The sequence below is a fragment of the Frigidibacter sp. MR17.24 genome, assembly GCF_037095655.1.
In the GTDB taxonomy this organism is placed as follows: domain Bacteria; phylum Pseudomonadota; class Alphaproteobacteria; order Rhodobacterales; family Rhodobacteraceae; genus Frigidibacter.
The window spans coordinates 241,287-282,608 of the sequence record NZ_JBAWKE010000001.1; the positions used below are offsets into that span (position 1 = coordinate 241,287).

Here is a 41,322-nt window from a genome sequence, read left to right on the forward strand (position 1 = left end):
CGGTCACGAAGGCATGGTTGTGAAAGCCGGTGATGCCCAGCAGGATCACCGCGACCACGATCAGCACGATCGCCAGCACCCAGCCGCGGCTGGGGCGGAAGTCGCGCCACTCGCCCTTGCGGTAGAAGGCGCCGCGCGCCAGCGTCAGCCCCAGCGCGATCGCGGCCAGCACCAGCGCCGCCTCCCAGCGCAGGCCTTTCATCAGCGCGAAGCCCGCCCCCGCCAGCAGCACCGCCGTCGCCACGATCCGCGCCTTGGCCATCCGCAGCGCCAGCCCGCGCGCCAGCACGATCAGCGCCAGCCCGGTGAGCGAGGCGAAGAGATGCGACGCCTCGGCGAAGGGCAGCGGCAGCGTGTCGCGCAGGATCGCCTTGCGCCAGAAGCTTTCGGCGCCGGTGCCCTGCAGCAGCAGGTCGAGCCCGCCCAGGAACACCATCGCCGCCAGCAGGACCGGCGCGAAGGGCCGAAGCGCCACCGCCGCCTCGATCGCCGGGGCCGCCAGGTCGGCCAGGCGTTCGGGAAGTTCTGCAAGCCGTGCCCGGATCGGCCTGCCGGGGGCGCGGTGCGCGGCCTCGGCCTCGGCCGCGGCATCCATCTGCGCCTCCTCGGCGCTGGCGGGCGGGGCCGGCTTGCGGCCGCCCTGGCGCGGGAGGATGGGCGTCGGGTCGGTCATCGCGCGGGCCTTCCGCTCGGGGAACTGGTCTGTGGGCCGATCTCCTGACCGGTCCGGGGGCCCATCCGGGGCCGGTCCGGGGCGCGGTCGGGACGGATCGGGATCCGGCGCGCCCGGCATGGCGGGCGCGCCCGGTGCCGTCAAGTCACGAGCCGGTCAGCCTCAATAGCCGGGATCGTGGTCGGGCCCGTCCTGCCAGGGCCGCACGAGGTTGCCAAAGCGGGTGAAGCGGCCCTCGAACGACAGCTCGACCGTGCCGATCGGCCCGTGGCGCTGCTTGCCCAGGATCACCTCGGCCTTGCCGTGCACCCGCTCCATCGTCTCCTGCCACTTGGCCATGGCCTCGAGGTTGTCCTCGCCGGGCTTCTCGCGTTCCTTGTAGTACTCGTCGCGGTAGACGAACATCACCACGTCGGCGTCCTGCTCGATCGACCCCGATTCCCGCAGGTCCGACAGCTGCGGGCGCTTGTCCTCGCGGCTTTCGACCGTCCGGCTCAGCTGCGACAGCGCGACGACCGGGATGTTCAGCTCCTTCGCGATCGCCTTCAGGCCCATCGAGATCTCGCCGATCTCCTGCACCCGGTTGTCGCCCTTGCCGGTGCCGCGCAGCAGCTGCAGGTAGTCGACGAAGATCACGTCCAGCCCGTGCGTGCGCTTGAGCCTGCGGCAGCGCGCGGCCACCTGGCTGATCGGCAGCGCCGGGGTGTCGTCGATGTAGAGCGGGCAGTTCTGCAGCGTCTTCGCCGCCTCGACGAAGCGGCGGAACTCGGCCTCGGTCATGTCGCCGCGGCGGATCTGTTCCGAGGGCACCTCGGAGGCTTCCGACAGCACCCGCGCCGCCAGCTGCTCGGCCGACATCTCGAGGCTGAAGAACCCCACGACCCCGCCCTCGACCGCGCCCTCGACCCCGTCGTGGCGCATGCCGCGCTTGTAGGCCTTGGCGATGTTGAAGGCGATGTTGGTCGCGAGCGAGGTCTTGCCCATCGACGGGCGCCCGGCGAGGATCAGAAGGTCGGACGGGTGCAGCCCGCCCAGCTTCTTGTCGAGGTCGATCAGCCCGGTCGACACGCCCGAAAGCCCGCCGTCGCGCTGGTAGGCCGCGTTGGCCGAGTTCACGGCTTCCGTCACCGCCTTGAGGAAGCTCACGAAGCCCTTCTCGGCCGTGCCCTGTTCCGACAGCTGGTACAGCCGCTGCTCGGCCTGGACGATCTGCTCCTTGGGCTCGTTGTCGACCTCGACCTTGCTGGCCTTGGCCGAGATGTCGCGGCCCAGCTGGATCAGCTCGCGCCGCACGGCGAGGTCGTAGATCATCTGCGCGTAGTCGCGCGCGGCATAGGCCGAGATCGCGGCCCCGGCGAGCCGCGCGAGATAGGCGGGACCGCCCAGGGTCTTCAGCCCCTCGTCCTCTTCCAGGAAGCCCTTGATCGTCACCGGCGAGGCCAGCGCGTTCTTGCGGATCCGCGCCTCGCAGATCTCGTAGATCCGCCGGTGGACCGGTTCGAAGAAATGGTCGGCCTTCACCACGTTCGCGACGCGGTCGTAGACGTCGTTGTTGGTCAGCAGCGTGCCCAGAAGCTGCTGCTCGGCCTCGATGTTGTGCGGCAGCTCCGCGGTCTCGGCCGCATCGGCCGCCGCCTCCGGGTGCTGGTCCCGGATCGCTCTCAACTCGCTCATGTTCCCGTCCTGCCGTCGTTTCGGCCGGCCCGCGTCTTGGCGCGCGTCCCGGCCTGCCCCGATCGCCTGCTCACCCGGCCCCCGCCAGAGCCACGGGATATGCCGTGGTCGCGGGCTTCGTTCAATCTTCATATCTCTGTGGACAGCTGCCGCAGACTCGGTCGCCCGCAGCATTGCGCCCCGCCAGATATCGTAGCATGGCGCCGCCGCCCCGCAAAACCTTCGATTCCCGGTGGGGACAGTTTCCGCGCCGCGGCGTCACGCCGCGAGTCGTCCACAATCCATCCCCAGATCCATCCCCCGTGACGCAGCGGCTCGGCCATCCGCCGCCGACCCGGCGGCGGGGGGCCGCCGCCCGCCGTGCCGCGGCCGCGACCCGCCCCGCCGACCCTGCGCGACGCCTGCGGCGAGGCCCGCCTGCACGGGGCCGACCCGGGGCCGGCCCGCGGGCAGGCGCTGCCGGCGCGGAGCTTTCCGAAGACCGGGGCCGCCGGCACCGGCCGGTGTCAGCCCTTGCGGGCCTCCTGCCACGCGCGCGGCGCATGCAGGAAGGCCTCGACATCGTCGAGGGTCCTCGTGTCGAAGGCGGCGGTGGCCTTGGCCTCGGCCAGCACGTCCCACCAGGTGCACAGGTGGTGCAGCGTCACGCCATGCGCGGCAAGGTTCGGCACCGTCTCGGGGTAGATGCCGTAGTAGAAGATGACGGCGGTGTCGGCGCAGCGCGCCCCGGTCTCGCGGATCGCGTCGACGAAATTCAGCTTCGAGCCGCCGTCGGTGGTCAGGTCCTCGACCAGCAGCACGCGCTGGCCCTCGGTCATCGTGCCCTCGATGCGCGCGCCGCGGCCATGGCCCTTGGGCTTCTTGCGCACATAGGTCATCGGCAGCGCCATGCGCTCGGCCACCAGCGCCGCCCAGGGAATGCCCGCCGTCTCGCCGCCGGCGATGTTGTCGAAGGCCTCGAAGCCCGCGTCGCGCATCACGGTGACGGTCAGGAAATCCATCATCGTCGAGCGGATGCGCGGGTACGAGATCGGCTTGCGGCAGTCGATGTAGGTCGGCGAGGGCAGGCCCGAGGTCAGGGTGAACGGCGTCTCGGCGTTGAAGTGCACCGCCTTGATCTCGAGCAGCATCCGCGCGGTCAGGCGCGCGATCTCGTCCTTGGCGGGGTAGCTGGAGGGGATCATCGGGTCACTCCTTGAGTGGGATTTCGACTTTGCTCAAATATCCCCGCCGGAGGCATCAGGTGGCAGGGCCGGGAGCCTCCGGCGGGGATATTTTTGCAAAGTCGAAAACGCAATCCGTTTCGTCAGTCGACCGCCCAGTGGACAGGGTAGCCGGGGTCGAAGACGGTGACGGTCTCGTCGCCCGCGGGGATCGACGCGGGGAAGGTGACCGGCGCGGCGTGCTTCGTCATCGTGATCCGCGCCTCGTTCGGGGGCAGGCGGTAGAAGGCCGGCCCGTTGAGCGAGGCGAAGGCCTCGAGCCGGCCCAGCGCGCCGTCCTCTTCGAAGACATGGGCCAGGAGGCTCATGGTGTTGGTGGCGGTGAAGCAGCCGGCGCAGCCGCAGGCATGTTCCTTCAGCCGGTCGGGATGCGGCGCCGAGTCGGTGCCGAGGAAGAAGCGCGCATCGCCGGAGGTGGCGGCGGCGCGCAGCGCCAGGCGGTGCTCCTCGCGCTTGGCGACGGGCAGGCAGTAGTAGTGCGGCTTGATGCCGCCGACGAGGATGTGGTTGCGGTTGATGATCAGGTGGTGCGTCGTGATCGTCGCGGCGAGATCCGCGCCGCCGGCGCGCGCGTACTCGACGCCCTGCTTCGTGGTGATGTGCTCCATCACCACCCGCAGGCCCGGGGTGGTGCGGCGCAGCGGGTCGAGCACGGTGTCGATGAACACCGCCTCGCGGTCGAAGATGTCGACCTCGGGCGTGGTGACCTCGCCGTGGATGCACAGCGGGATCCCGCGCTCGGCCATCAGCTCGAGCACGCCGCGGACCTTGTCGAAGTCGCGCACGCCGCCGTGGGAATTGGTCGTGGCCCCGGCCGGGTAGAGCTTGAGCGCCGTGATCAGCCCCGCCTCGTGCGCCGCGGCCACGTCGGCCGGGTCGGTGCCCTCGGTCAGGTAGAGCGTCATCAGCGGCGTGAAGTCCATGCCGGCGGGCAGGGCGGCCAGGATGCGGTCGCGGTAGGCGGTGGCGTCGGCGGCGGTGACCACCGGCGGCACGAGGTTGGGCATGATGATCGCGCGGGCGAAGTGGCGCGCGGTCTCGGGCAGGACGGCTTGCAGCATCGCGCCGTCGCGCAGGTGCAGGTGCCAGTCGTCGGGGCGGCGGAGCGTGAGGGTCTGGGTCATGGCCCCGGGCTATAGCCGATCGGGCGCGCGAATCCAGACGTTTCCGCAGCCGTGCCGATGCGCCCGGATGCCTGCGAAACGGGCATCGCGCCATCGCGGCGGGGAAAGATCGCGGGGCGGGGCTTGGACTTGCGCCCCGGGCGGCGCATAGACTGGGGGCATGTACGACGAACCCACCGATACCGTGGCGAACCCGGGGGCGACCCCGGCGGCGACCCCGATGCCGAACCCGGCGCCGATCTCGACCGCTGCCGCGCCTGCCGCCGCACCTGCCGCCGCTGGCCGGATGCAGCGCGCCGAGGGTCGGGCCCGGGTGACGCTGGCGGCGGGCACCGCGGGCCGGATGCGGCTGGGCACCCTGTCGCAGGCGGGATCGGCCAAGGCCTTCCTGCCGAAGGTGCACGGGCCGGTGCCCGAGGTGGTCTTCCTCAACACCGCGGGCGGGCTCACCGGCGGCGACCGGCTGGCCTATGCGCTCGACCTCGGGGCCGGGGCGCGGGCCGTGGCCACCACCCAGACCGCCGAGCGGGCCTATGCCGCCGGCAGCGACGCCGCCCGGTCCGAGTCCGGCCGCGCCGATGGCGCCGCGCGCGCGGTGATGGAGGTGCGCCTGACGCTGGGCACCGGCGCCGCGCTCGACTGGCTGCCGCAGGAGACCATTCTTTACGAGGGCGCGGGCCTGACCCGCGTCACCCGCGCCGACATGGCGCCGGGCGCGCGGCTTCTGATGGCCGAGGCGCTGGTGCTTGGCCGGCAGGCGATGGGCGAGACGGTGGCGCGGCTGCGGCTGTCGGACCGGCGCGAGGTCTGGCGCGGCGGCGTGCCGCAGTTCATCGACCCCTTCGCGCTGACCGATGCCGCGCTCGACCGGCCCGGTGCCGGGCCGCGCTTCGCGCTTCTGGGCGGCGCGCGGGCGCTTGCGACCGTGGCGTTTCTCGCCGATGGTGCCGAGGCCGCCGCCGGGCCGCTGCGCGCGGCGCTGTCGGGGCTCGAGGGGGCGGAAGCCGCGGTCTCGGGCTGGGACGGGCGCTGCCTCGTGCGGCTGCGCGCGCCCGACGGGCTGGGGCTGCGCCGGGCGCTGGCGCTGGTGCTGGGGCGGCTGCGCGACGGCGCGGCGCTGCCGCGCGTCTGGCAGATGTAGGGCCCCGCCGGGGGCCGCTAGGGACAAGACCCCGGCCCGGGCGCCGGGGGCAGGGTGAAGGACGAAGACCGCATGAACCTGACGCCACGGGAAAAGGACAAGCTGCTGGTGAGCCTTGCCGCGATGGTCGCGCGCGGGCGGCTCGAGCGCGGGGTGAAGCTCAACCACCCCGAGGCGATCGCGCTGATCACCGATTTCGTGGTCGAGGGCGCGCGCGCCGGCCGCACCGTCGCCGACCTGATGGAGGCGGGCGCCCATGTCGTCACCGCCGAACAGTGCATGGCGGGCATCCCCGAGATGATCCACGACGTGCAGGTCGAGGCGACCTTCCCCGACGGCACCAAGCTGGTGACCGTGCACCACCCGATCCGCTGACCGCCCTCCGGACCCTTCACACCGACCGCTGAAAGGCTGCCCCATGAAGCTTCGCTCCCTTCTTCTTCCCGCGCTGGCCGCTGCTGTGACGCCGACGCTCGCGCTCGCGCATCCGGGTCATGATGCGGGCACAATCGCAGGCTCGGTCGCGGGCGGCATCGCCCACCCGCTCGGCGGTGCCGATCACCTGCTGGCGATGGTCGCGGTCGGGCTTTATGCCGCGCAGGCCCATGTCCGGGCCGGGGCAACGGCCGATGGCCGCATGCTCTGGGCCGCGCCCGCCACCTTCGTCGGCGCGATGCTGGCCGGGGGCGCCATCGGCTTCGCCGGCCTCGCCCTGCCGGGCGTCGAGCCCGCGATCCTTGCCTCGGTGATCGTGCTGGGCGCCGTGGTGGCGCTGGCGGCGCGGGTGCCGGCGGCGCTGGCGCTGCCGGTGATCGCGCTCTTCGGGATCGCGCATGGCGTCGCCCATGGCGCCGAGGGCCCGGCGACCGGCCTTGCCGCCTATGCCGCGGGCTTCGCGCTGGCGACGCTCGCGCTGCACGGTGCGGGCATCGCGCTGGGCCTCGGGCTGTCGCGCGCGGCCTCGGGCCGGCTGCCGCGGATCCTGGGGGCGCTGACGCTCGCGGGTGGCGCCGCGCTTGGCCTTGCCGGCTGAGGAGGGCGCCCGATGATCCCCGGAGAGGTCTTCCCCGCCGCAGGCGAGATCGAGCTGAATGCCGGCCGCGAGGTCGTCACCCTGATCGTGGCCAACACCGGCGACCGCCCGATCCAGGTCGGCAGCCACTACCATTTCGCCGAGACGAATGCCGGGCTGTCCTTCGACCGGGACGCCGCGCGGGGCATGCGGCTCGACATCGCCGCGGGCACCGCGGTGCGGTTCGAACCCGGCCAGTCGCGCGAGGTGCGGCTGGTGCCCTATGCCGGCGCCCGCAAGGTGTTCGGATTCAACCAGAAGGTCATGGGCGCGCTCTGATCCGTCCTGACCCCGGTGCCCCGGTGGCGGCTTCCCCGGGGGGCCGCCGGACCCTTTCGCAGCGGCCTCGCCCCCCGGGCGGGGCCGTTCGCGTCTTGACGCCGCGCCGCGGCGATAGTCTCCTCGCGACTGCAGAAAGCCTGCCGGGCTGCGGGACCCTACGGGGCCGGGCGGGCGTTCATCCCTGCAACCGAAAGGAGACCGGCATGGCCCGCAACGCTTTCCCGATCCAGACTTTCTCGCAGATGAGTCCCTTCGCCCCGTATTTCATCGGCCTCGACCTGTGGCGAATCGGCGTAGAGTCGCAGGCGGTGATCGCCATGCGCACGCTGGGGATGATGGGCCTGTGGGCGACCCGCCCGGCCGAGGTGACGCGCATGGTGCAGGAAAAGCCGGTGGCGGCCTTCGCCGCCTGGCAGGCCGCAAGCCTCGCGATGATGCGCGGCGCGGGGCTCGAGGCGACGACCCGGGCGGCGCTGCGCCCGGTCGGGAAGCGGACGGGATCGAACATGCGCCGGCTGGCGCGGCTCGGTCCCGGGATCTGTGGCTGAGACGGATGTGACCGCCGCCGTGCCGGACCGGCCCCGCCGGGGTCGCGGCCGTGCGGCACCACCACCACGGGCAAGAGGAGGCGTGCGATGACGACCTACACCGGCGGCTGCCACTGCGGCGCGGTCCGCTACAGCGTCGAGATCGGCGATCTGGGCAAGCCGGTCGCGTGCAACTGCTCGCGCTGCCAGAAGCTTGGCGCGCTGCTGGCCTTCGTGCCCCGGACCGCCTTCACCCTCGAGCAGGGCGCCGAGCGGCTGACGGACTACCGCTTCGCCTCGGGGCGGATCGCCCATCTCTTCTGCCGCGACTGCGGCATCGAGAGCTTTGCCTACGGCGCCATGCCCGACGGCACCGAGATCGCCGCCATCAACGTCAACTGCCTCGACGGGGTCGAGGCCCGGACGATCGAGACCACGTTCCACGACGGCCGCGCCGCCTGACCGGCGCCGCCCGCCGCCATGCCGACCCCGCATGCCCCGCGCATGCAGACCCGACCCCGCATGCGGATCGCATGCAGACCTGAAGCCGCATGCGATCCGCTTGCAGACCTGAAGCCGCATGCGCACCGCATGCCGATCCAAGACCAGCTACCAACCGGCACTTCCTAAGGAGACTTCCGATGGACATGACCAAGGCCTGGACGACGACGCCGCTCGACATCTGGCACAGCCAGGTCGCGCTCTGGCAGGAGATGATGGAAACGCAGATGCGCTTCTGTTCGGACATGATCGCGCTGACGCTCGGGCTGGCCTCGCAGACGGTGGACCAGCACCTCGCGATGGCCGGCGACATCGCAGAGGCCACGACCGAGCGCATGACCGGCCGCATCGGCGCCGCCACCGGCGAGCTTGCCGCCGCCACCTCGGCGATGACCGGCATCGCCGAGCGCTTCAGCGCCCGGGTGACGCCGCTGATGACGCCCCCCGGCGGCGCCGCGCGCGCGCCCGGCGGCATGGGCATGGCGATGGGCAGCGCGATGACCTCGGCACTGACCGGCGGGGCGGGGGTGGCCGAGGCCACGACCCGGGCCGCCGGCCGCGTCGCGACCGAGGCGCTGGGCCTTGCCGGCGCCTCGAGCCTTGCCGCGCGCAAGATGGCGGGCGGCACCGCGGTGCTGGCCGAGCCGCCGCTGGCCGCGATGACCGCCGCCGCCGCCGCGGGCGGCGAGGCGGCGGCCGGAAAGGTCGCCGAGACGGTGGCGGCGATGCCCGCCATGACGGCCCCGATGCCCAGTCCAGTGCCCACCCCCGTGCCAGCGATGACCGCCAAGGCCGCCGGCGCGGCGCAGGCCGCGACCGAGGAGATCGCCAAAGCGGCGACATCGGCGGCGAAGACGGCCACCGAGGCCGGCGCGAGCGCGACGAAGGTTGCCGCCGAGGGCGCGACCGCGGTCGCCAAGACCGCCGCCAACGCCGCCGCCGAAACCACCGGCGCCGCCGCCAAGGCCGCCGCCGAAACGGCGAAAGCCGCGCCAGCCGTGGCGCCAGTGGCCAAGCCTGGGCCCGAGATTGCGCCCGAGCCTGTGGCCAAGGCCACCGCGCCGGTGACCCCGGCCGCCACTCCAGCGCCCCCCGCGGCAGAGGCGAAACCCGCCCCGGCGCCCGCCAAGCCCGCGGCCCGCGCGCCGGCCAAGCCCGCGGCGCGCCCGGCGCCGAAACCCGCGGCCAAGCGCGGCGATACCCCGGTCTGACCGGGCCACCCGGGGGACCCGATGCTGTGACGCAGCGCCCCGAACCGGGGCCCTGAAACGGCAGGCAGAATGGCGGCCGACACGGCGATCCGGCCCGGTCCGCCGCCACGATCCCGGGGGCCGCTCCCGCGGCCCCGACACGACCCGCGCGGCCGCTGCCCAAAATCCGGGCAGCGGCCGCGCCGGCCCCGGCCCGGGCGCCGCCGCGCGGCGCGCACGTGTTTGACTTCGCCCCGCCCCGCAGGCGACAACGGACCGGCAAAGACCCCGGAGGCCCTGCCGATGCCCGCGAAGATTTCCCGCGCCACCTATGCCGACATGTACGGCCCCACCACCGGCGACCGGCTGCGCCTGGGCGACACCGAGATCATTATCGAGGTCGAGCGCGACCTGACCACCTATGGCGAAGAGGTGAAGTTCGGCGGCGGCAAGGTGATCCGCGACGGCATGGGCCAAAGCCAGGCGACCCGGGCCGAGGGCGCGGTCGACACCGTGATCACCAACGCGCTGATCCTCGACCATTCCGGCATCTACAAGGCCGATGTCGGCCTCAGGGGCGGGCGGATCCACAAGATCGGCAAGGCCGGCAACCCCGACACCCAGCCCGGCGTCGACATCATCATCGGCCCCGGCACCGAGGCGATCGCGGGCGAGGGGCGGATCCTGACCGCGGGCGGCATGGACGCCCACATCCACTTCATCGCGCCCCAGCAGATCGACGACGCGCTGCATTCGGGGATCACCACGATGCTCGGCGGCGGCACCGGCCCCGCGCATGGCACGCTCGCCACCACCTGCACGCCCGGCCCCTGGCACATCGCGCGGATGCTGCAGGCGCTCGACGGCTTCCCGATGAACTTCGGCCTGTCGGGCAAGGGCAACGCCTCGCGCCCCGAGGCGCTGGTCGAGATGGTCGCGGCCGGCGCCTGCGCGCTGAAGCTGCACGAGGACTGGGGCACCACCCCCGGCGCCATCGACTGCTGCCTGTCGGTCGCCGACGACATGGACGTGCAGGTGATGATCCACACCGACACGCTCAACGAATCGGGCTTCGTCGAAAACACGCTCGCCGCGATGAAGGGCCGCACGATCCACGCCTTCCACACCGAGGGCGCGGGCGGCGGGCACGCGCCCGACATCATGAAGGTGGTCAGCTCGCAGAACGTGCTGCCCTCGTCGACCAACCCGACGATGCCCTACACACGCAACACGCTGGAAGAGCATCTGGACATGCTGATGGTCTGCCATCACCTCGACAAGTCGATCCCCGAGGACGTGGCCTTCGCCGAAAGCCGGATCCGCAAGGAGACGATCGCGGCCGAGGACATCCTGCACGACATGGGCGCCTTCTCGATCCTGTCCTCGGACAGCCAGGCGATGGGCCGCGTGGGCGAGGTCGTGACCCGCACCTGGCAGACCGCGCACAAGATGAAGGTCCAGCGGGGCAGGCTTTCGGACGAGACCGGCGACAACGACAACGTCCGCGCCAAGCGCTACGTCGCGAAATACACGATCAACCCCGCGATCGCGCACGGGATCAGCCACGAGGTCGGCTCGATCGCCGAGGGCAAGCGCGCCGACCTCGTGCTGTGGAACCCCGCCTTCTTCGGCGCCAAGCCCGAGATGGTGCTGGTGTCGGGCACGATCGTCGTGGCGCAGATGGGCGATCCGAACGCCTCGATCCCGACGCCGCAGCCGGTCTACACCCGGCCGATGTTCGGCGCCTTCGGCCGCTCGGTCGCGCATTCCGGCGCGCTCTTCGTCTCGGCCGCGGCCGAGGCGGCGGGGATCCGCGGCAGCTACGGGCTGAGCAAGGAGGTGCTGGCGGTGAAGAACACCCGCACCGTCACCAAGTCCGACATGGTCCACAACGCGGCCACGCCCGCGATCGAGGTGAACCCCGAGACCTACGAGGTGCGGGCCGACGGCGAGCTGCTGACCTGCGAGCCGGCGACCGAGCTGCCGCTGGCGCAGCGGTATTTCCTGTACTGACAGGGCCGGACCAGGCCGGGCCCTCCCGGATGCCTCCGGCGGGGATATTTGGGCAAAGTCGAACCGGGGGCGTGCGGCGCGGTGGGCGGCGCCTCCGGCAGGAGTGTCCGGGCCAAGCCGACAGGGCGGGTGCTGGACCTTGCGGGACGTTTCGAGTAATTTCGAAATGTTCTGACCCGGAGGCCCCGATGACCGATCTGCCCGCGCTCGATCCCGCGCATTTCCGCCCGCTCGACCCGGCGGCGCTGCTGCCCGCCGCGCGGCGCACGGACCCGGTGCGGATCCTGCTGCTGTACGGCTCGTTGCGGGCGCGCAGCTTCTCGCGGCTGGCGGCGGAGGAGGCGGCGCGGATCCTGCAGGCCTTCGGCGCCGAGACGCGGATCTTCGATCCCGCGGGCCTGCCGCTGCCCGACGGCGCGCCGGTCGACCATCCGAAGGTGGCCGAGCTGCGCGGGCTGGTGGAATGGTCGGACGGCATGGTGTGGTCGAGCCCCGAGCGGCACGGCGCGATGACCGGGATCCTGAAGGCGCAGATCGACTGGATCCCGCTGAGCATCGGCGCGGTGCGGCCGACGCAGGGCAAGACGCTGGCGGTGATGCAGGTCAACGGCGGCTCGCAAAGCTTCAACGCCGTCAACCAGCTGCGCATCCTCGGGCGCTGGATGCGGCTGCTGACGATCCCCAACCAGTCCTCGGTGCCGAAGGCCTTCCAGGAATTCGACGAGGCCGGCCGGATGCGGCCCTCGCCCTTTTACGACCGCATCGTCGACGTTATGGAGGAGCTGGTGCGGTTCACCTGGCTGACCCGCGACATCCGCGAGCATCTCGTCGACCGCTATTCCGAGCGCAAGGAAACCGCCGAGGCGCTGATGGCGCGGGTCAACCAGGCGGCCGCGACCTGATCACTCGGCCGCCAGCCGCAGCGCCTGCGGCTGGGCCAGGAACCGCGCGCCCGCCTCGCCCGAGAGCCAGGTCAGCCGCCCGCCGCAGATCGTCGCCTCGACCGCGCGGGTCGCGGCGTTGAGGATGGTCACGTCGGCGCGCCGGCCCGGGTCCAGCCGGCCGCGGTCGGGCAGGCGCAGGATCTCGGCCGGGCGGGTCGAGATCATCGCCCAGGCCTCGGGCAGGGTCTTCAGCCCGTGGTCGACCAGCCGCCAGGCCGCCTGCACCAGCGCCGGGTAATAGTAGTCCGACACCAGCGCGTCGCACAGCCCCGCCTCGATCAGGTCGCTGGCCGCGATGTTGCCGGCCTGGCTCGCGCCGCGCACCACGTTCGGCGCCCCCATCAGCACCGGGTCGTTCATCGCCTTCGCCGCCGCCGCCGCCGTGCGCCCGGTCGGGAATTCCGCGATCCGCGCCCCGATCATCGAGAACCGCTCGCGCGTGTCGCCATCGGGATCGTCATGGCTGCCGTAGACCACGCCCAGCCGGTCGAAGGCCTCGGCCAGCCCGCACAGGTGCCGCGGCACCTCGCGCGCGCGCGCCGCCGCCGCCGCGACCGCGCGGCCATGCGCCTCGGGCGAGCGGCCGAGCCGGCGCGCCCAGGCCGCGAATTCGTCCACCGCGCCGGCCTGCAGTTCCAGCGCCTCGGGCAGGTGGTTGTTGAACACGACATAGCCGACCCGGTGCCGCTCGACCGCCGCGACCAGCCGCTCGGCCGAGCCCACCATGTGCGTCTCGGCCCGGATCTGGACCCGAAGGTCGGTCAGCTGCACCGGCCGCAGCGCGTCGAGCGCGGCCAGCAGGTGTTCGCAGGCCTCGGGGCCGCGATGTCCGCCCTCCCAGCTCCAGCCCTGCGCCAGATAGGCCGTCGTCACCCCGTTCGCCGCCGCCTCGCGGTCGGCCGATGCCAGCCCCTGCACGATGTCGAAGGCGGCGGTGGGCCGCGGCGCGATGTGGCGCTCGAAGGCGTCGCCGTGCAGGTCGACGATCCCGGGCATCAGCAGGAAGCCGGTCATGTCGACCTCGGGCAGCGGACCGCGGGTGATGCGCCCGGCCTCGATCGCGAGGCTGCGGCGCTGCATCGCGCCGTCGCGCAGGATCTCGGCGCCGGTCAGGCGCAGGGGCGGCAGAAGGGACATGGCGCGGGTCTCGGGCTGGCTGCTCGGGGCGGGTCGGGGGTGCGGAGGGCTTGCTTTGACGTCGGGATAGCCCGGTTGTGTGTCGGCGGTGTGAAGCCCGCCCGCGCCGTCGTCGCGCAGGGCCGTGCCCCTGCCGTGCCCCCGCCGTGCCCCTGCTGTCGGGCGATCGACACCGCTGCGCCGTCACGCCTCGGGCGTCACCGTCAGCGTCACCCGGTCGCCGGCAAAGACCGTGCGGCCGTATTCGACCGGCCGGCCGTCGGGGCCCACGTTCACGCTGACCGTGCGCAGCAGCGGGTCGCCCTCGCGCAGGCGCAGGTGCCCGGCCGCGATCGCATCGGCCCGCACCGCCGTCAGCCGGGTCTCGGCCCGGGTGTAGTCGGCGATGCCCACCGCCGCCAGCGCCTCGGTGATCGAGGGATGCGCCGCCAGCGCCGACTCGAGCCCCGGCAGCGCCGGAAACGACGAGCGGAACAGCGCCAGCGGCTGGCCGTCGATCATCGAGATGCCGTCGAGCACCAGCACCACCGTGCCCGCCGGCACCTCTAGCGCCGCCGCCTCGCGCGGGTCGGCGGGCCGGGCGGCCAGCGACAGCGTCTCGCGCCCCGCCGTGCGCCCCGAGGCCGCCAGGTTCTGGCGCAGCCGCGTGCGCCGCCCGACCGGATAGTCGACGGGCCGCGCCGCCACGAACACCCCCGCGCCGCGGCGCGCATGCACCAGCCCCGCCGCGGCCAGCTCGGCCAGCGCCCGGCGCACCGTGTGGCGGTTCACCCCGAACCGCGCCGACAGCTCGGCCTCGGTCGGCAGCTTCTCGCCCGGCGGGAAATGACCCGAGCCGATCTCGGCCGTCAGCGTCTCGCGGATCGCGGACCACAGCGCGGTGCGGGGCATGGGCAACTCCTGTCATCAGAACTTCACGCGAAACCGCACGGTGCGGGGTTGGCGACTCGGGGCCGCCTGCGCTAGGTGTTGTCTAGTTGTATAGCAAACTCGACAACCCCGGCAAGATGTCGGGTCAGGAAAGGGCGAGGCGATGGGGGATGCGGCGATGATCGCGGACCGGCAGGCCTGGATGGGGCTTCTGGCGCGGGCCGAGCCGTCGCGGCTGGCGGCGGCGCTGGGCGCGATGGAGGCGCTGCCGGGCCACGACTGGCTGCGCGCGCCCGAAATCGGGGCGGCGATGGTGCGCGGCCGGATCGGCGGGCAGGGCGCGGCCTTCAACCTGGGCGAGATGACGGTGACGCGCTGCGCGCTGCGGCTGGCGACGGGCGAGGTCGGCCATGCCTATGTCCAGGGCCGCGACCGCGAGCATGCGGCGCGCGCGGCGCTGGTCGATGCGCTGATGCAGGGCCCCCGCGCGCCCGAGGCCGAGGCCGCGGTGCTGGCGCCGCTGCGCGCCGCCGCCGCCGCCGCCGCGCGCGACCGGGCCGAGAAGGCCGCGGCGACGCGGGTCGAGTTCTTCACGCTGCAGCGGGGCGAGGACTGATGGACGCGCAGACCCTCACTGGCGGCTTCGCCGATCCCGCCCGCGACGCCGCCCGGGCGTTTCGAGAGATCCTCGAGGCGATGGCGCGGCCCGGCACGATCCGCACCCTCGCGGGGGCGGCACCGCCCGCGGGCCTCTCGCCCGCTGCCGGCGCGGCGCTTCTGGTGCTGGCCGACCGCACGACGCCGGTCCATCTTGCCCCCGGCCATGACGGGCCCGCGATCCGCGACTGGCTTGCGTTCCACACCGGCGCGCCGGTGGTGGCGGCCGGGCAGGCGCGCTTCGCGCTGGGCGGCTGGGCCGCGCTCGGGCCGCTCGACCGCTATGCCCCGGGCGTGGCGGCCTATCCCGACCGCTCGGCCACGCTGATCGTCGAGATGGACGCGCTTAGGCCCGAGGGGGCGCGGCTGACCGGGCCGGGGATCGAGACCGAGGCGCGGCTGTCGCTGCCCGAGGTCGCGGCCTTCCGCGCGAATGCGGCGCGGTTCCCGCTGGGGCTGGATTTCCTGTTCACCGCCGGCCGCCGCCTTGCGGCGCTGCCGCGCACGACCAAGGTGGAGGCCGGCTGATGTATGTCGCCGTCAAGGGTGGCGAGCGCGCCATCGACAACGCCCATGCCTGGCTGGCCGAAGAGCGTCGCGGCGATCCCGCGCTGCCCGAGCTGTCGGTCGCGCAGATCGAGGCGCAGATGACGCTCGCCGTGAACCGGGTGATGGCCGAGGGGTCGCTGTACGACCGCGGGCTTGCGGCGCTGGCGATCAAGCAGGCGCGCGGCGACCTGATCGAGGCGGTGTTCCTGATCCGCGCCTATCGCACCACGCTGCCGCGCTTCGGCGCCTCGCGCCCGGTCGAGACCGGCGCCATGGCCTGCAGCCGCCGGATCTCGGCCACGTTCAAGGACGCGCCGGGCGGGCAGGTGCTGGGCCCGACCTTCGACTATACCCACCGGCTTCTGGACTTCGCGCTTGCGGCCGAGGGCGCGCCGCCGCCGCCCGCCGCCGCCCGCGCCGAGACCGCGCCGGCCGCCGTCCCGCACATCCTGTCCTTCCTCGACGACGAGGGGCTGATCGAGCGCGAGCCGCCGAGCGCGGCCGCGCCGCGCGACCTGACGCGCGAGCCGATGGAACTGCCGGCGGACCGCGCGCTGCGCCTGCAGGCGCTGACGCGCGGCGACGAGGGCTTCGTGCTGGGATTGGCCTATTCCACGCAGCGCGGATATGCGCGCGGACATGCCTTCGTGGGCGAGCTGCGCATCGGAACCTGTTCCGTGGAAATGGAAATCCCCGAACTCGGCTTCGCGGTCGAGATCGGCGAGGTCGAGCTGACGGAATGCGAGACCGTGAACCAGTTCAAGGGATCGAAGTCGGAACCGGCCCAATTCACAAGGGGTTACGGCCTGACCTTCGCGCAGACCGAGAGGAAGGCGATCTCGATGGCGCTCGTCGACCGCGCCCTGCGCTGGAACGAGCTTGGCGAGGACTTCGTCGGCGCGCCCGCCCAGGACGAGGAATTCGTGCTGATGCATTGCGACTCGATCCAGGCCACGGGTTTTCTCGAACACATCAAGTTGCCGCACTACGTCGATTTCCAGTCCGAGATGGAGCTGGTGCGCCGGATGCGGGCCGAGGCCGCGATGGCCAACAGGAAGGATGCCGCCGAATGACCGACCAGACCCCGATCGACACCATCGTCTTCGACATCGGCAACGTGCTGGTGCACTGGGACGCGATCGCCGCCTATGAAGAGCGGCTGGGATCGCGCGCGGCGGTGCAGGCCTTCTTCGACCGCATCGACTTCGCCGCCCGCAACCTGCGCGGCGACGCGGGCGAGACCTTCGCCGAGGTCTCGGCAGGGATCGACGACCCCGACGACGCCGCGCTGCTGGCCGAGTACCCGGCGCTGTACGCCCGCACCATCGCCCGGCCGATCGAGGGCACCTGGGCGCTGATGGAGCGGCTGCGCGCGCGCGGCCACGCGATCCACGGCATCACCAACTGGTCGGCCGAGACCTGGCCGGTGGGGGTCGAGACCCATCCGCGGCTGGCCCGGTGCTTCGGCACCGTCGTCGTCTCGGGGCAGGAACGGGTGATCAAGCCCGACGCCCGGATCTTCGCCATCCTGTGCACCCGCGCCGGCGTCGCACCCGAGCGGTGCCTGTTCGTCGACGACAGCGCGGCGAATGTCGCGGGCGCCCGCGCCGCCGGGATGGCGGCGCACCACTTCACCACGCCCGAGGCGCTCGAGGCCGATCTGGTCGCGCGGGGGCTGCTGTGAGGGACCTGGCCCCCGAGGCGCCGGCCGCGGGCGCGCCCTATACCTTCGCCTATCTCGACGAGGAGACGAAGCGGATGATCCGCCGGGCGCTGCTGAAGGCGCTGGCGATCCCCGGCTATCAGGTGCCCTTCGCCAGCCGCGAGATGCCGATGCCCTATGGCTGGGGCACCGGCGGCGTGCAGGTGACCGCCGCCTGCCTCGTGCCCGAGGACCGGCTGAAGGTGATCGACCAGGGCGCCGACGACACCACCAACGCGGTGTCGATCCGCAAGTTCTTCCAGCGCACCGCCGGGGTGGCGGTGACCGAGGACACCGCCGCCGCGAGCCTGATCCAGACCCGCCACCGCATCCCCGAGGCGCCGCTGGCCGCGGGCCAGATCCTGGTCTACCAGGTGCCGATCCCCGAGCCGTTGCGCTTCCTCGAGCCGCGCGAGACCGAGACGCGCAAGATGCACGAGCTGGAGGACTACGGTCTGATGCACGTCAAGCTCTACGAGGACATCGCCCGCCATGGCGAGATCTCGACCGCCTATGCCTATCCGGTGAAGGTCGAGGGGCGCTATGTGATGGACCCCTCGCCGATCCCGAAGTTCGACAACCCCAAGCTGTCGCGCAATGCCGCGATCCAGCTGTTCGGCGCCGGGCGCGAGCAGCGGATCTATGCGCTGCCGCCCTGGACCGAAGTGGTGAGCCTGGATTTCGAGGACCATCCCTTCGTGGCCTCGAAGGCCGATCACGACTGCGACCTGTGCGGCGCGGGCGAGAGCTATCTCGACGAGGTGATCACCGACGATGCGGGCGGGCGGATGTTCGTCTGTTCCGACACCGACTTCTGCGCACGGCGGCGCGCGGCGGGGCACCTGGGCCCGATGGCGGCGCGGGCGGAGGGGGCGGCATGAGCCCGGCGTTGGCACGGGCCGGGGCGGGATCTCTGCCTGCCCGGGCGGCGGTCGGGCGTGGGGCGGTCGCCGTGGATATTTGGACAAAGTCGAACGGGGGGCGCGGCGCGCCTGCCCGGGCGGCGGGCGGGCGGGGGGCGGTCGCCTTGGATATTTTTGCCAAGGCGAAACGGGGGGGCGGCGCGCCTGCCGGGGCCGGGGCTGGGGCGGGGGCGGCGCGGGGGGCGGTCGACGTGGATCTTTGGACAGGCTCGACCGGGGGGCGCGGCGCCGTCGGGATCGGCGGGCGGCGGATGGAGGGCGGGCGATGAGCACGGGAACGGGAACGGGGCCGCTGCTGCGGGTCGAGGGGATCGAGAAGCGCTATGGCGCGCGCATCGGCTGCACCGGGGTGAGCTTCGATCTCTGGCCCGGCGAGGTGATGGGGATCGTGGGCGAGAGCGGGTCGGGCAAGTCGACGCTGCTGTCGTGCCTGGCCGGGCACATGGCGCCCGATGCGGGGCGGGTGATCTTCGACACCCGCGACGCCGGGCCCGTCGACACCGTCACCCTGTCCGAGCCGGCGCGGCGGATGCTGGCGCGCACCGACTGGGCCTTCGTGCACCAGAACGCCCGCGACGGGCTGCGCATGGGCGTCTCGGCCGGCGGCAATGTCGGCGAGCGGCTGATGGCGGTGGGCGCGCGCCACTACGGCGCGATCCGGGCCGAGGCGGTCGACTGGCTGGGCCGGGTCGAGATCGCGGCGGAGCGGGTGGACGACCGGCCCTCGGCCTTCTCGGGCGGGATGCAGCAGCGGCTGCAGATCGCGCGCAACCTGGTGACCGGGCCGCGGCTGGTGTTCATGGACGAGCCGACGGGCGGGCTCGACGTCTCGGTCCAGGCGCGGCTTCTGGACCTGATCCGGGGCCTCGTGCGGCGGCTGGGGCTGTCGGCGATCGTGGTCACGCACGACCTGGCGGTGGTGCGGCTGCTGGCCGACCGGCTGATGGTGATGAAGGGCGGGCGCGTCGTCGAGACCGGTTTGACCGACCAGGTGCTTGACGATCCGCAGCATGGCTATACGCAGCTTCTGGTCTCTTCCCAGCTGCAGGTCTGATCCGATGCTTTATGCCTATGTCCGGGGCCCCAAGGGCCTTGCCCCCCAGCCGCAGGGCGCGCCGCTTGCCGAGGCGCTGTGGATCGACCTCTACCGCCCGCAGCGCGAGCAGCTGGCCGCGGTCGGGGCGCTGGGGGTCGAGGTGCCGACGCTGGCGGACATGGAGGAGATCGAGATCTCGAACCGGCTCTATCGCGAGGAGGGGGTCGACTACCTGACCGTGGTGCTGACCGGGGCCGACCTCGAGAAGCGCCAGACCTCGGGGCCGGTGACCTTCATCCTCGACGGCCAGCGGCTGATCACCGTGCGCCACCACGCGCCGCGGCCCTTCGAGACCTTCCCCGAGCGCGCCGGGCGCACGAGCGCGGGCTGCGGCTCGCCGCACCGGGTGTTCATGGGGCTGGTCGAGGAATGCGTGAGCCGGGCGGCGGACATCCTCGAGGGGGTGGGGCGGGGTCTCGACGCGGTGTCGGTCACGGTCCTTGGCAACGAGGGCGGGCGCGCCAAGCAGCTGCAGAAGGCGCTCGCCGACATCGCGCGGCTGGGCGAGACGGTGGGGCGGGTGCGGTTGGCGCTGCTGACGCTCGAGCGGGCGCTGAGCTTCTTCGGCGCGCTCGACCATGCGCAGGGGATGGAGGTGCGCGGCCTGGTGAAGGCCGAGATGCGCGACATCCAGGCGCTGGCGGTGCATGCCGATTTCCTGGCCGGGCGGGTGAGCTTTGCCACCGACGCGACGCTGGGCATGATCAACCTCGAGCAGAACGCCACGGTCAGGATCCTGTCGGTGGTGGCGGCGCTGTTCCTGCCGCCGACGCTGATCGCCTCGGTCTACGGCATGAACTTCGCCAACATGCCCGAGCTGTCGCAGCCCTGGGGCTATCCCTTCGCGCTGGCGCTGATGGCGGGGTCGGTCGGGGCGACATGGATCTTCTTCAAGCTGAAGCACTGGCTGTGAGGGCCGGGGAAAGAAAGAGAGTGACACGATGACCGAGGCCGCGATCGCGCTTTCGGGGGTGGGCAAGACCTTCACCCTGCACGACCAGACCGGCGCGGGGCCGGCGACGGAGATCCCGGTGATGGCGGGCGCGACGCTGTCGGTCGCGGCCGGCGAATGCGTGGGGTTGGTGGGCGCCTCGGGCGCGGGCAAGTCGACGCTGATGCGGATGGTCTGGGGCAACTACCTGGCGGCCTGCGGCTCGATCCGGGTCTGCGGCACCGAGCTGGTGGGCGCGGCCCCGCGCACGGTCCTGGCGCTGCGCCGCGAGCGGTTGGGCTATGTCAGCCAGTTCCTGCGCGTGGTGCCGCGGGTGCCGGTGCTGGACGTGGTGGCCGAGCCGCTGATGGCGGCGGGGGCGGATGACGCGGCGGCGCGCGCGGCGGCGGCGGCGCTGCTGGCGCGGCTCAACATCCCCGAGCGGCTCTGGGGCCTGTCGCCCACCACCTTCTCGGGCGGCGAGCAGCAGCGGGTGAACATCGCGCGCGGCTTCGTGCGGCCGGTCCCGGCGCTGCTGCTGGACGAGCCGACGGCAAGTCTCGACGCGGCCAACCGCGAGGTGGTGCTGGCGCTGATCGACGAGGCCAAGGCCCGCGGCTGCGCGATCCTGGGGATCTTCCACGACGAGGTCGCGCGCGCGCGCGTCTGCGACCGGCTGGTCGACGTCACCGGCTTCGCGCCGCGGGTGCAATGAGCGTGCCCCCCAGGATGCCCCCCAGAATACCCCCCGCGACGCCCCCCACGATGCCGCCCGTCTTCGCCGTGGTCGGCCCCTCGGGGGCGGGCAAGGACACGCTGCTGGCGGCGCTGGTCGCGGCGCGGCCCGGGCTGCGGGTGCTGCGCCGGGTCATCACCCGCCCCGAGGCCGCGGGCGGCGAGCCGTTCGAGGGGGTGGACGCGGCCGAATTCGCGCGCCGCCGCGCCGCTGGGGCCTTCGCGCTCGACTGGCAGGCGCATGGGCTGAGCTATGGCATCCCGCGCCTGCCGCCCGGCGCGGAGCCGGTGCTGTTCAACGGCTCGCGCGCGATGCTGGCCGAGGCGGCGCGGGTGTTCCCGGGGCTGCGGGTGCTGCTGGTGACGGCGCCGCCCGCCGTGCTGGCCGAGCGCCTGGCCGCGCGCGGCCGCGAGAGCCGCGCGCAGATCGCGGCCCGGCTTGCGCGCGCGGGCGGCTACCCGATGCCCGAGGGCCTGCCGGTCAGCCCCATCGACAACGGCGGCGCGCTGGACGCGGCCGTCGCCGCGGCGCTGGACGCGATCGCGCCTCAGCCCGCCGGGCAGAGGGGGTAGCGATGCAGGATGTGGAAGCGGCCGTCCTCGGCCTCGCCGAACAGGCAGATGTCCTCGATCTCGAGCGGGCGCGGCAGGTAGGGCGCGATCTCGGGCTCGAGTGCCACGGCCACCGCCTCGGCCTCGGCCTCGTCGGCCAGCGCGCCGGTGAGGGTCAGGTGAAAGCGGAACTCGTCCATCACGTAGGGATAGCCCCAGCGGTCCAGCAGCGCCTTCTGCCCCGGGTTCAGCCGGGCGGCGTGGCGGCGCAGGATGTCCTCGGTCGTCAGGGGCGCGCGCCAGGGGTCGAGTTCGCGCACCAGCGTCGCGGCCAGCGCCGCCAGCCCCGCGGTGTCGCCCTCGGGCACCAGCGCCAGGAACCGGCCGAGCCGCGCGAGGCGCAGCCCCTGCAGCCGCACCGGCGCGAGGCCCGCGGCCAGCCGCTCGACCGCGGCGCACAGCCGCGCCGGATCGGCGCCGTCGACCAGACGGAACGGCGGCTTCAGCGTGCCGTGGAAGCCGTATTTGCGCGGCGTGTCGGTCAGCTCGGCCACCGGCTGCGGCAGGCCCGGCAGCGCGGGATGGGCGCGTTCGCGCCCGGCGGCGGCATCCCAGCCCAGCCAGCGGGCGGTGAAATCGGCCAGGTCACCCGCCGGCGGGGCCCAGTACACGGCATATCTTCGGAAGTCGTTCATCTCGCGCTCGATAGCGGGCCCGTGTCACACGGATGTGACGCGAAATCCCATGAGGCCGGCCTTTCTCCCCGGACGCCGGCATCGTCCGCAGTCTCTCCTTCTCCCGCTCCCGACAGTGGCGCGGCCATCCCCCAAGGACCAGCCCATGACTGAGACCATTCTCGCAAATGCCCGCCTCGTGCTGCCGGAAGACACGGTTTCGGGGGGGCTGTGCCTGCGCGACGGGCGGATCGCCGACATCTTCGAGGGCGGCGCGATTCCCGAAGGCGCCTTGGACTGCGGCGGCGACTTTCTCGCCCCCGGGTTGATCGAGCTGCACACCGACAACCTGGAACGCCACATCCAGCCCCGCCCGGGCGTCGACTGGCCCCATGCCGCCGCCATCGTCGCCCATGACGCCGAGCTGGCGGGCTGCGGCATCACGACGGTCTTCGACGCGATGCGCGTGGGCTCGATCCCCGACAAGGCCGGCGGCTACGCGAAATACGCCCGCGGCCTTGCCTCGGAACTGGCCGCGATCCGCGCGCGCGGCGCGCTGCGCATCACCCACCGGCTGCACCTGCGCGCCGAGGTCTGTTCCGAGACGCTCGCGGCCGAGCTGGCCGAGTTCGGCGCCGACGACCAGGTCGGCATCGTCAGCCTGATGGACCACACCCCCGGCCAGCGCCAGTTCCGCGACATCGCCAAGCTGGAGCAGTACGTGCGCGGCAAGCGCGGCCTGTCCGAGGCCGAGTTCGCCGACCACGTCACCCGCCTGCGGTCGCTGCGCGACACCTACGGCGCGCTGCACGAGGCCGCGGCGGTCGACTGCGCGCGCGCGCTTGGCGCGACGCTGGCCAGCCATGACGACACCACCGCGGGCCATGTCGCGACCTCGGCCGCCTACGGCATCCGGCTGGCGGAATTCCCCACCACGCTCGAGGCGGCCGCGGCCTGCCGCGCCGCGGGCATCGCGGTGATGATGGGGGCGCCGAACCTGATCCGGGGCGGGTCGCACAGCGGCAACGTCGCCGCGCGCGACCTGGCCGAGGCGGGGCTGCTGGATGTCGTCTCGTCGGACTACGTGCCGGCGGCGCTCTTGTCGGCGGCGGTGCTGCTGGGCGACCTGTGGGACGACCTGCCGCGCGGGCTGGCCACGGTGACCGCGGCCCCCGCCGCGGCGACGGGCCTGGCCGATCGCGGTCGCATCGCGCCCGGCCTGCGCGCCGACCTGATCCGCTTCGCCCGGATCGAGGGCACGCCGGTGATGCGCGAGACCTGGGTGGCGGGCCGGCGCGTCGCCTGACCCCGTCGCCGTGGCCCGACCATCCCCGGGGGCGGCCGTTCGGGTCGTCACCGGTCCGAGAACCGGTCGGCGGCGGGGCAGGCGGCCCCCCCCCACCGTGACCCCGCCATCGTAACTGGGAGTGTCCCATGGATCCGTTCACCGCCCCCGGCCTCTGGCTGCGCGGCAACCTGCACTGCCATTCCGACCGGTCCGACGGTGCGCTGCCGCCGGCCGAGGTCTGCGCCCGCTATGCCGCCGCAGGCTATGACTTCATCGCTTTGACCGACCATTTCGTCGGCCGCTTCGGCTATCCGGTCACCGACACCGCGGGGCAGCGCGGCAACGGCTTCACCACGCTTCTCGGGGCCGAGCTGCATTCGGGCGCGATGGCGAACGGCGAGCTTTGGCACCTGCTGGCGGTCGGGCTTCCGGCCGATTTCGCGCCCTCGCTGTCGCCGGACTTCCAGCCGGTCCCCGGGCAGGAGAGCGCGGCCGCCCTGGCCGCGCGCGCCCGTGCCGCCGGCGCCTTCGTCGCGATCGCGCATCCGCACTGGTCGGGCCTGTCCGAGGCCGATGCCGCGGCGGTGACGGCGGCGCATGCGGTCGAGGTCTACAACCACGGCTGCGCCGTCGACTGCGACCGCGGCGAGGGCTTCGTCTGCGCCGAGGCGCTGCTGAACGCGGGCCGCCGCGTCACGCTGGTCGCGACCGACGACGCGCATTTCCACACGCCCGACCATTTCGGCGGCTGGGTGATGGTCAAGGCGCCCGAGGCCACGCCCGAGGCGATCCTGGCGGCGCTGCGGCAGGGCGCGTTCTACGCGAGCCAGGGCCCCGAGATCCGGGCGCTGGCGATCGAGGACGGGGCGGTCGTGCTGGAGAGTTCGCCCGCCGCGGTGGTGATCCTTGCAGGGCAGGGCGTGGCGACCGAAAGCCTGCGCGCCGAGGGCGGCACCGCCTGGCGGCTGCCGATCGGCCGGCTTGCCGCCAGCCCCTGGCTGCGGGTCACGGTGGTGGATGCCGACGGGCGGCGCGCCTGGTCGAACCCGCTCTGGCGCTGACCGGCGCGCCGCGGGCGCCGCGGCGGCGCGGCGCGCGCCGCGCCCGGGACGTCCGGCGGGGCGGGGCGAAGGGCCGCCGCCGCGCCCCCGGGCGCGGGCCGGCCGTCAGACGGCGCGGATCGCGGGCTTGCCGCGCCGCGTCGGGCGCGAGGCGCCCGAGTTGCGGTCGATGAAGTCGAGCACCAGCGGCCGGATGTTGTTGCGCCAGGACTTGCCGGCGAAGATGCCGTAATGCCCGGCGCCCGGCTCGAGGTGGCTGTCCTTCTTGCTGTCGGGCAGCCCGGTGCAGAGATCGAGCGCGGCGAGGCACTGGCCGGGGGCCGAGATGTCGTCGTTCTCGCCCTCGACGATCATCACCGCGACATCGGTGATCTTGCCGATGTCGATCTGCTTGTGGCCGATGGTGAAGACGTTGCGCGCGATCACGCGGCGCTTGAACACCCGCTCGACCGTCGAGAGGTAGAATTCGGCCGGCATGTCCATCACGGCGAGGTATTCGTCGTAGAACTTGTTGTGGCGGTCGGCATCCGAAGCCTCGCCCTTGGACGAGGCGATGACCTGGTCGAAGAAGGCCTTGGCATGGGTCTCCATGTTCATGGAGATGAAGCTTTGCAGCTGCAGCAGCCCCGGATAGACCAGCCGGCCGGCGCCGCGGTACTTGAAGCCGACGCGCTGGACCATCGACTGTTCGAGCTGGCCCATGGTGATGCGGCGGCCGAAGTCGGTGACCTCGGTCTCTTTCGCGGCCGGGTCGATCGGGCCGCCGATCAGGGTCATGGTGCGCGGCTGCGCGGCGGGGTCCTGCTCGGCCAGATAGGCGACGGCGGCGAGGGTCAGCGGCGCGGGCTGGCAGACGGCGATGACGTTGGTGTCCGGCCCCAGCGCCTTCATGAAGTCGACGAGGTACATCGTGTAGTCCTCGATGTCGAACTTCCCGGCCGAGACGGGGATGTCGCGGGCATTGTGCCAGTCGGTGATGTAGACCTCGGCCTCGGCCAGCAGCGACACCACGGTCGAGCGCAGCAGCGTGGCGTAATGGCCCGACATCGGCGCGACCAGCAGCACCTTGCGCGGGCGCTGGCTGCGGCCGACGGCGCGGAAGTGGATCAGGCTGCCGAAGGGCTTGTCGACGACGGTGTCGATGGCGATCGGGTGGTCGCGCCCGTCCTCGCCCACGACCGAGGGGATGCCCCAGTCGGGCTTGACGATCATGCGCGAGAAGCTGCGCTCGGTCACGTCGCCCCAGGCGGCCATGACGTTGAACCAGGGCGCGGGCGAAAGGCCCCAGGCCGGGTAGGAGGCGAAGGCCCGCGCGGTCGCCCCCAGCCATTCGTTGGTGTTGCGCGCGGATTCCATCATGTCGTAGGTGTACATGAACTTCATGGCATCTCCTGCAAGCCGGGGGCGCGTCCGCGGTGTTCAGCCCGGACGCCGGCCGTGTCGATATACGCTTCCCTTGTCGGACAGGCTACGCTGCTTTCGTACCGCAGCGCAGCAAAAGATCCGGCAAACTCCCCGCTTTTCCCCCCCGGCAAGCGGCGCTAAGTTCTTTTTGAAGGATAGGGGGGATGCCTTTCCATGACAACCGGCACGGCAGGCGGCAAGGCGAATGACACTGGCAGGGACGGCGGGGATGCCGGCGGGCGCGACAAGTCGCCCGAGCTGCGGCTTCTGGAGGAGAACATCGCCCGGCTCGAGGGCCTGGGCGAGCGCCTGCAGAAGGCGATGTCGCACAAGCGCCCGGTCAACCCGGCGCTGGAAGGGCCGGGGGGCGATCTCTACTACAAGACCGCGGCCGCCTGGATGACCGAGGCGATGGGCCACCCCGGCCGGATCATCGAGGGACAGGTCGGCTATTGGGGCAAGGCGCTCAAGCACTATGCCGAGGCGCAGCACCAGCTGATCTCGGGCCGCTTCTCGCCGCCCGAGGACCGCGGCCCCGCCGACAAGCGCTTTGCCAACCCGCTGTGGGACAGCCACCCCTGGTTCAACTGGGTCAAGCAGCAATACATGATCTCGTCCGAGGCGATGACCAAGGCGGTCGAGGCGCTGGACGGGCTGTCGGGCAAGGACCGCAAGCGGGCCGAGTTCTTCACCCGGCAGATCGTCGACATGATGGCGCCGACGAACTTCCTTGCGACCAATCCCGACGTGCTCGAGCGCGCGATCGCCACCAACGGCGAAAGCCTCGTGCAGGGGATGGAGAACCTCGTGCGCGACATCGAGGCCAACCACGGCGACCTTCTGGTGACGCTGTCGGACCCCTCGGCCTTCTCGGTCGGCGGCAACATCGGCACCACGCCCGGCGCGGTGGTCCACCGCAACCGGCTGTTCGAGCTGATCCAGTACGCGCCCGCGACCGACAAGGTGCACCGCACGCCGCTGATCATGTTCCCGCCCTGGATCAACAAGTTCTACATCCTCGACCTGGGGGTGAAGAAGAGCTTCGTGAAATGGGTGGTCGAGCAGGGCTTCACCCTGTTCGTGGTCAGCTGGCGCAACCCGGATGCGAGCTATGCCGAGACCGGGCTCGAGGACTATGTGACCGAGGGATATCTCGAGGCGATCGAGGCGGTGAAGCGCATCACCGGCGAGCCCAAGGTCAACGTGATCGGCTATTGCATCGCCGGCACGACGCTGGCGCTGACGCTGGGGCTGATGAAGAAGCGCCGCGACCGCTCGGTCGCGTCCGCGACCTTCTTCACCACGCTCACCGACTTCTCGGACCAGGGCGAGTTCGTGCCCTTCCTCGACGACGATTTCGTCGACGGGATCGAGAAGCAGTGCGAGCGCGACGGCTATCTGTCGCGCTATTTCATGACGCGGACCTTCTCGTTCCTGCGCTCGAACGAGCTGATCTGGCAGCCGGCGATCAAGAGCTACCTGATGGGCGAGAAGCCCCCGGCCTTCGACCTGCTGTACTGGAACGGCGACGGCACCAACCTGCCGGCGAAGATGGCGGTCGACTACCTGCGGATGCTGTGCCAGCAGAACCGGCTGGCCGAGGAGGGCTATCCGCTGGCGGGCGAGACCATCACCCTGGGCGACCTGACGGTGCCGCTGTTCGCCGTCGCCTGCGAGACAGACCACATCGCGGCCTGGCAGGCGAGCTTTGGCGGCATCGCGCAGGCCGGGTCGAAGGACAAGCGCTTCCTGCTGTCGGAATCGGGCCATATCGCCGGGATCGTGAACCCGCCGGGGCGCGACAAGTACGGGTACTGGAGTTCGGACGAGCCGGTGGCGGGGGACCCCGCGGACTGGAAGGCCGCGGCCGAGTTCACCCGCGGCAGCTGGTGGCCGGCCTGGGGCCGGTGGCTGGCCGCGCGGTCGGGCCCGATGGTGCCCGCGCGCGATCCCGCCGCGGCCGGACCGATTCTGGCGCCGGCGCCCGGAACCTACGTGACCGAGGTCGTCGTGGCCTGACCTTGGCGGCGCGCGACCGGCCCGACGCCGGGCCGGTCTTTGCGTCGATCGGGCATAACGCGCCGCTTGCGGCCCGGCTGTGCATCTGCGCACGATTGCCGCAGGGTTTTGCTGAAAAAAATGCAGTTGCGGAAGATTTCCTCTGCATTGCGGCAGAAATCCATTGCAATGCTGCGGTGCAGCAACTACCTTTCTTCTCAACGGGGGGGACGGCAGCAGGCGCTGCCCGGCTGGAACGAACCGGCAATGCACACCCCCGGTCCCAGCGCGACGATTAGCAGTTTGTCAGTCACGACCAGACCCTCCGAGGAGAGAGAAAGTGAAAATGGCTAAGACGCAGGATTTCACCAAGGTTATGCAGGACATGGCGGCGGCCTTCCCGATGGATGCCACCGCGATGCAGGGCGCCTTCAAGACCCAGGCCGCGCTCGCCGAGAAGATGGCGAAGGTCGCGCTTGAGGCTGCGGAGAAATCCACCGAGATCTCGGCGAAATGGACCAAGGACACCCTGTCCAAGATGTCCATGCTGACCTCGGCCAAGGACGAGCCCACTGAATACAGCAAGGCGATGACCGAATTCGCCTCGTCGGCGGCCGAGATGACCGCCGAGAACCTCGCGGCCTTCGCCGAAGTGGCGAAGAAGGTGCAGATGGAAACGGTCGAGCTGATGCTCGCCGCCGGCAAGGACTTCTCGGAGGACGCGACCGCGGCCGTGAAGAAGGCCACCGCCGACGTGACCTCGGCCGCCAAGAAGGCCAGCGCCACCGCCGCCAAGTGAGTGGCTGCCGGCCCGCGTGGCCGGCTCCGACCGATCCCCTGCGGCCCGGTGCCGCCGGGGCGCTTCCTCCCCGGCGGACCCGGCCAACGGGTCCTCGACGACTGACGAAGGCGCGGGCGTTGGTTCTCTCCTCCCTGCCGATGTCCGTGAGTCTGGGGGGCGGGTGAAACCCGCCCCCGTCTTTCCAGGACTTCCTCTCTGGCGGTGCCGCGCTGCGGCGACCCCGGGCCACCCGCTTCGCTGCGCAGAAAAAAGCGCGGCGAATTTTGTTGTGTCGCAGCATCAAGCGGGCTTAATCTTTTCCGGACAGTGATAATTTCACGCAGTGCACCTGCACGCCGGGGGAGGATGCCGTGGCCGAGGCCCAGAAACCGCTGCTGATCAAGCGCTATGCGAGCCGCCGTCTCTACAATACGGAGACCAGCGACTACGTGACGCTCGAGGATATCTCGGGCTTCATCCGCGAGGGGCGCGAGGTTCAGATCGTCGACCTGAAGTCGGGCGACGACCTGACCAGACAGTACCTGCTGCAGATCATCGCCGAACACGAGAGCCGCGGCGAGAACGTGCTGCCGGTCGACGTGCTGACCGATCTGGTGCGCAGCTACACCACCCAGGCGCAGAGCGTGGTGCCCCAGTTCCTGGCGATGTCCTTCGAGATGCTGCGCGAGGGGCAGGAGAAGATGCTGTCGAACATGCAGAACATGCCCGGCATGTCGACGATGCCGAACCCGATGGCGGCGATGCCCGGCTTCGACGCGCTGACCCGCCAGCAGCAGAGCTTCCTGAAGACGATGATGGGCGGCTGGGGGCTTCCCTCGGGCTCGTCCGGGCCCGAGCCCGAGACCTCGGCCGCGACCGAGAAGGAAGAGCTTGCGCAGATCAAGAAGCAGCTGGCCGAGCTGCAGTCGAAGCTCTCCAAGCTCTGAGCGCCCGCGCGCGAGGAGGGAGGGAGCCTCCGGCGGGGATATTTGAGCAAAGTCGAGACAGGCGCCGCGTCCTTCGGGGGGCGGCGTTTTCGTGTCGGCAGAGGGCGTGGCGCGGGCCGTGGCGGGCCGCCGGTCTGCCGGCAAGGCGCCCGGGACGGGCTTGCTCGGGGGGGGCGTGGGTGCCGTGCTGGGGGGGCGGGCCGCGCGGCGAGGTCCCCTGCGGGGGCCGGGCGCGGTGGGCATCGTGGGCGCGGCCTGTAATGGTACCTGTGCCGGGGCCCGGGGGCCCCGGCGACGGGCGGGTCAGGCGACGGGCAGGTCAGGCGACCTCGGCGAAGACCTTCTTCAGCGCGGTCTCCAGCTTTTCGAACATCTCGTCCATCTGCGCCTCGGTGGTGATGAACGGCGGGCAGAGCACGATCGACTGCCCGAGCGGGCGGCAGATCAGCCCGAGGTCGGTGCAGCTGTTGGCGATGCGCTCGGAGACCGAGAGCGTGCCGGGGAAGGGGGTCTTGGTCGCCTTGTCGGCCACCGCCTCGAGCGCGCCCATCAGCCCCTTGCCGCGCCACTCGCCGATGTTGGGGTTCTTGGCGAGTTCGGCGAGGCCGGCCTCGAACCGCGGCGTCAGGTCGCGCACGCGCTGGCCGAGGCCCTCGTTCATCACCAGGTCGATGGCCTTGAGCGCGATGGCGCAGCCGACCGGGTGACCCGAGGCGGTGAAGCCGTGCGGGAATTCCTCGATCGCCTCGGACGCCGCCTGCACCCGGGTGGCGAGGTCGCCGCCAAGGATCACCGCGCCCATCGGGAAATAGCCCGCCGTCAGCACCTTGGACGAGATGATCGCGTCGGGGACGAAGTCGTAGGTCTCGCAGCCCCAGGTGTTGCCGGTGCGCCCGAAGCCGCAGATCACCTCGTCCGAGACCAGCGGGATGTCGTATTTCTTCAGGATCGGGGCGATGGCCTGGAAATAGCCCGCCGAGGGCGGGATCACCCCGCCCGCGCCCATCACCGGTTCGGCGAAGAAGCCCGCGATCGTGTCGGCGCCTTCCTTGATGATCGTGGCCTCCAGCTCGGCCGCCATGCGGGCGGTGAAGGCGGCCTCGGTCTCGCCGGGCTTGCCGTTGCGCCAGTAGTGCGGGCAGGTCAGGTGCAGGAAGCCGGGCAGCGGCAGGCCGAAGACCGCGTTGTAGGGCTTGCCGGTCATCGAGGCCGAGACGGCGGTCACGCCGTGGTAGCCGTTGACGCGGGTCAGGATCTTGCGCTTCTGCGGCTTGCCTTCGGCGGCGTGCAGGAACCACAGGATCTTGACCATGGTGTCGTTCGCCTCGGAGCCCGAGTTGGTGTAGAACACCTTGCCGGTGTCGAAGGGCGAGACCTCGACAAGCTTTTCGGACAGCATCACGGTCTGGTCGGACATCCGCCCGAAGAAGGCGTGATAGCCGGGGAAGCGGTCGTACTGGGCCTTGGCGGCTTCGGCCAGGCCCTTGTGGTCGAAGCCCGCGATCATGTTCCACAGGCCCGAATTCGCGTCGAAATAGCGCTTGCCGTGGACGTCTACGACATAGGGCCCTTCGCCGTGGGTCAGCACCACCGCGCCGCGGTCGTGGATCGTGGGCAGGTCGGTGAAGCCGTAGAGCGAATAGTCGTCGGCCCGCGTTTCCCAGCTGTTCGGGGCATCGTCGCGCATGATCGGCATCCTTCGGTGAGCGGAAGTGGCGGCCATCGGGCCTTGTGATCCAAAGCTATCTGGGCGCGACGCGGCTTTCAACATCTGCCCCCGGCGCTGACGTCGGGCAAGCCCTCCGGGCGCAGGGGGGCCGCCGATCGGTCCGCCATCGGTCCGAGGACCGATCGGCGGCGGGGGAGGCCGCGCCTCCCCCCGCCCTGTTTCAGAAGCCCAACCGGTCGCGCAGCGCGTACCAGGACATGGCGAGCGCCAGGAGCGGCGTGCGCAGCGCCGGCCCGCCGGGGAAGCGCGGCGTGGCCAGCCGGCCCATCAGCTCGAAGCGCGCGGCCTCGCCCGCGACCGCCTCGGCCATCAGCCGCCCCGCCAGCGTCGCCATCGCCACCCCGTGTCCCGAGAAGCCCGAGGCCGACAGCACCCGCGGCGACAGCCGCAGGAAGGCCGGGTTGCGGGTCATGGTGATCGCGAGCGTGCCGCCCCAGGCATGGTCGATGCGCACGTCCGCCAGCCCCGGATAGACCTCGAGCATCGGCTTGCGGACCGTCTTCACGATGTCGGGGAAGCGGTAGCCATAGCTTTCGCCGCCGCCGAACAGCAGCCGCCCGTCCGCCGACAGCCGCCAGTAGTTGACCACGAACTTGGTGTCCGCGACCGCCACGTCCTCGCGCAGCACCTCGGCCGTGCGCGCGCCCAGGGGCTCGGTCGCGACGATGAAGTTGTTGATCGGCATCACCCGGGCCGCCACCTGCGGCGCAAGCCCGCCCAGGTAGCCGTTCGCGCCAAGCACCAGGTGGTCGGCCTCGACATGGCCCGCCGCCGTCACCAGCCGCGGCCGCGCGCCGCCGGTCTCGATCGCGGTGACCTGGCTCGTCTCGAAGATCCGCACCCCGGCCGCCGCCGCCGCGCGCCCCAGCCCCAGCGCATAGGCCAGCGGATTGAGATGGCCCGCGCCGCGGTCGATGTCGCCGCCGACATAGACCTTCGAGGGCAGGATCGCCCGCAGCGCGTCGCGGTCCAGCGGCGCGACCGCGTCGTAGCCGTAGTCGCGCGCCAGCGTCTCGGCATAGCCATGCGCGTGGCGGACCTCGGCCTCGGTCCGGCAGGCATGGACGATGCCGGGGCGGAAGCCCGCGTCGATGCCGTGCCGGTCGATCAGCCCAAGCACCAGGGCCTTCGCCTCCTGCGACAGGTCCCACAGCCGGCGGGCGTCGTCGCGGCCCACCGCCGTCTCGAGATCGCCCTGCTCCAGCCGCTGGCCCGAGCCGAGCTGCCCGCCGTTGCGCCCCGAGGCGCCGAAGCCCAGCCGGTGCGCCTCGAGCAGCACCACCGACAGCCCGCGTTCGGCCAGGTGCAGCGCCGCCGACAGCCCGGTGTAGCCGCCGCCCAGCACCGCGACATCCGCCCGGTGCGCGCCCTCGAGCCGCGGGAAGGGCGCGAGCGGCGGCGTCACCGCCGCGTACCAGCTCGGCGGATAGACCCCCGGCCGGTCGTTGGCGTGCAGCAGGTCCATCAGACGTTCAGAAGCAGGTGCTCGCGCTCCCACGGGCTGATCACCTGCAGGAATTCCTTGTACTCGTTGCGCTTCACCGCCTCGTAGATGTTGCAGAACTCGATCCCCAGCACCTCGCGGATCGGGCCGCAGTCGGCAAACAGGTCCAGCGCGTCGCCCAGGTTCGTCGGCAGTTCCGCATCGTCCATATAGGCGTCGCCCAGGCATTCGGGGCGCGGCAGCTTCTTCTCCATCAGCCCCAGATAGCCGCAGGCGAGCGAGGCCGCGAAGGCGAGGTAGGGGTTGCAGTCCATCCCCGCCAGCCGGTTCTCGAGCCGCCGCGCGGCGGGGTCCGAGATCGGAACGCGCAGGCCCGTGGTGCGGTTGTCGCGCCCCCATTCCAGGTTGATCGGCGCCGCGAAGTCCGGGACATAGCGGCGGTAGCTGTTCACGTAAGGCGCCAGCAGCGCGATCACCGCGGGCAGGTAGGTCTGCATCCCGGCGATGAAATGCAGGAAGCTTTCCGTCTCGGCGCCCTTCGGGCCCGAGAAGATGTTGGCCCCGGTCGCGGCATCGATCACCGAGTGGTGGATGTGCATGGCCGAGCCGGGCTCGCCCTCGATCGGTTTCGCCATGAAGGTGGCGAAGCAGTCGTGGCGCAGCGCGGCCTCGCGGATCAGGCGCTTGAAGAAGAAGATCTGGTCGCCCAGATGCACCGCCTCGCCGTGGTTGAGGTTGATCTCGACCTGGCCCGCGCCGCCCTCCTGCAGGATGCCGTCGATCTCGAAGCCCTGAAGCTCGGCGAAGTCGTAGATGTCGTCGATGACCTTGCCGTATTCGTCGACGGCCGACATCGAATAGGCCTGCTTGGCGGCGGCGCGGCGGCCGGTGCGGCCCATCGGCGGCTCGATCGGCATGTTCGGGTCGGTGTTGCGGGCGACCAGGAAGAATTCCATCTCGGGCGCCACGACCGGCGACCAGCCCTGCGCCTCGTACAGCCCCAACACCCGGCGCAGCACGTTGCGCGGCGCCGCGCCGACCGGGTTGCCCGACTGGTCCTTGACGTCGTGGATCACCTGCAGCGTCACGTCCGCGGTCCAGGGCGCGGCGGTGGCGGTGGTGAAGTCGGGCGTCAGGATCATGTCGGGTTCGGTGAAGGCGCCCGAGGGGTTGTCGGCCCATTCGCCGGTGATCGTCTGCAGGAAGATCGAGTTCGGCAGGAAGAAACTGGTCTGGCGGGCGAATTTCGACGCGGGCATCGCCTTGCCGCGCGCGACCCCGGCGATGTCGCCGACGATGCACTCCACCTCGTCCAGGCGGCGGCCGGCAATGTAGCTTTTCGCGGCCTCGGGGATCTGGTCGGTCCAGTCGGTCATGCCCGGTCCCTCCGGAAGAAGGCGCCGATCTTGCGGGCCAGCACGTCGTTGTCCTTGGGGCTGCCGACCAGCCCCTCGGCGCGTTCCAGCAGCGCATCGGGCACCACGCCGCGGGCCCGCGCCTCCATCAGCCCCTCGACGACCGCGTCGCCGAATTCGGGATGGGCCTGCACCGTCAGCGCCCGGTCGCCCCAGCGCAGGCCGGCGATGGCGCAGGTCTCGCCGCGGGCGATGATCTCGGCCCCCGGCGGCAGGGTCACCACCTGGTCCTGGTGCCAGGCGTTCAGCACCAGCCGCTCGCCCTCGAAGTCATAGCCCTGGGTGCCCACGGTCCAGCCGCCGTCGAACTTCTCGACCCGCCCCCCCAGCGCCTGGGCGATGATCTGGTGGCCGAAGCAGATCCCGACCATCGGCACCCCGGCCTCGAAGGCCCGGCGGATGAAGGCCTCGAGCGGGGGGATGAACGGGTGGTCCTCGTAGGCGCCATGGCGCGAGCCGGTGATGATCCAGCCCTCGCAGTCGTGCACGTCGGCGGGGAAGTCCATCGCCTCGACGTGGAAGGTGCGGAACTCGAGGTCCTGGTGGGCGAGAAGCGCGGCGAACATCTGCGGATAGTCGCCAAGCGACGGGCGCAGCGTTTCGGGCAGCTGGCCGGTCTGGAGGATGCCGATAAGCATTTTGGGTCCGTGGTTTGGGTCGCGGCGACGGTATCGCGGCGGACGGGGGGCGGGCAAGGGGGCGCCGGCGCGGCGGCGGTAAGGTTTTGACAAGGGCTCGGGCGCAGTCTGGGGCGGAAGGCACGACGGACGAACGCATCTCTGGCACGCGGACAGGAGATCCGGGATGGCGGGCTTCGGCATCAGTCTACTTCAGGCCTCCGCCGGCGGCGGGGTGACGCGCGCGGGCGTGGTGGTCGGTGGCGCGGCGGGCTCGGGCGCGCCGGGCAGCGCGCTGGTCGAACTGCTGGAACTGACGCGCGACCGCAGGCTGGCGGCCACCCCCGGCACCGGGCGCGCCGAAACCGTGATCCGCGCGGCCGAAAGCGGATCGAGCACCGGGTCCGAGGCCGCGGCGCGCGAGGTCGCGCGGCTGCGGGCGCGGGCGGCGGAATACCAGGGCGCGCTGAACCGGCTGGCGGCGGGGCGCACGACGCTGCTGGCGGCGGGCGACCCCGGATCGCCGGGCCCGGCGGTGGCGATCTCGAACGGTCCCGCTTCGGCAGGCGCTTCCGATCCCGCTTCCGACCCGGCTTCCGGGCCCGAAACAGCGGCGGAGGGCGGCGACCCGGCCGCGGTCGCCGCCGTCCCCGCACGCCGGGACGATGCCGCGCCTGCCGCGCCGGGACCGGGCGCCGAGGGCGGAACCGATGGGGCCACCAAAGGCGTCGGCAATGGCGTCGGCGGGGCCGCGATCGCGGACCCTTCGGCGCCCGCGCCCGACCCGGCGCCCGACCCGGCACCGGTCGCGGCCGGCGAGGCACCGGGTGAGGCAGGGGGCGTCCCGGCCGGCGGGGCGCCCGTGGTCCAGAGCGTGCTTGGCCGCAGCGTGCAGGGTGCCGATCTGCAGACGGCGCTCGCGCGTCTCGCGGACCTGCGCGCGACCGAGGCCGCCGCGCGCTTTCGCATCGCGCTCTCGGGCACGGCCGACATCGACGGCGGCGACGGCTTCGACGCGATCATCGTGCCGGGCGCCGGGGCGATCAGCCTCGGCGCGCCGGACACCGCGGCCGGGGGCACCCGGGGCAGCGATCCCGCCGCCGCACCGCTTGCCTCCGCACCGCCCACCGCCGCACTGCCCACCGCTGCACCGCTTGCCGCCGCGGGCCGCAGCCTCGGCCTGCATGGCGGACTTGGCGACGGCCATGACATCGTCTCGATCGCGCCGGGCACCGATGTCGTGCTGCAGCTGGCGCCGGCGCCCGGCCGCGCCGGCGCGGCCGAGACCTACACCGTCACCCGCGGCGCCGACTCGCTGCGGCTGGAGTTCGAGGGCGGTTCGGTCACCTTCACCCGGGTCGGCGAAGCCGGGCTGATCGCCGTGCAGGGTCCCCTCGATGCCGCCCCGCGCATCCTCAGCACGCCGGTGGGCCTCGACCTCACGGTCTGACCCGCGCGCTCCGGGCGCAGTCGGTCCGGGTCTGGCGCTCCGGGACTGGCGGTCCTCGCTCAGGCGATCCGGCGCCAGCAGGTCCGGCGCGAGACGGTTTGGCGCCATGTGGTCCGACGCCCGGCGGTCCGCCTCCAGGTGGACTGCCGCCCAGCCATCAGGCGCCGCCAGTCTGGAGCGAGGCTGCAGTCTGGAGCGAGGCTGCCCCATGCCTTGCGCCCCGATCACTCCGCCCCGGTCACTCGGTTCCGGTCATTTCGCCCCGCTCGCCCAGGCCCGATCAACAAAGCCCAACCGACAAGACCCGGTTCCCCCGGCCCGATCACGCCGGCCGCCCGCACCGGGCCGACCACCGGGCTTTCGCATTGGCCGAAATATCCCGGGGGAGGCGCCCGGACGGGCGCCGGGGGCAGCGCCCCCGGACCTGCCCCGCCACGGCTCACACCGTGTCGAGGTAGATCTCCGTCTGCTCCTCGGGCGTCAGCTCGCCCATGTAGTGGATCTCCTGCCGCTTGGTCATGACGAAGTTGTCGATCATCTCGCGCGGGAAGATCCGCGGCATCAGCGGGCTGGTGGCGAAGGCCTCGAGCGCGCCCTCCCAGGTCGTCGGCAGCTGCGGCAGGCCGGCGGCATAGGCATTGCCGACGATCGGGTCGGGCGGGGTCATGCCGTCCTCGATCCCGATCAGCGCCGCCCCCAGCACCGCCGCGATCGACAGGTAGGGGTTCACGTCGCCGCCCGCGACCCGATGCTCGATCCGCCGCGCGGCGGGGCCCGAGGCGGGGATGCGGATCGCGGCGGTGCGGTTCTCGTAGGCCCAGCCGATGCCGGTGGGGGCATGGGCATCGGGCACGAGCCGGTCGAAGCTGTTCTCGTGCGGGGCGAAGACCAGCGTCGAGGGGCCGAGCGCGGCAAGGCAGCCCGCGACCGCCGCCTTCAGCCGGGCCGAGCCGCCGGGGCCGCCGTCGTTGAAGATGTTCGCGCCCGCGCCGTCCAGCACCGAGAAATGCATGTGCATCCCGTTGCCCGAGAACTGGTCGTAGGGCTTGGCCATGAAGCTGGCGGCAAAGCCGTGGTTGCGCGCCAGCCCCTTGACCAGCATCTTGAACAGCCAGGTGTCGTCGGCCGCCTTCAGCGCGTCGGCCTGGTGCATCAGGTTGATCTCGAACTGGCCGGGACCGGCCTCGGACATCGCGGTGTCGGCGGGGATGTCCATCGCCTCGCAGGCGTCGTAGAGGTCCGAGAAGAACCGGTCGAAGGCGTCGAGCGCGCGCAGGCTCAGGATCTCGCCCCCGGTCCGGCGCTTGCCCGAGCGGGGCGAGGGCGGCACGCGCAGGGTCTTGCCCGAGTCGTCGATCAGGAAGAATTCCAGCTCGGTCGCGACCACGGGCGTCAGCCCGGCGGCGCGGTAGCGGTCCATGACCCGCGCCAGCGCCTGGCGCGGATCGCCGTCATAGGGCCGGCCGTCCTGGTGGAACATCCAGATCGGCAAGAGACCCGTCGGCGCCGACAGCCAGGGCATCGGCAGGAAGCCGCGCTCGGTCGGCATCAGCACGCCGTCGGCATCGCCGGTCTCGAACACCAGCGGGCTGTCCTCGATGTCCTCGCCCCAGATGTCGAGGTTCATCACCGAGAACGGAAAGCGCGTGCCCTCGGTCACCAGCTTCTCGGCGAAGCGGGCGGGGATGCGCTTGCCGCGCGCCACGCCGTTCAGATCCGCGGCCGCGACCCGGATCGTGCGCACCTCGGGATGTTCTCGTAACCAGTCCATAGCTGTCGCGGGGAGCCTTCACGGCGCCGCCGCCCTTTCTGATGAGGCTACCTGATGATCTGCGCGGGGCGGAGCCTCAGCCGCGGGCGCTGATTGGGGGCGACGTGCCGGTTCAGCCGTCGGTTGATCCTGCCGAAGACCCATTGCAGCAGCAATGTCAGAAGGATGAAGTATCCGCCCACGATCGGATAGGGAATGAAGGGGTTGAAGGTGCGATCGGCGAAATAGCCCGCGTAGTAGAGCGCGTCGCCCATCTGCTGGAAGGCCGGGAAGCCCGAGAAGAACACCAGCGTCGTCGCCTGGAACAGGAAGATCGCCTCGTTGGTATAGGCGGGCCAGGCCAGGCGCAGCATGGTTGGCCACTGGATCCGGCGGAACTTCTTCCACCCCGTCAGGCCATAGGCCTCGGCGGCCTCGAGGTCGCCCTTCGGCACGGCGTTCAGCGCGCCGTAGAAGATCTCGGCGGCATAGGCCGAGGTGTTGAGAAACAGCACGAACAGCGCCCCCGCCCAGGCGCGGGTGGTCCAGGCGGTCTCGACGGTGATGCCGCCGATCTCGATCCCCTGGCGCGGCAGCATGACCAGCGCCTGGTAGGCGATGAAGAACTGGATGAACAGCGGGCTGCCGCGGAACACGAAGATGAACCATTCGCAGGGCTTGCGGATCAGCCTGCGCTCGGACGCCTTGCCCATCGCCAGCGCCGTGGCGAGGAAGAAGCCGAAGGCCAGCGCCAGCACCCCGAAATAGACGTTCCAGATCAGGCCCGAGCCGATCAGGGTGACCTGCTGGCACAGCGTGAAGTCCGCGCGCGGCAGCAGCCGCTCGCCGAAGCCGATCGAGCGGAAGGCGTATTGGGCGATGGTCTCGGCGCAGCTCATGCGGCGGCTCCCTCGGCGCGGCGCTGCGCCTCTCCGGCGGCGGTGGCCTGGCCGCGCGACAGGCGGCGGGTGATGCGCGTGAGGCCGATCTCGGAGATCCGCGTCAGCACGAGGTAGAAGACCAGAAGCCCCAGGAAGTACCACAGCCGCCAGTCGGGGTGCGGATAGGCATAGGCCGAGGTCTTCGATCCCCCAAGCTCGCGCGCCCAGTAGACCACGTCGCGCACGCCCAGCAGGAACAGAAGCGGCGTCGCCTTCACCAGGATCAGCCACAGGTTCGACAGCCCGGGCAGGGCGTAGATCCACATCTGCGGCAGCAGCACCCGCCGGGTGACCTGGCGCGGCGACATGCCGTAGGCCTCGGCCGTCTCCAGCTGCGCGCGCGGCACCGCGGCCATCGCGCCCGACAGCACGTTGGCGGCGAAGGCGCCGAAGACCAGCGCGAAGGTGAAGACCGCCAGGCCGAAGCCGTAATACTGGTGCACCCATTGCGGCGCGTCGTTGGGCGGGATCTTCGCCGCCGGGCAGACCCGGAATTCCAGGCCCTGGCGCACCGGCTCGGTCCAGTCGGGACAGCGGATCTGGTGCAGCGTCCATTCCAGCCCCTGGTCCAGCGCGATCACGAAGAACAGGAAGAAGACGATGTCGGGAATGCCGCGCACCATCGCCATGTACAGCTGGCCAAGCCAGCGCAGCGGCAGCAGCTGCGAGCGCGCCGCCATCGCCCCGGCATAGCCGAAGGCAAGCGCCACCGGCGCCGTGACGGCCAAGAGCAGCAGCACCGTGCCGACCGAGGAATAGAGGGCGAGATGCGTCCCGGTGGTCAGGTAGCAGACCAGCCAGGCCAGCCCCTGAAGGCTGGAGGGATCGGCGCAATGGGCGAACATCCGGGCTCCCGCGGGCTTCGGGCTGCGAAGGGCCGCGCCCCGGGCGGGGGCGCGGCGGACCGGTCACGTGCCGGGACCCGCTCGGGTCCCGGCCGGGCGCGGGTCAGTACTGCGGGACCTCTTCGGCATCGGCGAACCATTTCGCCAGCAGCTTGTTGATCGTGCCGTCTTCCTTCATCTCGGTGATGACGGCGTCGAACTTGTCCTTCAGCTCGGTGTCGGACTGGCGGAAGGCCATGCCGACGCCGCCGCCCAGCACCACGTCCTCGGCCGCCCAGACGAACTCGCCGTTCGATTCCTTCTGCACCGGCACCAGGAAGTCCTTGTCGGCGAAGACCGCGTCGGCCTCGCCGTTGCGCACGGCGGCGACGGTCTCGTCGGCGGTGGCGAATTCCAGCAGCGTCGCGCCCGATTCAGCGACATAGCCGGCCTGGATCGTCGAGGTCTGCGCCGCGACCACGCCCGAGGTCACGTCGACATCGTCGGACAGCGCCATGTAGGCCGAGACGCCCGGCGGGTAGTAGTTCTGGGTGAAGCTGACGATCTTGCCGCGTTCCTCGGTGATCGACATGCCGGCCATGATCGCGTCGTAGTTGCCCGACTGCAGGTTCGGGATGATGCTGTCCCAGTCGTTGGTGACCCAGGTGCAGGTCAGCCCGGCCCGCTCGCACATCATGTCGCCCAGCTCGCGCTCGTAGCCGTCGACCTCGCCCTTGTCGTTGATGAAGTTGTAGGGAGGGTAGGCGCCCTCGGTGCCCAGGCGGACGGTCTGTTGCGCCTGCGCGGCGCCTGCGGCGAGAACGGCCAGCGCGGCGGCCATCATCAGCGTCTTCATCGGTATCTCTCCCACGGGATTTGTTGGTCAGTGTCGGTCTTTGCGGCCGGATCTGTCGCCCGGTCCGCGAAAGGTCAGTGTCCGGAGCCGGCGCGCAGGAACTGCTGCAGCCGCTCGGTGCGCGGTGCGCCGAAGATCTGGTCGGGGGGGCCTTCCTCCTCGATCAGGCCCTTGTGCAGGAACACGACGTGGTCGGACACGTCGGCCGCCAGGCGCATGTCATGGGTCACCAGCAGCATGGTGCGATGCTCGGCCGCGAGGTCCTTGAGCACCTTCACCACCTCCTGCTGCAGTTCCGGGTCCAGAGCCGAGGTCGGCTCGTCGAACAGAAGCGCCCGCGGCTCCATGCACAGCGCCCGCGCGATCGCGGCGCGCTGCTGCTGGCCGCCCGACAGCTGCGCCGGGTAGCTGTCGGCCTTGTCGCCGATCCCCACCTTCTCGAGATAGCGCCGCGCCGCGCGCTCGGTGTCGGCGCGGGGCTTGCCCAGCACCGTCACCGGCGCCTCGATCACGTTTTGCAGGATCGTCATGTGCGACCACAGGTTGAACTGCTGGAACACCATCGACAGGTTGGTGCGGATCCGGGTCACCTGCTGGCGGTCGGCGGGGGGGGGGGAGCCGCCCATG

General features: G+C 71.7%; 42 protein-coding genes (1 of these 42 cut by a window edge). 24 read left to right on the forward strand and 18 right to left on the reverse strand.

From position 1 onward, the window contains the following. From V8J39_RS01235 to pyrC, 4 genes are all read right to left on the reverse strand, one after another. On the reverse strand, nt 1-673 hold the 5' portion of the coding sequence (locus tag V8J39_RS01235) for a phosphatidylglycerol lysyltransferase domain-containing protein (RefSeq protein WP_336459049.1). Its footprint begins 1,217 nt before the window's first position; only the first 673 of its 1,890 coding nucleotides appear in the window; its start codon is at nt 671-673; the stop codon falls past the left edge of the window. Nucleotides 674-835: 162 nt separating this feature from the next. Beyond that, nucleotides 836-2,347: a replicative DNA helicase gene (locus V8J39_RS01240; protein ID WP_336459050.1), complete on the reverse strand. Its 1,512-nt coding sequence runs from the start codon at nt 2,345-2,347 to the stop codon at nt 836-838. A gap of 506 nt (nt 2,348-2,853) precedes the next feature. Further along, on the reverse strand, nt 2,854-3,531 hold the full coding sequence (locus V8J39_RS01245; protein ID WP_336459051.1) for an orotate phosphoribosyltransferase: 678 nt from the start codon (nt 3,529-3,531) through the stop codon (nt 2,854-2,856). A 122-nt stretch (nt 3,532-3,653) separates the two neighbouring features. Beyond that, nucleotides 3,654-4,694, reverse strand: a complete 1,041-nt coding sequence (pyrC, locus tag V8J39_RS01250) for a dihydroorotase (protein ID WP_336459052.1) — start codon at nt 4,692-4,694, stop codon at nt 3,654-3,656. A gap of 220 nt (nt 4,695-4,914) precedes the next feature. Between pyrC and V8J39_RS01255 the strand changes: the two genes are divergently transcribed. From V8J39_RS01255 to arsH, 9 genes are all read left to right on the forward strand, one after another. Beyond that, nucleotides 4,915-5,835 carry an urease accessory protein UreD gene (locus tag V8J39_RS01255; RefSeq protein ID WP_336460165.1) on the forward strand — a complete coding sequence of 307 codons (921 nt, stop codon included), beginning with the start codon at nt 4,915-4,917 and terminating at the stop codon, nt 5,833-5,835. A gap of 72 nt (nt 5,836-5,907) precedes the next feature. Next, nucleotides 5,908-6,210 carry an urease subunit gamma gene (locus tag V8J39_RS01260; protein WP_336459053.1) on the forward strand — a complete coding sequence of 101 codons (303 nt, stop codon included), beginning with the start codon at nt 5,908-5,910 and terminating at the stop codon, nt 6,208-6,210. Nucleotides 6,211-6,253: 43 nt separating this feature from the next. Further along, entirely contained in the window at nt 6,254-6,868 is a 615-nt protein-coding gene (locus V8J39_RS01265) for a HupE/UreJ family protein (protein WP_336459054.1), read from the forward strand. A 12-nt stretch (nt 6,869-6,880) separates the two neighbouring features. Then, complete coding sequence (locus tag V8J39_RS01270) at nt 6,881-7,186, forward strand: urease subunit beta (protein ID WP_336459055.1); 306 nt, start codon at nt 6,881-6,883, stop codon at nt 7,184-7,186. A gap of 206 nt (nt 7,187-7,392) precedes the next feature. Next, nucleotides 7,393-7,737, forward strand: coding sequence for a hypothetical protein (locus V8J39_RS01275; protein WP_336459056.1), 345 nt, complete (start codon nt 7,393-7,395; stop codon nt 7,735-7,737). Nucleotides 7,738-7,824: 87 nt separating this feature from the next. Continuing rightward, a complete protein-coding gene (locus V8J39_RS01280; RefSeq protein ID WP_336459057.1) occupies nt 7,825-8,178 on the forward strand; it encodes a GFA family protein in 354 nt (117 codons plus the stop codon). Nucleotides 8,179-8,357: 179 nt separating this feature from the next. Further along, nucleotides 8,358-9,428, forward strand: coding sequence for a hypothetical protein (locus V8J39_RS01285; protein ID WP_336459058.1), 1,071 nt, complete (start codon nt 8,358-8,360; stop codon nt 9,426-9,428). 282 nt (nt 9,429-9,710) lie between these two features. Further along, on the forward strand, nt 9,711-11,420 hold the full coding sequence (gene ureC / locus V8J39_RS01290; RefSeq protein WP_336459059.1) for an urease subunit alpha: 1,710 nt from the start codon (nt 9,711-9,713) through the stop codon (nt 11,418-11,420). A 188-nt stretch (nt 11,421-11,608) separates the two neighbouring features. After that, a complete protein-coding gene (arsH, locus tag V8J39_RS01295; RefSeq protein WP_336459060.1) occupies nt 11,609-12,322 on the forward strand; it encodes an arsenical resistance protein ArsH in 714 nt (237 codons plus the stop codon). On the opposite strand, the gene V8J39_RS01300 is transcribed toward arsH, so the two are convergent. Both V8J39_RS01300 and phnF read right to left on the reverse strand, forming a co-directional pair. Beyond that, the gene (locus V8J39_RS01300) at nt 12,323-13,501 is read right to left on the reverse strand and encodes an alpha-D-ribose 1-methylphosphonate 5-triphosphate diphosphatase (RefSeq protein WP_336459061.1); all 1,179 of its coding nucleotides are present in this window, start codon (nt 13,499-13,501) and stop codon (nt 12,323-12,325) included. It abuts the gene before it with no gap. Nucleotides 13,502-13,684: 183 nt separating this feature from the next. Then, a complete protein-coding gene (phnF, locus tag V8J39_RS01305; protein ID WP_336459062.1) occupies nt 13,685-14,392 on the reverse strand; it encodes a phosphonate metabolism transcriptional regulator PhnF in 708 nt (235 codons plus the stop codon). Between the two features lie 157 nt (nt 14,393-14,549). Between phnF and phnG the strand changes: the two genes are divergently transcribed. The 9 genes from phnG (at nt 14,550) to V8J39_RS01350 (ending at nt 21,537) form a co-directional block, all read left to right on the forward strand. Further along, entirely contained in the window at nt 14,550-14,987 is a 438-nt protein-coding gene (gene phnG / locus V8J39_RS01310) for a phosphonate C-P lyase system protein PhnG (protein ID WP_336459063.1), read from the forward strand. After that, a complete protein-coding gene (gene phnH / locus V8J39_RS01315; protein WP_336459064.1) occupies nt 14,987-15,556 on the forward strand; it encodes a phosphonate C-P lyase system protein PhnH in 570 nt (189 codons plus the stop codon). Before phnG ends, phnH begins: the two co-directional genes overlap by 1 nt. Beyond that, the gene (locus V8J39_RS01320; protein ID WP_336459065.1) at nt 15,556-16,650 is read left to right on the forward strand and encodes a carbon-phosphorus lyase complex subunit PhnI; all 1,095 of its coding nucleotides are present in this window, start codon (nt 15,556-15,558) and stop codon (nt 16,648-16,650) included. Before phnH ends, V8J39_RS01320 begins: the two co-directional genes overlap by 1 nt. Next, nucleotides 16,647-17,261 (forward strand): HAD family hydrolase, encoded by a 615-nt coding sequence (locus V8J39_RS01325; protein WP_336459066.1) that lies wholly within the window; start codon nt 16,647-16,649, stop codon nt 17,259-17,261. The genes V8J39_RS01320 and V8J39_RS01325 overlap by 4 nt, the downstream gene beginning before the upstream one ends. Beyond that, nucleotides 17,258-18,160 carry an alpha-D-ribose 1-methylphosphonate 5-phosphate C-P-lyase PhnJ gene (locus tag V8J39_RS01330; RefSeq protein ID WP_336459067.1) on the forward strand — a complete coding sequence of 301 codons (903 nt, stop codon included), beginning with the start codon at nt 17,258-17,260 and terminating at the stop codon, nt 18,158-18,160. Before V8J39_RS01325 ends, V8J39_RS01330 begins: the two co-directional genes overlap by 4 nt. A gap of 307 nt (nt 18,161-18,467) precedes the next feature. After that, entirely contained in the window at nt 18,468-19,256 is a 789-nt protein-coding gene (gene phnK / locus V8J39_RS01335; protein WP_336459068.1) for a phosphonate C-P lyase system protein PhnK, read from the forward strand. 4 nt (nt 19,257-19,260) lie between these two features. Then, complete coding sequence (locus V8J39_RS01340; protein ID WP_336459069.1) at nt 19,261-20,211, forward strand: magnesium transporter CorA family protein; 951 nt, start codon at nt 19,261-19,263, stop codon at nt 20,209-20,211. Nucleotides 20,212-20,239: 28 nt separating this feature from the next. Further along, nucleotides 20,240-20,944: a phosphonate C-P lyase system protein PhnL gene (phnL, locus tag V8J39_RS01345; RefSeq protein WP_336459070.1), complete on the forward strand. Its 705-nt coding sequence runs from the start codon at nt 20,240-20,242 to the stop codon at nt 20,942-20,944. Nucleotides 20,945-20,994: 50 nt separating this feature from the next. Further along, nucleotides 20,995-21,537 carry an AAA family ATPase gene (locus tag V8J39_RS01350; RefSeq protein ID WP_336459071.1) on the forward strand — a complete coding sequence of 181 codons (543 nt, stop codon included), beginning with the start codon at nt 20,995-20,997 and terminating at the stop codon, nt 21,535-21,537. Here V8J39_RS01350 and V8J39_RS01355 read toward each other — a convergent pair. Continuing rightward, nucleotides 21,513-22,211, reverse strand: a complete 699-nt coding sequence (locus V8J39_RS01355; RefSeq protein ID WP_336459072.1) for a DUF1045 domain-containing protein — start codon at nt 22,209-22,211, stop codon at nt 21,513-21,515. The genes V8J39_RS01350 and V8J39_RS01355 overlap by 25 nt on opposite strands. Before the next feature lie 145 nt (nt 22,212-22,356). Here V8J39_RS01355 and V8J39_RS01360 point away from each other — a divergent pair, with 145 nt between their 5' ends. Beyond that, nucleotides 22,357-23,496 (forward strand): alpha-D-ribose 1-methylphosphonate 5-triphosphate diphosphatase, encoded by a 1,140-nt coding sequence (locus V8J39_RS01360; protein ID WP_336459073.1) that lies wholly within the window; start codon nt 22,357-22,359, stop codon nt 23,494-23,496. A gap of 128 nt (nt 23,497-23,624) precedes the next feature. After that, entirely contained in the window at nt 23,625-24,539 is a 915-nt protein-coding gene (locus V8J39_RS01365) for a CehA/McbA family metallohydrolase (RefSeq protein WP_336459074.1), read from the forward strand. Nucleotides 24,540-24,644: 105 nt separating this feature from the next. Here the strand turns inward: V8J39_RS01365 and phaZ are convergent, their stop codons facing one another. After that, complete coding sequence (gene phaZ, locus V8J39_RS01370; protein ID WP_336459075.1) at nt 24,645-25,922, reverse strand: polyhydroxyalkanoate depolymerase; 1,278 nt, start codon at nt 25,920-25,922, stop codon at nt 24,645-24,647. Nucleotides 25,923-26,117: 195 nt separating this feature from the next. Between phaZ and V8J39_RS01375 the strand changes: the two genes are divergently transcribed. Beyond that, nucleotides 26,118-27,962: a PHA/PHB synthase family protein gene (locus V8J39_RS01375; protein ID WP_336459076.1), complete on the forward strand. Its 1,845-nt coding sequence runs from the start codon at nt 26,118-26,120 to the stop codon at nt 27,960-27,962. Here the strand turns inward: V8J39_RS01375 and V8J39_RS01380 are convergent. Then, nucleotides 27,935-28,147, reverse strand: a complete 213-nt coding sequence (locus V8J39_RS01380; RefSeq protein ID WP_336459077.1) for a hypothetical protein — start codon at nt 28,145-28,147, stop codon at nt 27,935-27,937. The two genes, V8J39_RS01375 and V8J39_RS01380, sit on opposite strands and share 28 nt — an antisense overlap. Nucleotides 28,148-28,287: 140 nt before the next feature. Between V8J39_RS01380 and V8J39_RS01385 the strand changes: the two genes are divergently transcribed. Both V8J39_RS01385 and phaR read left to right on the forward strand, forming a co-directional pair. Next, nucleotides 28,288-28,740, forward strand: a complete 453-nt coding sequence (locus V8J39_RS01385; protein ID WP_336459078.1) for a Phasin — start codon at nt 28,288-28,290, stop codon at nt 28,738-28,740. A gap of 353 nt (nt 28,741-29,093) precedes the next feature. Then, nucleotides 29,094-29,669: a polyhydroxyalkanoate synthesis repressor PhaR gene (gene phaR / locus V8J39_RS01390; RefSeq protein ID WP_336459079.1), complete on the forward strand. Its 576-nt coding sequence runs from the start codon at nt 29,094-29,096 to the stop codon at nt 29,667-29,669. 319 nt (nt 29,670-29,988) lie between these two features. Here the strand turns inward: phaR and V8J39_RS01395 are convergent, their stop codons facing one another. The 4 genes from V8J39_RS01395 to V8J39_RS01410 all read right to left on the reverse strand — a co-directional run bounded on the left by V8J39_RS01395 (nt 29,989) and on the right by V8J39_RS01410 (nt 34,895). Then, on the reverse strand, nt 29,989-31,356 hold the full coding sequence (locus V8J39_RS01395; protein WP_336459080.1) for an aminotransferase: 1,368 nt from the start codon (nt 31,354-31,356) through the stop codon (nt 29,989-29,991). Nucleotides 31,357-31,558: 202 nt separating this feature from the next. After that, nucleotides 31,559-32,863, reverse strand: coding sequence for an NAD(P)/FAD-dependent oxidoreductase (locus V8J39_RS01400; RefSeq protein ID WP_336459081.1), 1,305 nt, complete (start codon nt 32,861-32,863; stop codon nt 31,559-31,561). Beyond that, nucleotides 32,863-34,218 carry a glutamine synthetase family protein gene (locus tag V8J39_RS01405; protein ID WP_336459082.1) on the reverse strand — a complete coding sequence of 452 codons (1,356 nt, stop codon included), beginning with the start codon at nt 34,216-34,218 and terminating at the stop codon, nt 32,863-32,865. The genes V8J39_RS01400 and V8J39_RS01405 overlap by 1 nt, the downstream gene beginning before the upstream one ends. Next, a complete protein-coding gene (locus tag V8J39_RS01410; protein WP_336459083.1) occupies nt 34,215-34,895 on the reverse strand; it encodes a type 1 glutamine amidotransferase in 681 nt (226 codons plus the stop codon). Before V8J39_RS01410 ends, V8J39_RS01405 begins: the two co-directional genes overlap by 4 nt. A 166-nt stretch (nt 34,896-35,061) precedes the next feature. On the opposite strand from V8J39_RS01410, the gene V8J39_RS01415 reads away from it, so the two are divergent. Next, on the forward strand, nt 35,062-36,324 hold the full coding sequence (locus V8J39_RS01415) for a hypothetical protein (RefSeq protein WP_336459084.1): 1,263 nt from the start codon (nt 35,062-35,064) through the stop codon (nt 36,322-36,324). Between the two features lie 439 nt (nt 36,325-36,763). On the opposite strand, the gene V8J39_RS01420 is transcribed toward V8J39_RS01415, so the two are convergent. The 5 genes from V8J39_RS01420 to V8J39_RS01440 form a co-directional block, all read right to left on the reverse strand. Next, nucleotides 36,764-38,095, reverse strand: coding sequence for a glutamine synthetase family protein (locus tag V8J39_RS01420; protein ID WP_336459085.1), 1,332 nt, complete (start codon nt 38,093-38,095; stop codon nt 36,764-36,766). Nucleotides 38,096-38,142: 47 nt separating this feature from the next. Next, nucleotides 38,143-38,973, reverse strand: coding sequence for an ABC transporter permease (locus V8J39_RS01425; RefSeq protein WP_336459086.1), 831 nt, complete (start codon nt 38,971-38,973; stop codon nt 38,143-38,145). Then, nucleotides 38,970-39,860, reverse strand: a complete 891-nt coding sequence (locus tag V8J39_RS01430) for an ABC transporter permease (RefSeq protein WP_336459087.1) — start codon at nt 39,858-39,860, stop codon at nt 38,970-38,972. Before V8J39_RS01430 ends, V8J39_RS01425 begins: the two co-directional genes overlap by 4 nt. 103 nt (nt 39,861-39,963) lie before the next feature. After that, complete coding sequence (locus V8J39_RS01435) at nt 39,964-40,695, reverse strand: transporter substrate-binding domain-containing protein (RefSeq protein WP_336459088.1); 732 nt, start codon at nt 40,693-40,695, stop codon at nt 39,964-39,966. A 74-nt stretch (nt 40,696-40,769) separates the two neighbouring features. Next, nucleotides 40,770-41,322: ATP-binding cassette domain-containing protein (locus V8J39_RS01440; protein ID WP_336459089.1), on the reverse strand; the 553-nt coding region annotated here is incomplete at its 5' end.

What these genes read in the sequence shown, in the direction of transcription:
- V8J39_RS01240 (WP_336459050.1), bottom strand. Translation starts at nt 2,347, where the DNA reads ATGAGCGAGTTGAGAGCGATCCGGGACCAGCACCCGGAGGCGGCGGCC.
- V8J39_RS01245 (WP_336459051.1), bottom strand. Translation starts at nt 3,531, where the DNA reads ATGATCCCCTCCAGCTACCCCGCCAAGGACGAGATCGCGCGCCTGACC.
- pyrC (WP_336459052.1), bottom strand. Translation starts at nt 4,694, where the DNA reads ATGACCCAGACCCTCACGCTCCGCCGCCCCGACGACTGGCACCTGCAC.
- V8J39_RS01255 (WP_336460165.1), top strand. Translation starts at nt 4,915, where the DNA reads ATGCCGAACCCGGCGCCGATCTCGACCGCTGCCGCGCCTGCCGCCGCA.
- V8J39_RS01260 (WP_336459053.1), top strand. Translation starts at nt 5,908, where the DNA reads ATGAACCTGACGCCACGGGAAAAGGACAAGCTGCTGGTGAGCCTTGCC.
- V8J39_RS01265 (WP_336459054.1), top strand. Translation starts at nt 6,254, where the DNA reads ATGAAGCTTCGCTCCCTTCTTCTTCCCGCGCTGGCCGCTGCTGTGACG.
- V8J39_RS01270 (WP_336459055.1), top strand. Translation starts at nt 6,881, where the DNA reads ATGATCCCCGGAGAGGTCTTCCCCGCCGCAGGCGAGATCGAGCTGAAT.
- V8J39_RS01275 (WP_336459056.1), top strand. Translation starts at nt 7,393, where the DNA reads ATGGCCCGCAACGCTTTCCCGATCCAGACTTTCTCGCAGATGAGTCCC.
- V8J39_RS01280 (WP_336459057.1), top strand. Translation starts at nt 7,825, where the DNA reads ATGACGACCTACACCGGCGGCTGCCACTGCGGCGCGGTCCGCTACAGC.
- V8J39_RS01285 (WP_336459058.1), top strand. Translation starts at nt 8,358, where the DNA reads ATGGACATGACCAAGGCCTGGACGACGACGCCGCTCGACATCTGGCAC.
- ureC (WP_336459059.1), top strand. Translation starts at nt 9,711, where the DNA reads ATGCCCGCGAAGATTTCCCGCGCCACCTATGCCGACATGTACGGCCCC.
- arsH (WP_336459060.1), top strand. Translation starts at nt 11,609, where the DNA reads ATGACCGATCTGCCCGCGCTCGATCCCGCGCATTTCCGCCCGCTCGAC.
- V8J39_RS01300 (WP_336459061.1), bottom strand. Translation starts at nt 13,501, where the DNA reads ATGTCCCTTCTGCCGCCCCTGCGCCTGACCGGCGCCGAGATCCTGCGC.
- phnF (WP_336459062.1), bottom strand. Translation starts at nt 14,392, where the DNA reads ATGCCCCGCACCGCGCTGTGGTCCGCGATCCGCGAGACGCTGACGGCC.
- phnG (WP_336459063.1), top strand. Translation starts at nt 14,550, where the DNA reads ATGATCGCGGACCGGCAGGCCTGGATGGGGCTTCTGGCGCGGGCCGAG.
- phnH (WP_336459064.1), top strand. Translation starts at nt 14,987, where the DNA reads ATGGACGCGCAGACCCTCACTGGCGGCTTCGCCGATCCCGCCCGCGAC.
- V8J39_RS01320 (WP_336459065.1), top strand. Translation starts at nt 15,556, where the DNA reads ATGTATGTCGCCGTCAAGGGTGGCGAGCGCGCCATCGACAACGCCCAT.
- V8J39_RS01325 (WP_336459066.1), top strand. Translation starts at nt 16,647, where the DNA reads ATGACCGACCAGACCCCGATCGACACCATCGTCTTCGACATCGGCAAC.
- phnK (WP_336459068.1), top strand. Translation starts at nt 18,468, where the DNA reads ATGAGCACGGGAACGGGAACGGGGCCGCTGCTGCGGGTCGAGGGGATC.
- V8J39_RS01340 (WP_336459069.1), top strand. Translation starts at nt 19,261, where the DNA reads ATGCTTTATGCCTATGTCCGGGGCCCCAAGGGCCTTGCCCCCCAGCCG.
- phnL (WP_336459070.1), top strand. Translation starts at nt 20,240, where the DNA reads ATGACCGAGGCCGCGATCGCGCTTTCGGGGGTGGGCAAGACCTTCACC.
- V8J39_RS01350 (WP_336459071.1), top strand. Translation starts at nt 20,995, where the DNA reads ATGCCGCCCGTCTTCGCCGTGGTCGGCCCCTCGGGGGCGGGCAAGGAC.
- V8J39_RS01355 (WP_336459072.1), bottom strand. Translation starts at nt 22,211, where the DNA reads ATGAACGACTTCCGAAGATATGCCGTGTACTGGGCCCCGCCGGCGGGT.
- V8J39_RS01360 (WP_336459073.1), top strand. Translation starts at nt 22,357, where the DNA reads ATGACTGAGACCATTCTCGCAAATGCCCGCCTCGTGCTGCCGGAAGAC.
- V8J39_RS01365 (WP_336459074.1), top strand. Translation starts at nt 23,625, where the DNA reads ATGGATCCGTTCACCGCCCCCGGCCTCTGGCTGCGCGGCAACCTGCAC.
- phaZ (WP_336459075.1), bottom strand. Translation starts at nt 25,922, where the DNA reads ATGAAGTTCATGTACACCTACGACATGATGGAATCCGCGCGCAACACC.
- V8J39_RS01375 (WP_336459076.1), top strand. Translation starts at nt 26,118, where the DNA reads ATGACAACCGGCACGGCAGGCGGCAAGGCGAATGACACTGGCAGGGAC.
- V8J39_RS01385 (WP_336459078.1), top strand. Translation starts at nt 28,288, where the DNA reads ATGGCTAAGACGCAGGATTTCACCAAGGTTATGCAGGACATGGCGGCG.
- V8J39_RS01395 (WP_336459080.1), bottom strand. Translation starts at nt 31,356, where the DNA reads ATGCGCGACGATGCCCCGAACAGCTGGGAAACGCGGGCCGACGACTAT.
- V8J39_RS01400 (WP_336459081.1), bottom strand. Translation starts at nt 32,863, where the DNA reads ATGGACCTGCTGCACGCCAACGACCGGCCGGGGGTCTATCCGCCGAGC.
- V8J39_RS01405 (WP_336459082.1), bottom strand. Translation starts at nt 34,218, where the DNA reads ATGACCGACTGGACCGACCAGATCCCCGAGGCCGCGAAAAGCTACATT.
- V8J39_RS01410 (WP_336459083.1), bottom strand. Translation starts at nt 34,895, where the DNA reads ATGCTTATCGGCATCCTCCAGACCGGCCAGCTGCCCGAAACGCTGCGC.
- V8J39_RS01415 (WP_336459084.1), top strand. Translation starts at nt 35,062, where the DNA reads ATGGCGGGCTTCGGCATCAGTCTACTTCAGGCCTCCGCCGGCGGCGGG.
- V8J39_RS01420 (WP_336459085.1), bottom strand. Translation starts at nt 38,095, where the DNA reads ATGGACTGGTTACGAGAACATCCCGAGGTGCGCACGATCCGGGTCGCG.
- V8J39_RS01425 (WP_336459086.1), bottom strand. Translation starts at nt 38,973, where the DNA reads ATGAGCTGCGCCGAGACCATCGCCCAATACGCCTTCCGCTCGATCGGC.
- V8J39_RS01430 (WP_336459087.1), bottom strand. Translation starts at nt 39,860, where the DNA reads ATGTTCGCCCATTGCGCCGATCCCTCCAGCCTTCAGGGGCTGGCCTGG.
- V8J39_RS01435 (WP_336459088.1), bottom strand. Translation starts at nt 40,695, where the DNA reads ATGAAGACGCTGATGATGGCCGCCGCGCTGGCCGTTCTCGCCGCAGGC.